47 protein-coding genes and 2 pseudogenes (1 of these 49 running past the window's edge) are annotated in these 57,671 nt (G+C 61.5%); 23 read left to right on the top strand and 26 right to left on the bottom strand.

The genetic code is table 11. The features are described 5' to 3' along the window. The 3 genes from ENE74_RS15940 to ENE74_RS15930 form a co-directional block, all read right to left on the bottom strand. A protein-coding gene (locus ENE74_RS15940; protein ID WP_127691902.1) for a strawberry notch-like NTP hydrolase domain-containing protein crosses the window boundary here: on the bottom strand, positions 1 to 2,011 show its beginning. The gene continues 2,207 nt to the left of window position 1, outside the view; 2,011 of the gene's 4,218 nt are visible here — the first part of the coding sequence; it begins with the start codon at positions 2,009 to 2,011; its stop codon lies beyond the left edge, outside the window. 69 nt (positions 2,012 to 2,080) lie between these two features. Continuing rightward, positions 2,081 to 2,980, bottom strand: a complete 900-nt coding sequence (locus ENE74_RS15935) for a DUF7146 domain-containing protein (RefSeq protein ID WP_127691901.1) — start codon at positions 2,978 to 2,980, stop codon at positions 2,081 to 2,083. 82 nt (positions 2,981 to 3,062) lie between these two features. Next, positions 3,063 to 3,383, bottom strand: a complete 321-nt coding sequence (locus tag ENE74_RS15930) for a single-stranded DNA-binding protein (protein ID WP_127691900.1) — start codon at positions 3,381 to 3,383, stop codon at positions 3,063 to 3,065. A gap of 752 nt (positions 3,384 to 4,135) precedes the next feature. Here ENE74_RS15930 and ENE74_RS15925 point away from each other — a divergent pair. The 3 genes from ENE74_RS15925 to ENE74_RS15915 all read left to right on the top strand — a co-directional run bounded on the left by ENE74_RS15925 (position 4,136) and on the right by ENE74_RS15915 (position 7,686). Beyond that, positions 4,136 to 5,230: a replication initiation protein gene (locus tag ENE74_RS15925; protein ID WP_127691911.1), complete on the top strand. Its 1,095-nt coding sequence runs from the start codon at positions 4,136 to 4,138 to the stop codon at positions 5,228 to 5,230. Positions 5,231 to 5,420: 190 nt separating this feature from the next. Beyond that, positions 5,421 to 6,623, top strand: coding sequence for an AAA family ATPase (locus ENE74_RS15920; RefSeq protein WP_127691899.1), 1,203 nt, complete (start codon positions 5,421 to 5,423; stop codon positions 6,621 to 6,623). A 46-nt stretch (positions 6,624 to 6,669) separates the two neighbouring features. Next, positions 6,670 to 7,686, top strand: coding sequence for a ParB/RepB/Spo0J family partition protein (locus ENE74_RS15915; RefSeq protein ID WP_088185005.1), 1,017 nt, complete (start codon positions 6,670 to 6,672; stop codon positions 7,684 to 7,686). Positions 7,687 to 7,747: 61 nt separating this feature from the next. On the opposite strand, the gene ENE74_RS15910 is transcribed toward ENE74_RS15915, so the two are convergent. Then, complete coding sequence (locus ENE74_RS15910; protein WP_241242054.1) at positions 7,748 to 8,767, bottom strand: hypothetical protein; 1,020 nt, start codon at positions 8,765 to 8,767, stop codon at positions 7,748 to 7,750. A 393-nt stretch (positions 8,768 to 9,160) separates the two neighbouring features. Here ENE74_RS15910 and ENE74_RS15905 point away from each other — a divergent pair, with 393 nt between their 5' ends. Further along, on the top strand, positions 9,161 to 10,045 hold the full coding sequence (locus tag ENE74_RS15905; RefSeq protein WP_127691898.1) for a recombinase family protein: 885 nt from the start codon (positions 9,161 to 9,163) through the stop codon (positions 10,043 to 10,045). Between the two features lie 74 nt (positions 10,046 to 10,119). Here the strand turns inward: ENE74_RS15905 and ENE74_RS15900 are convergent, their stop codons facing one another. After that, the gene (locus ENE74_RS15900) at positions 10,120 to 11,493 is read right to left on the bottom strand and encodes an alginate export family protein (RefSeq protein WP_127691897.1); all 1,374 of its coding nucleotides are present in this window, start codon (positions 11,491 to 11,493) and stop codon (positions 10,120 to 10,122) included. A 29-nt stretch (positions 11,494 to 11,522) separates the two neighbouring features. On the opposite strand from ENE74_RS15900, the gene ENE74_RS15895 reads away from it, so the two are divergent. From ENE74_RS15895 to ENE74_RS15865, 7 genes are all read left to right on the top strand, one after another. Continuing rightward, positions 11,523 to 12,482 carry a chromate resistance protein ChrB domain-containing protein gene (locus ENE74_RS15895; RefSeq protein WP_127691896.1) on the top strand — a complete coding sequence of 320 codons (960 nt, stop codon included), beginning with the start codon at positions 11,523 to 11,525 and terminating at the stop codon, positions 12,480 to 12,482. Further along, positions 12,479 to 13,879 carry a chromate efflux transporter gene (chrA, locus tag ENE74_RS15890; RefSeq protein ID WP_127691895.1) on the top strand — a complete coding sequence of 467 codons (1,401 nt, stop codon included), beginning with the start codon at positions 12,479 to 12,481 and terminating at the stop codon, positions 13,877 to 13,879. The genes ENE74_RS15895 and chrA overlap by 4 nt, the downstream gene beginning before the upstream one ends. Positions 13,880 to 13,949: 70 nt before the next feature. Next, positions 13,950 to 14,618: a superoxide dismutase gene (locus ENE74_RS15885; protein WP_171010601.1), complete on the top strand. Its 669-nt coding sequence runs from the start codon at positions 13,950 to 13,952 to the stop codon at positions 14,616 to 14,618. A 153-nt stretch (positions 14,619 to 14,771) separates the two neighbouring features. Next, positions 14,772 to 15,098 (top strand): hypothetical protein, encoded by a 327-nt coding sequence (locus ENE74_RS15880; protein ID WP_127691894.1) that lies wholly within the window; start codon positions 14,772 to 14,774, stop codon positions 15,096 to 15,098. Between the two features lie 167 nt (positions 15,099 to 15,265). Continuing rightward, a complete protein-coding gene (locus ENE74_RS15875) occupies positions 15,266 to 15,928 on the top strand; it encodes a HupE/UreJ family protein (protein ID WP_127691909.1) in 663 nt (220 codons plus the stop codon). Then, complete coding sequence (locus ENE74_RS15870; protein WP_127691893.1) at positions 15,925 to 16,515, top strand: hypothetical protein; 591 nt, start codon at positions 15,925 to 15,927, stop codon at positions 16,513 to 16,515. The genes ENE74_RS15875 and ENE74_RS15870 overlap by 4 nt, the downstream gene beginning before the upstream one ends. Before the next feature lie 30 nt (positions 16,516 to 16,545). After that, complete coding sequence (locus ENE74_RS15865) at positions 16,546 to 16,875, top strand: DUF6488 family protein (RefSeq protein WP_127691892.1); 330 nt, start codon at positions 16,546 to 16,548, stop codon at positions 16,873 to 16,875. Between the two features lie 41 nt (positions 16,876 to 16,916). Here the strand turns inward: ENE74_RS15865 and ENE74_RS15860 are convergent, their stop codons facing one another. The 8 genes from ENE74_RS15860 to ENE74_RS15825 all read right to left on the bottom strand — a co-directional run bounded on the left by ENE74_RS15860 (position 16,917) and on the right by ENE74_RS15825 (position 28,327). After that, complete coding sequence (locus ENE74_RS15860) at positions 16,917 to 18,248, bottom strand: MFS transporter (RefSeq protein ID WP_127691891.1); 1,332 nt, start codon at positions 18,246 to 18,248, stop codon at positions 16,917 to 16,919. Positions 18,249 to 18,308: 60 nt separating this feature from the next. After that, positions 18,309 to 21,515 carry an efflux RND transporter permease subunit gene (locus ENE74_RS15855; RefSeq protein WP_127691890.1) on the bottom strand — a complete coding sequence of 1,069 codons (3,207 nt, stop codon included), beginning with the start codon at positions 21,513 to 21,515 and terminating at the stop codon, positions 18,309 to 18,311. Then, positions 21,505 to 22,755, bottom strand: a complete 1,251-nt coding sequence (locus ENE74_RS15850; protein WP_127691889.1) for an efflux RND transporter periplasmic adaptor subunit — start codon at positions 22,753 to 22,755, stop codon at positions 21,505 to 21,507. The genes ENE74_RS15855 and ENE74_RS15850 overlap by 11 nt, the downstream gene beginning before the upstream one ends. Further along, on the bottom strand, positions 22,755 to 24,035 hold the full coding sequence (locus ENE74_RS15845) for a TolC family protein (protein ID WP_127691888.1): 1,281 nt from the start codon (positions 24,033 to 24,035) through the stop codon (positions 22,755 to 22,757). Before ENE74_RS15845 ends, ENE74_RS15850 begins: the two co-directional genes overlap by 1 nt. A gap of 59 nt (positions 24,036 to 24,094) precedes the next feature. Then, complete coding sequence (locus ENE74_RS15840) at positions 24,095 to 24,508, bottom strand: hypothetical protein (protein WP_127691887.1); 414 nt, start codon at positions 24,506 to 24,508, stop codon at positions 24,095 to 24,097. A 63-nt stretch (positions 24,509 to 24,571) separates the two neighbouring features. Further along, positions 24,572 to 25,831, bottom strand: a complete 1,260-nt coding sequence (locus tag ENE74_RS15835; protein ID WP_241242057.1) for a TniQ family protein — start codon at positions 25,829 to 25,831, stop codon at positions 24,572 to 24,574. Continuing rightward, a complete protein-coding gene (locus ENE74_RS15830; protein ID WP_127691885.1) occupies positions 25,752 to 26,675 on the bottom strand; it encodes a TniB family NTP-binding protein in 924 nt (307 codons plus the stop codon). The genes ENE74_RS15835 and ENE74_RS15830 overlap by 80 nt, the downstream gene beginning before the upstream one ends. Then, positions 26,672 to 28,327 carry a Mu transposase C-terminal domain-containing protein gene (locus ENE74_RS15825; protein ID WP_164847519.1) on the bottom strand — a complete coding sequence of 552 codons (1,656 nt, stop codon included), beginning with the start codon at positions 28,325 to 28,327 and terminating at the stop codon, positions 26,672 to 26,674. Before ENE74_RS15825 ends, ENE74_RS15830 begins: the two co-directional genes overlap by 4 nt. A 181-nt stretch (positions 28,328 to 28,508) precedes the next feature. Between ENE74_RS15825 and ENE74_RS15820 the strand changes: the two genes are divergently transcribed. Then, positions 28,509 to 29,747, top strand: coding sequence for a site-specific integrase (locus ENE74_RS15820; RefSeq protein ID WP_127691884.1), 1,239 nt, complete (start codon positions 28,509 to 28,511; stop codon positions 29,745 to 29,747). A 29-nt stretch (positions 29,748 to 29,776) separates the two neighbouring features. On the opposite strand, the gene ENE74_RS15815 is transcribed toward ENE74_RS15820, so the two are convergent. Continuing rightward, positions 29,777 to 30,103: a winged helix-turn-helix transcriptional regulator gene (locus tag ENE74_RS15815; protein WP_127691883.1), complete on the bottom strand. Its 327-nt coding sequence runs from the start codon at positions 30,101 to 30,103 to the stop codon at positions 29,777 to 29,779. Between the two features lie 166 nt (positions 30,104 to 30,269). On the opposite strand from ENE74_RS15815, the gene ENE74_RS15810 reads away from it, so the two are divergent. Together ENE74_RS15810 and ENE74_RS15805 are read left to right on the top strand one after the other, a co-directional pair. After that, positions 30,270 to 30,683, top strand: coding sequence for a DoxX family protein (locus ENE74_RS15810; protein WP_127691882.1), 414 nt, complete (start codon positions 30,270 to 30,272; stop codon positions 30,681 to 30,683). Between the two features lie 2 nt (positions 30,684 to 30,685). Then, the gene (locus ENE74_RS15805) at positions 30,686 to 31,426 is read left to right on the top strand and encodes an SDR family NAD(P)-dependent oxidoreductase (protein WP_127691881.1); all 741 of its coding nucleotides are present in this window, start codon (positions 30,686 to 30,688) and stop codon (positions 31,424 to 31,426) included. A gap of 51 nt (positions 31,427 to 31,477) precedes the next feature. Here the strand turns inward: ENE74_RS15805 and ENE74_RS15800 are convergent, their stop codons facing one another. Further along, positions 31,478 to 32,224, bottom strand: coding sequence for a glucose 1-dehydrogenase (locus ENE74_RS15800; protein WP_127691880.1), 747 nt, complete (start codon positions 32,222 to 32,224; stop codon positions 31,478 to 31,480). Positions 32,225 to 32,397: 173 nt separating this feature from the next. Between ENE74_RS15800 and ENE74_RS15795 the strand changes: the two genes are divergently transcribed. Continuing rightward, complete coding sequence (locus ENE74_RS15795) at positions 32,398 to 32,688, top strand: ArsR/SmtB family transcription factor (protein ID WP_241242053.1); 291 nt, start codon at positions 32,398 to 32,400, stop codon at positions 32,686 to 32,688. An 87-nt stretch (positions 32,689 to 32,775) separates the two neighbouring features. On the opposite strand, the gene ENE74_RS15790 is transcribed toward ENE74_RS15795, so the two are convergent. The 9 genes from ENE74_RS15790 to ENE74_RS15750 all read right to left on the bottom strand — a co-directional run bounded on the left by ENE74_RS15790 (position 32,776) and on the right by ENE74_RS15750 (position 45,521). Next, entirely contained in the window at positions 32,776 to 33,411 is a 636-nt protein-coding gene (locus ENE74_RS15790; RefSeq protein ID WP_127691878.1) for a CoA transferase subunit B, read from the bottom strand. 2 nt (positions 33,412 to 33,413) lie between these two features. After that, positions 33,414 to 34,124, bottom strand: a complete 711-nt coding sequence (locus ENE74_RS15785; protein ID WP_127691877.1) for a CoA transferase subunit A — start codon at positions 34,122 to 34,124, stop codon at positions 33,414 to 33,416. Positions 34,125 to 34,225: 101 nt separating this feature from the next. Next, positions 34,226 to 35,365: an epoxide hydrolase family protein gene (locus ENE74_RS15780; RefSeq protein WP_127691876.1), complete on the bottom strand. Its 1,140-nt coding sequence runs from the start codon at positions 35,363 to 35,365 to the stop codon at positions 34,226 to 34,228. An 82-nt stretch (positions 35,366 to 35,447) separates the two neighbouring features. Further along, positions 35,448 to 37,709 (bottom strand): TonB-dependent receptor, encoded by a 2,262-nt coding sequence (locus ENE74_RS15775; protein WP_127691875.1) that lies wholly within the window; start codon positions 37,707 to 37,709, stop codon positions 35,448 to 35,450. A gap of 158 nt (positions 37,710 to 37,867) precedes the next feature. Next, complete coding sequence (locus tag ENE74_RS15770; protein ID WP_241242052.1) at positions 37,868 to 39,229, bottom strand: spinster family MFS transporter; 1,362 nt, start codon at positions 39,227 to 39,229, stop codon at positions 37,868 to 37,870. A 408-nt stretch (positions 39,230 to 39,637) separates the two neighbouring features. Then, on the bottom strand, positions 39,638 to 41,569 hold the full coding sequence (acs, locus tag ENE74_RS15765) for an acetate--CoA ligase (protein ID WP_241242051.1): 1,932 nt from the start codon (positions 41,567 to 41,569) through the stop codon (positions 39,638 to 39,640). 83 nt (positions 41,570 to 41,652) lie between these two features. Then, the gene (locus ENE74_RS15760) at positions 41,653 to 42,564 is read right to left on the bottom strand and encodes an acetyl-CoA hydrolase/transferase family protein (protein ID WP_164847518.1); all 912 of its coding nucleotides are present in this window, start codon (positions 42,562 to 42,564) and stop codon (positions 41,653 to 41,655) included. 343 nt (positions 42,565 to 42,907) lie between these two features. Continuing rightward, positions 42,908 to 43,873 carry an alpha/beta hydrolase gene (locus ENE74_RS15755; RefSeq protein ID WP_164847517.1) on the bottom strand — a complete coding sequence of 322 codons (966 nt, stop codon included), beginning with the start codon at positions 43,871 to 43,873 and terminating at the stop codon, positions 42,908 to 42,910. After that, entirely contained in the window at positions 43,866 to 45,521 is a 1,656-nt protein-coding gene (locus tag ENE74_RS15750) for a flavin-containing monooxygenase (protein ID WP_241242050.1), read from the bottom strand. The genes ENE74_RS15755 and ENE74_RS15750 overlap by 8 nt, the downstream gene beginning before the upstream one ends. Before the next feature lie 427 nt (positions 45,522 to 45,948). Between ENE74_RS15750 and ENE74_RS15745 the strand changes: the two genes are divergently transcribed. From ENE74_RS15745 to ENE74_RS15710, 8 genes are all read left to right on the top strand, one after another. After that, a complete protein-coding gene (locus tag ENE74_RS15745) occupies positions 45,949 to 47,055 on the top strand; it encodes an alkene reductase (protein ID WP_127691871.1) in 1,107 nt (368 codons plus the stop codon). Between the two features lie 251 nt (positions 47,056 to 47,306). Further along, positions 47,307 to 48,530, top strand: a complete 1,224-nt coding sequence (locus ENE74_RS15740) for an NADH:flavin oxidoreductase/NADH oxidase family protein (protein WP_277601382.1) — start codon at positions 47,307 to 47,309, stop codon at positions 48,528 to 48,530. A 45-nt stretch (positions 48,531 to 48,575) separates the two neighbouring features. Beyond that, the gene (locus ENE74_RS15735; protein WP_206517745.1) at positions 48,576 to 50,204 is read left to right on the top strand and encodes a flavin-containing monooxygenase; all 1,629 of its coding nucleotides are present in this window, start codon (positions 48,576 to 48,578) and stop codon (positions 50,202 to 50,204) included. Positions 50,205 to 50,223: 19 nt separating this feature from the next. Continuing rightward, positions 50,224 to 51,108 (top strand): alpha/beta hydrolase, encoded by an 885-nt coding sequence (locus ENE74_RS15730; protein ID WP_127691869.1) that lies wholly within the window; start codon positions 50,224 to 50,226, stop codon positions 51,106 to 51,108. Positions 51,109 to 51,153: 45 nt separating this feature from the next. Further along, positions 51,154 to 51,912 carry an SDR family NAD(P)-dependent oxidoreductase gene (locus ENE74_RS15725; protein WP_127691868.1) on the top strand — a complete coding sequence of 253 codons (759 nt, stop codon included), beginning with the start codon at positions 51,154 to 51,156 and terminating at the stop codon, positions 51,910 to 51,912. A gap of 84 nt (positions 51,913 to 51,996) precedes the next feature. Continuing rightward, a complete protein-coding gene (locus tag ENE74_RS15720) occupies positions 51,997 to 52,737 on the top strand; it encodes an SDR family NAD(P)-dependent oxidoreductase (protein ID WP_127691867.1) in 741 nt (246 codons plus the stop codon). 260 nt (positions 52,738 to 52,997) lie between these two features. Continuing rightward, the gene (locus tag ENE74_RS15715; RefSeq protein ID WP_127691866.1) at positions 52,998 to 54,572 is read left to right on the top strand and encodes a Re/Si-specific NAD(P)(+) transhydrogenase subunit alpha; all 1,575 of its coding nucleotides are present in this window, start codon (positions 52,998 to 53,000) and stop codon (positions 54,570 to 54,572) included. 13 nt (positions 54,573 to 54,585) lie between these two features. Continuing rightward, positions 54,586 to 56,037, top strand: a complete 1,452-nt coding sequence (locus ENE74_RS15710) for an NAD(P)(+) transhydrogenase (Re/Si-specific) subunit beta (protein ID WP_127691865.1) — start codon at positions 54,586 to 54,588, stop codon at positions 56,035 to 56,037. A 51-nt stretch (positions 56,038 to 56,088) separates the two neighbouring features. Here the strand turns inward: ENE74_RS15710 and tnpC are convergent. Then, a pseudogene (gene tnpC / locus ENE74_RS15705) lies at positions 56,089 to 56,943 on the bottom strand (IS66 family transposase); the annotation flags it as partial. 59 nt (positions 56,944 to 57,002) lie between these two features. Further along, positions 57,003 to 57,545, bottom strand: a pseudogene (locus ENE74_RS15700) (ATP-binding protein); the annotation flags it as partial. Positions 57,546 to 57,671: the final 126 nt, after the last annotated feature.

Raw genomic sequence — 57,671 nt, 5'->3', positions numbered from 1 at the left:
TCAATTCCATCGCCGCGATTCCGCCACGCCGCAAACTGTCGACGAAGGCGCGGCGATCGGCGAAGGCGGTGGTCGGACCCCACAGGCCAAGCCGGGTAGCATAAGCGAGATTATTGACGTCCGACGCGCCGGTTGCGGACACGTAGAGGACGCGGGCGCGGGGCAGCAGGTTTTGCAGACGCACGCCTGCGATGCCTTGATCGGAGCCGTCCTTGGTGCCGAACCGGCCTTCGCCGCCGGCGACACCCGCCATTTCGTGCGCCTCGTCGAACACCATCATACCGTCGAAATCATCACCGACCCAGTCGAGGATCTGCTGAAGGCGAGTACCCTTGTCCCCCCGGTTGGAGCGGAGCGTCGCATAAGTGAGGAAGAGCACGCCCTCGGAGGCGCCGATCGGGGTGCCCAGCTTCCACTGGTTGAGATGCTGGATGTCGAGCGCGAGACCGCCGACCGCTGTCCAGTCGCGACGTGCATCTTCCAGCAGCGTCTCGGTCTTGGAAATCCATATGTGCCTGCGGCGCCCGCGTAGCCACTGGTCGAGAATGATGGCGGCAACCTGACGACCCTTGCCGGCACCGGTGCCGTCGCCAAGGAAGAATCCGGTCCGGTAAGGGCGACCGTCCTGGTCCGGCGCGAGCGACAACCCTTCCTCGGCCGCCTTGAACAGACCGGAGATGTCGCGCTCGAAAGCGTCCCCTGCGTAGATCAGCGTTTCGAGCTGGGCGTCAGACAGCACCCGGTCGTCGACTACACTTGCCGGCAGCTTCGGAACGTAAGACGGCCGCGGTGCCGTAATCGAGCCCATAGCGATCGATTCCACTAGAGCGGTCGGATGCGGGGATGCACAGGGAATGGCGATGCGGCTCGGCCTGTATGGCAAGTAAACACCGACCGCCTCGCCAGTCGGTACGGGTTCGGCAAAGACGTCGTAACCGATATCAATCGCGCTGAGAGACTGGGCGGCCTTGCTGATCGGGGCCGAAAGCCGGGGTCTGCTCGAGAGACCGCCGAGCAGGGATGCGCGCGCACGGGTTGGTGCGAGGCACACTGGGGAGAGTCGCGGGGTTTCCATAACGCTGGCGGGGGAAGCCAAGATCGTCGCGAGCGCTTCGGCGAGTGAGCTGCACCGAACGATGGCGACGTCATCCTGGAAGCATTTTTCCAGAACGATGAGCTTCACGATCTGGCTGGTGCCGTGTTTGGCATAGGCATTGGCGGGCAGTTCGACGTGGAGCGTGATTGCACAGCCGTCGGTCGCTTTCGCCCAGGCACGGCTCGAAGTATCCACGCGATCGGGAAGGATGGCTGCGCAGCGCCCCTCGGCACCAAGTCGTTTCAGGGCGGAGCGCAAATGGCGGAACGCGGCAAGCGGGTCGGCATGTCGACCGATGCTGCGGGAAAAGGGCGGGTTGATGAGCACGGCGGTCGGGCGGATCGACAGCGGCAGCAGATCGTTGATGAGTTCGCCATCGTGGCGACTGACCGGTGCGGTGGGGAATGCTGCCTGGAGCATGTCAGCGCGCGCGGGATCGATCTCGTTGAGGACAAGTTTGGCGCCAGCGCGCGCGGCGAAAACGGCCAGAAGCCCGGTGCCGGCGGAGGGCTCCAGGACGGTATCGGCAGCGGTGATGCGAGCGGCGAGCGCGGCAAGATAGCCAATCGCGGCCGGTGTCGAAAATTGCTGGAGCGCGATCTGTCCGTCGCTGCGCACAGTATGCGTCGGCAGGGATGCGGTGAGCGCGGTAAGGACCGCAAGGCAATCAGCCGGCTCTTGCGGCAGGTGGAGCGTGGCGAGGTGCAGGACCTGGGCCAGCTCCAGCACATCATAAGCATCGCGGAGTGACCAATGCCCATCGGCTGCGGTTGATCCATAGGCGGTTTCCATCGCCCGGAGCAGGCCAGGCCGGTCCACGCCGTCGCCTTTGCGCAGCATAGCATGGACGGCGTTCGCGGCGGTAATGGATGGTTCGGTGAAATCGAGTTCGAGAGCAGTGGCTGAGGTGCGCATTGTAGGCCTCCATCGTATCGTCCGGTGCCCATCACCGGATCAACAAGCCGGAGGCCTCCTCTCCTCTCTTCAGTGGGCGTGTGTCTGGATCATGGTGCGAGGAACGGCGTTGCGGGCAAGCCGATTGCGCAGAGCATCATTCCAGTCGTCATGCTCGGATGGGAGCCACTCCTCGACGCTTCGCCCGTTGGCGCTGAGATGCTCCCCTGCCCTCTTCAGGCAGATCTTGGCCGCCTCGTTGCGCTGACCGAAAACTATGACGCGCTTCACATGGGACGGTATGCCGACATGGGCGTAGCGCTCGGCACCAAGCACGGCCCAAACCGGCAATTGAAACCAGTCGATGGCCGACAGGGCATCTTCGATCCCTTCGGCGATGCCCAGAACGTCATCCGGCTCACCAAAGCGCACGCTGCCCGAACCGAGCAGGCCCAGCGCCAGCTTGGGCTTGCGGAAGGGGCGCCGCAAAATGTCGGTGGGATCAAGAAAAGTCCGGTGGACCGCGACAAGGCCCAGCTCATTTCTCACCGCCGCGATCATTGCGGGAAGGCTTCGTCGATCCTTCCCCTTCCCTATGATGGTCTGTGGGTTGAAGCGAAGGTGGGAGGTCGGCGCGTAAAGGCCCCGGGCATGAAGATAGGCTTCAGCCGGTGTGTCGGCGATGGGGACACTGTGCTGCCACAATGACCTGGCCAAGCCGCTCAGATCGCGCGCCGGCGCGCGTGGTTCGACGTGAACCGGCACCCGATCGTGCAAACCCTGACGATCCAGGGCCTTGAGGATATCGGTCGATGTGCATCCCGCAAAGCATTTGAACAGGATCGCCTTGATGCCCAGGCGGACCGAAAGACTGGGGGAATGATCGTCATGGGCGGGGCAGCGGCACTCGCCGCGTGATCCAGACCAGCGTCCGCCCAGGCTTTCGACGATCTGCTTGGCGCGAACCGCTGCGTCGATGGTGGCTGACATAAGCGAAACTCCTATCGAAGATTTAGGTTCGCTCCGCGCATGCCCCCTCCCCTCTTGCCCGATCGGCGCGATGTTCTACGATCTATGCGACCTTTGCCGCGAGCACGCCGAACTCTTCGACGATCCGGTCGGTCGTGTAGTGGGTGGTGCCATCGCGCTCGTAGGAGGTGTCACGGAGCCGTCCGGCAATCCGCACGAGATCGCCAACCTGGGCCTTCTCATCGATATATTTGCGCTGGCCGTCACTGAAAATGACGACGCGGTTCCAATAGCTATCCTCGATCCACTGGTCGCCTTCTGCGCGGCGGCGATAGTTCGCGCATACCGAGATGTTCGTGACCTTCGGCTTGGCGTCGATCTCACCGATCCGTCCGATAATTTCGAATTTGGCAAAATTGATCATACGACCTCCTCACTGCGTCAGCCCAGCGGCGATGAGCGGTGGTTCAGCTGCTATCGGGTCGCCGAGGATCTCGTCGCTGGGCATATCTGCCAAGCATCGAGACCCGGATGCTATCGTGGAACACCGGTCTGGCGGTATCCCCCTAGCTAGGGGGAAGTCGGTTCTGCTGTCTGAGCTAAAGGCTCAGCGAATCGCGTGCTTGGTCTTTTAGAATCATTCTAAAACAACGCCGCTGCTCGCAGCGGAAGGATTCATGATTCTAAGTGATTCAGATTCAGTGCTGAAAAGGTCTGCAATTTCAATGATCTGTCGCGTTTATCCTGACCGCATGGGGGACTTTGCCTGACCCGGCGGGGGCGTCAACCTGACCGGTCGGGGGCAGATAGCTGACCTATTGGGGCTATCCTGACCGATTGGGGGCGATGGCCTTTGGCGCGCCAGCGCTCTGGAATGGTGTCATTCTGCCCCGTTTATCGAGCGTGAGCGAGCCGAAAACGGGAAGAACGTGAATCGGATAGCGACTCGGCAGAATCTAAGGGCTTTTGCGGGAATGCCACACAGTTCTATCCTGACCGGATGGGGGCTACAGAAAGTGTTTTAGCCTGCCCTGACTTGACGAGCGAGGACAGGTCAGGCAGCAATCGGACGAATCTGCTAAATATGCGTTCGGCCTATATGACATGGAACATGCGGAAAATCTAAGCGCCGATGCAGCGCAAGAGGCGCAAGCCGAGTCGGCGCCTGGCCGCGCTATGCGTGTCGCAGCGGCTTTGCAGGCGAAGGGTGGCGAAGAATTCGCCAAACCCGGCAGCATCGTCGAGATCAAATTCGTGAAAGGCCAATCGCTCAGCCTGACGGCGTCCCGATTGCTCGCGCTGATGATCCTGACCGCAGGCGGCGATGCTTGGCAAGATCGGCCGCATCGGATGCGCAAGGCCGATATTCGCCGCGGCCATAAGGGTAATGAACGTATCTCCGAAATGTTGGAGGAACTGCACCGGACCTTGTTTGCGATCGACGATCGGTCCTGGCGCGGCAAGAAAGCGACGCTGCGCTTTTCCCTGATCTCGTCGTCTCGCGAAGAGGCGGAAGATATAGACGGCGCGGATGCGGGTTGGATCGAATGGGAGTTTACGCCTGATGCGCGCAAGCTCATCCAGGAATCCGAGAGCTATGCTGTCCTGAATAGGCAGGCGGTGCTGGGCTTCCGATCGAGCTATGCGCTCAAGCTCTATGAGATTGGATCGCTGCGGCTCCATCGTCGCCAATCGACCTGGAAGGGCGATATGGCGGCGCTGCGCGCAGCGCTGGGCATATCGCCGGACGTGTATAAGGATTTCGCGCAACTGCGGCGCAAGGTGCTTGAAAAAGCGAAGGCCGAAATTGATCAGCTGGCTCACTTCCGCGTTGAGTGGAAGGAGATACGGCAGGGCCGAACGGTGACCGAGATCGAGTTCCGCTTCGAGCCAAAGGATGCGCCCGCGCAGATCGCAACCGTCGATGAGATTGAGAGGCATGCGACTGGACGGAAGGCGCGGCGCGAGGGTTCAGTGGAGTCGGTCGCCGAGATGGTTGACGTCGGATCAGTCGTGAAAGCGGCGATCAGCGGGCTGACCGCAGCAGAGAAGAGCTCTGAGATCGTCTTCCCCCAGGGAACGATCCGGTTCAATACCGAGACCCTGGCTGCGGTTGCCCGATCACATGGCGGCGGTTGGGATATCGATCTCATAGCTGACGCCTATCGTCAGCAGATGGGCGACCGTCTGGCAAAGCTCAAGGGTGCCAAATTGCTCAGCTCGTGGACCGGATTTTGCGAGAGTTTCGTGGCTCGAAGGGGTCGTCCATAGAGGGAATTGCACCGGTGCAATTTTCACACGCCCCCAACGAGTCAGGATGGGTCGCTTTTTTGAGGCCACTGATCGCCCCAACGTCCCTATTCGCCTTTGCAGCGAGGCATCACTTTCGAAATAACGCTTATGTTTGACGAAAAAGCGCAACTAGGGCTACTATACCCCTAGTTTCAAAAAGGGGCGCCCTGTGGCAGCATCACTAGACATCGACGACACCCATGATCTTCTTTCGGTGGCGACGCTTGCCCAGCGAACCTCATCGGTACTGGAGCGCCTTCGCGATTCTGCGCGCAGCGCCCGAGCGGATGATCGTCGGGAGCCGACCTTTCCGATTGGCAAGGCTGCGGATTTGGTCGGGCGAACGCCAGCTGCAATCCGCGACGCAGAAAAAGATGGCCGTCTTCCGCCGCCCCCGCGAACCGAGAATAATCGTAGAGTGGGTTATACGCTCGCGCAGCTCAATGATATGCGGGGCCTGTTCGGCACGAGACCTTGGCGGGCAGCAGACGACCCGTGCTGTGTCGTTGCTGTCCAGAACTTCAAGGGAGGTGTCGGCAAATCAACCCTGTCGGTGCATCTTGCTCAGTATCTCGCCATCCAGGGCTATCGGGTCGCGTTGATCGACTGCGATAGCCAGGCTTCCGCGACGACGCTGTTCGGCTATGTGCCGGATCTCGACCTGACCGAGGACGACACGCTTTATCCATTTCTTCGCCAAGAGGAGATGACGTCACTGGACTATGCGTTGCGCAAGACGCACTTTGATGGTCTCGAACTCATTCCTGCCAATTTGCGGTTGTTCCAGTCGGAATATGAGATCGCCGCCCGAATGGCACGAGGGCAGGGGGGGCTTATCGATCGTCTTTCCCAGGGCATCGCCAGCATCGCCGACCGGTTCGATGTCATCGTCCTCGATCCACCGCCAGCCCTTGGTGCCATATCTTTATCGGTTTTGCGCGCGGCGAATGCTCTCGTCGTGCCAGTGCCTCCCACCGTCATGGACTTTTCTTCGACTGCGGCGTTTCTGGCGATGCTTGATGAGACGATCGAGACGCTGGCCGAACGCGGCTTTGCCCCGACTCTAAAATTCCTGCGCTTTGTTGCCTCCAAGGTCGACGAGAACAAGTCGATGCAGAAGGAGCTGCTCACCTTGATGCGGACGCTCTTTGGCCACGCGATGGTGCGCACGCCGCTCAAGGATTCTGCTGAGATCGACAATGCGACGGCTCGTCTTATGACGGTTTATGAACTCGACGGCCCGGTGACAAGCAGTGCGGTGCGCAACCGCTGCCTCACCTATCTCGACGGTGTGAATGCCGAACTCGAGCTGGATATTCGAGCGATGTGGCCCAGCCATTTGAGCCGTTTGCGCAAGGAAGGTTTGGCGTGAATTGGGAAAATTGCACCGGTGCAATTCCGGGTAAAGGAACGGCTTCATGAGCAGGAAAAACGCGAGTTTCGCAGCAGAGCTGGCAGCGGGCATCAATCCGCCCGAAGACGGCGCTCCCGCGCCGCGTCGGCCTGGGCTGGGCGCCAATGTCCTCACCGGTAGGGAAAATCGATTGGCCGAACTGGCGGCAGGGACAGTCGTCAGCCGCACCCATGAACTGGTGGATCCCGCGCGTTGCCGGATGTGGGCGGGGCATAACCGGGAATATGCCTTGCTCAACGAAGAGCGGTGCGCCGATCTTATCGAGAGCATAAAGGCACAAGGGCGCCAGGAGATGCCCGCGATCGTCCGTCGTGTGCGCGGCGAACCCGATTATGATTTTGAGGTAATCTGCGGCGCGCGCCGTCATTGGTCGATCAGCTGGTTGCGCGGCCACAATTACCCTGACTTCCGCTTCCTGATCGACATTCGCGAATTGTCGGACGAGGAAGCGTTTCGCGTAGCGGACATTGAGAACAGGGCGCGCGAAGACCTCAGCGACCTGGAGCGGGCACGCGACTATCTCCGTGCGCTTGATGCCTATTATGAGGGCCGCCAGAAGGTCATGGCCGAGCGGATAAACGTCACAGAAAGCTGGTTGAGCCGTTATCTCGATCTCGCACGCCTACCAGCGGAATTAATGGTCGCCTTTCCCAATCCGCAGGATTTGCGGATCAAACATGTCACGGCGATCAAGCCTCTTCTGAAGCCCGATGATCGTCGCCAACGCGTATTTGCCGAAGCGGCCGCGCTCAGTGCTCGATCGGGAGGGGAGGGCGCTCCCATGGCTGTGCCGGAGATCGTCCGTGCATTGGCGCTGGCGGCCGATCCCCCCAAAAGGTCAGGATCCCCCAAGAAGTCAGGAATGGCGCAAATTGTTTCGAGCGAGACCGGGAAAGCTGTGCTCCGCATCGAGGGCAATGATCGCAAGGGAATTCGCCTGACACTTCTCAATAAGGGTGGGGCGTCTCGGGAGGATGCCGAGAAGGCCATTCGCGAGGTCCTTGACGCGCACTGGGCCTGAAGTGGGCCGACGCAAGAACGGGAGGCGTGACATCGAGCGGTCACGCCCCGCTACAACTCAATCAGTGGTGGTGAGCCGAGACATCGATACCGAGGCCAGCTAGCATCGAATCGAGTTCGGCCATTTCACGATCAAACTCTGCGAGCGCGGGTACAAAATCTGGGAGCGCCTGGGGCGGGGCAGGGGGACGCCCTACCGGACGGACAACAAACCCGAAGGCGATAGCCAGATCGCGCGTCATATAGGTCCGCCAAGCCTGACGACCGCTCACCTCCACTAGAAGGTCCAGTTCTGCCGCGCGAGAAAGCAGTTTGCCGGCACCAGAGATCGTCACGTCTAATCGTCGGGCGAGCATCCGAGGACTGACGACGGGGACAAACTGGACAAGGCTGAGCAACTCCACGAGCTTGCCAGGACGGTGCGCGCCATGGAGGGCTGCGGCGGCGCGTAAGCGGTCTTCCTCGATCGCCTGGAGCCTCACCAGCCCCTCTTCCGCCCGATCGGTGAGCGACAGGAGGTTACGCAGAACGATGGCCTGCGTGTCGCGCGGCGAGAGGCGAAGCGCCTTGTCGCCAATGGTCAGGCACGGCAGCACGGCCTGGGTGATCTTCATCGATCGCAGGAGCCCAGGGACGGCAAGCCACGGCGTGATCGTGTTGTCTGCGCGGGAGCGCCGGGCCGTAATCTCAAGCGCGCGGAGGAGGGCTGGCCGCTTGCTCCAATCTTCTGGGACGTCCGTTGAGATCGCGAGTTCGTCTCGCCAATAACGGGATTCGCGCTGGGCCAATTGCCGCTGCCAAATTGGAAGCGCATCACGATCGTCCAGATTGGTCGGCATCGGCCGGCGACCGGGCAGATTGACGGCGCATTCCCGTCCGAAAATATCAATTTCGTCAATCTCGGCGCCCTGCACCCGCAGCGCCGTGGTATAGCCGGTCCAGGTGGCGCGTCGCTGCCACGGTGCGGCGGCAGGACTGGCAGAAACACGGGCATCGAGGCGGCCTATCGCCGCTGCCGCCCGTTCCAGACGGGCGACTAGCCTGGAGGTCCAGATTGGCTCTGAGAGGTCTGGGATGGCCATGGGCATGGCATAAGAATATCCTCAAAATAGCTATAGCGTCTACCATGCTGTTGCTCTTTAATAATGGACATATGATAATTGCACTTATCACATAAGCAGATTTGACCGTTCTTTATAAGGTGGGCTACTGTCGGTTTCCCTATACGACCGGACTCCAGCCTATCCCGTGGCGTAGCGAGTCAGGATGATCCCAAACCGCCGGACTCCGGATATCAAACCACTGGACTGGGTTGCCGCCACAGACGCAAATCCCGCATAATTGCGTGCTTCTCGCACTTGCTGCGCCAAACATGCCGGGCCGATCTGCACCATTCAACGCTGGCCAGGACCGCGAGGAATTTATATCATACGCGGGCAACCGGTCGTTTGACCCCGTTATATGGAATGTGACAAATGGCCCTGATCGGCTACGCGCGCGTCTCGACCGACGAACAGGACACCGCCGCGCAGCTCAGTGCCTTGCGCGCCGAGGGTTGCACGGTGATCCTCGAGGACAAGGCGAGCGGTGGCAGCCGCGATCGGCCGAACCTTGCACGAGCGCTCGAGCGCGTGCGGCACGGCGACACGCTGCTGGTGGTGCGGATCGACCGCTTGGCCCGGTCGCTCTCGCATCTGCTCGAGATCGTCGAGACCTTGCGGGGGAAGGGGGCCTATTTCCGCTCGATCCACGATCCCATCGACACGTCGAGCGCGCAAGGCATGCTGATGACCCAGATGCTGGGCGCTTTCGCTGAGTTTGAGCGGGCGCTGATCCGCGAACGGACCAGGGCAGGCCTCAAGGCAGCTGTCGCGCGCGGCGCGCGGCCCGGAAACCCGAAGATGCGTTCTCGCGATCCGGCGGCGATCGCCGACATCCGGTACAGCCTCAAGGAGCGCTATCTCAATGAACTGCTCAACGATCGGCACCGGTGGTTGCCCACGGTAGCACGCCTGCGGCCGCACTTGCCCTGGGCGCTGGTCTTGCGGCAAATCCGCGCCATTACGCCGGCGGTGCGTTCGTTTAGCGAGCGGACGCTCGTGAAAGCTTGCCGAACGCTGGTCAAGGCCGGCTACGCCGACGCAGCGATCCTCGAGCCGGCACCAAGGCTGCCGCCTGACACGCGCGTCGCGCGCCTCGTCGCTGATCGGCTGAAGACGCATCCGAATTCGTCGCTGCGGGATATCGCATCCTGGCTGACCCGCGATCTGCGAGAGCCAACGCCGCGCCGTGGACTGGCGTGGTCGCCTGAAGGTGTCCGCCGGGTGATTGGCCAAGCCGAGAAGCTGTCGTTGATCTAGATTGCAGCGAGAATGTGGTCTGTCCAGGCAGGCGCTATGGAGATGAATCGCCGACAGAATCGGCAACTGAATGATCAGAAGCTCGCGGTGAGATTGAACGAGCCATAGCGCGTCCATCGTCTCGGCGGCGCATTGGGCGCGTCTCGCAAGAAGCGTCCTTTAGCAAGCAGCAGGCCGTCGAACTCGAACCTGAGCCGCGCGGGCACGATCCAGTAGCGGACGCGCGCCTCGATCTGGTGGCCGGCAAAATCGCCCGATCTGCTCGAGGCGTCGCGCACGCCGGTTGTGGAGAAGCTGTCTTCGTTGGCGGCAAGCCATATCGCGCGATAGACCGCGAACCAGTCAAGCCGTTTGCTGGGCGTTGCTTCAAGCCGGATGCCCGGCGTCACGATGTTGGCGCGACCGACCGCGTTGTAGAGACCGGCCGGCGCAAGCTCGGCACGTCGCATTCCGAACAACGTGTCGAACCGGCCGAAGCGTCCGCCAGGCTTGTCTCCACTGGCGCGATCGAACTCGACCGAGAGGCGCGGCCTCCAGCGTCCAGCGAAGCTGTAGCCGACATCGGCATGGATGAAGCTCGCGCTGACCGACTGCCGGGCCGCCGTCGGCGCCAGCGACGCGCTGATATGGCCGGTCTGATAGAGTGCCTCGATCTCGTAGTCGAACGCACCGCTTCGCGGCTCGGCGATGACTCTCCCGCCGAAGGTGTCAAGCGCGCGGTCTCGAGTCGGGCGACCCGGCGCGTCGCGCTCGCCGAGATGGAAATAGGTCAGTTCCCCCATTGTCGGTCCGATCACTCTGGCCTTGCTGACTTGACCACCCCAGAGCACGAGGTTGAAGCTCTCCCGATCAAGCCGCACTCTGGCGTCGCGGATGCCCTCATTGTCGTCAGGCAGACGGATCGGCGGCAGCGTGTAGATGAGCGTCGCCTTCCACCCCTGCGGTGCAGCGATGTCGGCGCGAAGCCCGGTATAGCCATTGGTGGTGTTGCGATAATCGTCCGCGGCCACGAGCCGCCGCGAGCCCAGATTGAGCATCATGCGACCGGCGGTGAGCGTAAGCTTCGTGCCCCGGCCGAAGGCTCCGTCGAAGTTGGCCGCGACATAAGCCTGGACCGGCTCCAGCACGTTCACTTCGTTTGTCGTCACCGGCGTTCCCGCATCGTCGCCCCAGACGCGGCTGTCGAACAGCTCGACCCCGACGCGGACAACGCCTTTGCGGTATTCGGCGAGAATATTGGTGCGAAGGTTTACCAGTTCGTCGCTGGTGTTGAACCCGGCCCGGGCCTGGCCGTCGATCGCCTCGTAGCGCAAGCGGATCGAACCCGAGAACGCGAGGCCATCGTCGGGCGGGGGCGCCTCGGCACGCGCTGGCGGCTGCTGCGCCCAAGCGGGTTGCGCGACGGCTGCAATCAGCGCGGTTGCGGATATGGGATATAGATGTTTCATAGAATCACTTACGATGATACATATGCACTATGAACGACACAACCGGCTCCGACATCTGGCTCGCGCTGCTGCATCAGCTTCCGGCGAAACCGCCCTATCTGCGCGTGAAGATATGGCGCCGCTTGCAGGCGGTGGGCGCCGTGCCGCTCAAGAACGCGGTCCATGTGCTGCCGCGCCGCGAGGAGACGGAAACCGCCTTCCGCGACCTGCTCGCCGAGATCACGTCGAGCGGCGGCGAGGCCGTGCTGATCGACGCGCGGCTGATCGAGGGCCAGAGCGATGCCGAGCTGCGCGCGCTGTTCGATGCCGCGCGCGACGCCGACTATGACGAGCTGGCGCAGGCCGCGCGCAATCTGCTCGATACGGGACCGGCCTCCGGCGCGGACATCGCCAAGCTCCAGCGGCGGCTTGCCGAGATCGTCCGGCTCGACTTCTTCGACGCGCATGGGCGGCAGGGCGCCGAAGCGGCGCTGCGCGAGCTGGACGAGCAGCGCTATGCCCATCCCGATGTGAGCCGAACGGACGCACCGCCCGAGCTGGCGCCCTCCGACCTTGCGAACCGCGTCTGGGTCACGCGGCGCGGCGTCCATGTGGACCGTATCGCCTGCGCCTGGCTCATTCGGCGCTTCATCGACCCGAAGGCCAGCTTCAAGTTCATCGACGGCAAGAGCTATACGCCCGAGGCTGGCGAACTGCGCTTCGACATGGTTGATGCCGAATTCACCCATGAGGGCGGTCGGTGCAGCTTCGAGACGCTGGTGCAGCGCGCCGCGCTCGACGGCGATGCGGCGCTGGTGGCGATTTCGGAGATCATCCACGAGTTGGACATCGGCGACGGCAAGTTCGACCGGCCCGAGGCGGCCGGGCTGGGCGCCATGCTATCGGGCGTCTGCGCGTCCACCGACGACGATCTGGAGCGGATCGCGCGCGGCGGCGACGCGCTCGGCCAGTTCCATGCCTATTTCAGCAGCCGGAAGGCCGAGCGGTGAGCGTCGCCGTCACCGATCCGCTGGAGCGGTCAGAGACAGCCCACGATCACGGCATCCCCTTTGGTGAAGCCGTCAAGGTGTGGGCGCGGATCGCATCGCTGAGCTTCGGCGGTCCGGCGGGACAGATCGCGGTGATGCACCGCATCCTGGTCGATGAGAAACGCTGGATCGGCGAGGAGCGGTTCCTGCACGCGCTCAACTATTGCATGTTGCTTCCCGGCCCCGAGGCGCAGCAGCTCGCCGCCTATATCGGTTGGCTGCTCCACAAGACGAAGGGCGGGCTGGTCGCGGGCGCGCTGTTCGTGCTGCCCGGCTTCCTCGCCATCCTGGCGTTGAGCTTCCTCTATGTGCTGCTTGGCGCTTCGCCGCTGGTCGAGGGGCTGTTCTTCGGCCTCAAGGCCGCGGTGCTGGCGGTGGTGATCCAGGCGGTGGTCCGGGTCGGCTCGCGCGCGCTCAGAAACAACGTCATGCGCGGCGTTGCGGCGGCCGCCTTCGTCGCCATCTTTTTCCTCGACGCACCCTTTCCGCTGATCGTGCTGGCGGCCGCGCTTGGCGGTTATGTCGGCGGACGCCTCGGCTTGTCGGCGTTCAAGGGCGGCGGCGGGCACGGCGCGGCGGGCGGCAATGTGGTCCATGACCGCGACACCGCGCTCGGCGAGGGGCTGCCCGACCATGCCCGCCCCAACCTCGCCTGGTCGCTCAAGATCACGGCGGCGCTGCTTGTCCTCTGGCTTGCGCCGGTCGCGGCGATGCTCGCGCTGCTCGGTCCCGATGACGTGTTCTCGCGCATCGCGACCTTCTTCAGCCAGATGGCGGTCGTGACCTTCGGCGGCGCCTATGCGGTGCTGGCCTATGTCGCGCAGGAAGCGGTCGATACCTATGGCTGGCTCAAGCCCGGCGAAATGCTCGACGGGCTGGGCCTGGCCGAGTCCACGCCGGGTCCGCTCATCATGGTGACGCAGTTCGTCGGCTTCCTTGCGGCGTTCCGCGAATCCGGCTCCTTGCACCCGCTCGTCGCCGCGACCTTGGGGGCGATCCTCACGACCTGGGTGACGTTCGTGCCTTGCTTCCTGTGGATTTTCGCGGGTGCCCCCTTCGTCGAGACGCTGCGCGGCAACAGGGCGCTCTCCGGCGCGCTCGGTGCGATCACGGCCGCCGTGGTCGGCGTGATCCTCAACCTCGCGCTCTGGTTCGCCATCCACACGCTGTTTGGCGAGGTGCGCGAGGTCGGGATCGCGGGCGCGCGCTTCGACGTGCCGGTCCTGGCTTCGCTCAACATCCCGGCGCTGCTGCTGGCGGCGGGCGCCGCGATCGCCGTGTTCCGGTTCAAGGCCGGGATGATCCCGGTGCTGTTCGCCTGCGCCGGCCTCGGCGCGGCCTATGTCCTCCTCAGATGAACGGAGAAACCCGGTGACGGATATTTCGCGCAGATCGGCGGTGAAAGCCCTTGGAATAGGAGCAGTGGCAATGGCAGCGATGGACAGCGTCGAAGCGCAGGAAACCAGAGCAGCGCCGCCCCCGGCGTTTGCCGGCCAGCATCAGCCCAAGCCGCTCAAATTCGATCCCGCTAGGCTCGACGGGCTCTCGGAACGGCTCGTCAAATCGCATTGGGAGAACAACTATATCGGCTCGGTGCGAACGCTGAACATGATCGAGACCCGGCTGGCGGCCGCGCTCGCCGATCCCGACCTGCCGCCGGTCGTCTATGGCGGCCTCAAGCGCGAGGAACTGCACCGCACCGGCTCGGTCGTGCTGCACGAGGTCTATTTCGACGGGCTGGGCGGCAACGGCCAGGCCGGCGGCGCGGTGCGCGACGCGATTACCGCCGCGTTCGGGTCGTTCGCTACATGGGAAGCCGAGTTCCGCCGCACCGGCATGAGCCTTGCGGGCGGATCGGGCTGGACGATCCTTGCCTACAACCTCCACACCCGCTCGCTCCACACCCATTGGGCCTGGGATCATATGCACGGCGCGGCGGCGGGTGTCCCGCTGCTGGCGCTCGATATGTATGAGCACAGCTTCCACATGGACTATGGCACACAAGCCGCACGCTATATCGACGCCTGGTTCAAGAACCTCGATTGGGAAGCCGTCGATCGCCGCTATGAGCAAGCGGCAGCAGTCGCGCGGAGCTGACGTTGCGCGTAACGGTGGATGGCCCGCATCGGGCGCGTGAGCTTGCGCTTTCCTTTTGCGAATAATTCGCAGATAAAGGCCGAAGCCTCGGCGGGATCACAGGATTCGTGCCGACCCGTCTCGCCGGAAAGAAAGGCCGCATCCGACCCTGCCATGCTGATCGTCCGGCTGCTTTCCTTGCTGTTCGTTCTGACGCTGGCCTTCTCCCACGGCGGTCCGGTGGCGTCGATCAGCCACGATCATGTCGTCGCGGCCGACCATCATCATGCGGAGCATGGCCATAGCCACAGCGATGCGCCCGATGCCGATCATGAATCGGACGGAACCAGCGCCCATGTTCATCTGCTCGTCGACCGGCTCGCTTATGCGGCGCCGGTCCCGGCGACGAGGCTCGGCCGCGCGCCCCGGCACTGGCCGCACAACCAACCGCAAATGCCTTCGGCCGTTCTCGCGCCGCTGCTCGAACCGCCCGCCGCCTGAGCCTGGTGCGGCAACCGCCGCATGAACGCGGTGCGGGCCTGTCCCGCGCCGTTTCCCCAGGCATGTGCCGGCGGGCTGCTTGCCCGTCCGGCGCCCAGGAAAGTCATATCATGTATCCATTCCGGGCCAGACCCTCGGCGCTTGGCCGCACGGTCCTCCTTGCCCTGATGGCCTTCTCCTTCGCCGGCGCGGCTTTCGCGCATGGCGTCGCCGAGGGCGACCAGGGCTATATCGAGCAGACGAGCGGGCCGCAGATCGGCGCGTTCCTCTATCTCGGCGCCAAGCATATGGTGACGGGCTACGATCACCTGCTGTTCCTGTTCGGCGTCATCTTCTTCCTCTACCGGATGAAGGATGTCGCCGCCTATGTGACGCTGTTCGCCATCGGCCACTCGACCACGCTGATCGCGGGCGTCCTCATGGGCACCCATGTCAGCGCCTATCTGGTCGACGCGATCATCGGCCTGTCGGTCGTTTACAAGGCGCTCGACAATCTCGGCGCGTTCCAGCGATGGTTCGGCGTCCAGCCCAACACCAAGGCGGCGGTGCTGATCTTCGGCCTGTTCCACGGCTTCGGCCTGGCGACCAAGCTGCAAGACTTCTCGCTCTCCTCGGACGGCCTGATCGTCAATCTCCTCTCGTTCAATGTCGGCGTCGAGATCGGCCAGATCCTCGCGCTCGCCGCCATCCTTATCGTCATGGGCTATTGGCGGCGCACGCGCAGCTTCTCGGCCCATGCCTTCACCGCCAACGTCCTGCTGATGACCGCCGGCTTCGTGCTCACCGGCTATCAGCTCGCGGGCTATGCTCTGGAAGGAGCCGCATCATGACCCAAGTTCCGCAACCCGGCATCGGCGAGTTGCCGAGCCTGCGCCAGCTCAACCGCGCGACCCTGATCGCGTTCGGCGCCGCCGTCATCCTCGTGACGACCGTGCTTCCGGCCGAATATGGCGTCGATCCCACCGGCGTCGGCCGCTTGCTCGGGCTGACCGAGATGGGCGAGACCAAGCAGGCCGACGCCGCAAGCCATGCCGCCCCGGCGCCGCCCGCGGTCGCGGCGCCCGCCGCCTCGCCGACGCCCGCCCTGAAGGCCGGGGAACCCGTCGAGGTGACGCTGACCCTCGCCCCCAATGAGGGCCGCGAGGTCAAGGCGACCATGAAGGCGGGCGGCGAGTTCGACTATCGCTGGGCAACCGACGGGCCGGAGGTACGGTTCGAGCTGCACGGCGAGCAGACCGGCGCCGCCGAGGGCGATTATACCAGCTATGAGAAAGGCAGCTCGGCGGGCGCATCGGGCAAGTTCCGCGCCCCCTTCGACGGCACGCATGGCTGGTATTGGCGCAACCGCACCGACCGGCCCGTCACCATCACCGTCACCGCTACCGGCGACTTCGAGAAATTCGCCGCGCTTCCCTGACATCTCACTTCATTCTGAAAGGACATCACCATGCGTATTGCTCTTATTGCTCTTGCCGCCTTCGCGCTCCATGCCGGCCCGGCGCTCGCCCATCCCGACCATGACGACGAGGAGCATGAGGCGCGCACGCCCCAGCAGACCGCCCGCGACAATGTGATCCGGCTCGTCAGCCAGGCGAAACTGCCGGCGAGCTGGTCGCGGGCAACCGTGGCCGGCACGCGCGAGCGGACCAGCCGGGGCCAGCGCCAGACGATCGTGACCTTCCGCAACGACGCGGAATCCGACCCGGCGCGCAAGCTGTTCCATGTCGTGCTGACGACGGACGGCCAGTTCGTCTCGGGCGACTTCCGCCAGCCCTGATTTCCGAGGGACGCCGGGGCTATCCCCCGGCGTCCCCAATCCTAGCGGATCGGCCAGTGCGGATGCAGCTCGTCGATCATGAACGCATGGGCGGTGCGGCCCTCCGGGTGGCCTTCGACCAGATGGGGATGGTCGGGCGGCAGGCCGTCATGGTCATGCGCCACCACTTCGGGGTCGTCCCTCGGCCAGATCAGGAACGCGGTAATGGTGCCAAGCAGCCCCAATATGGCGGCGGCCGCGAACGCGAGGCCCATGCCGCCCAGCGCGCCGGTCTGGCCGGCGAGCGGATAGGCGACGAGCCAGCACACATGGCTGAGCGCAAACTGCGCGGCGAACAGCGCGGGGCGATCTTCGGCGCCCGATGAGCGGCGCAGCAGGCGGCCGCCCGGCGTGATGCTCGCCGAATAGGCGATGCCGAGCACCAGCCAGCCCGCAAGGATCACCCCCCAATAGCTGGGTGACGCATGGCCGCCCCAGGAGACAGCCAGGGCGGCGAGCGCCAGCGTCATTGCGGTTGCCGCCGACAGCATCACCGTGCGGTCAGGGAGCTTTTCGAGCAGGCGCGGCAGCAGCAGCGCCGCCAGCATCGAGCCGCCGCCGAACGCGGCGAGCGTGACCGCCACCGCGCTTTGCCCGCGCCCCAGCGCCGCCTGCACCAGCACCGGCGTATTGACGATCACCATCGCGCTCGCGGCGGCGGCGGCAAGCGTTACCGCCAGCAGCCCACGCAGACGGGGCGTCTTGAGATAGAGCCGGGCGCCCCGCGTCGTGTTGTCGTAAATTCCGCCCTTCGGTTTGGCGGCGGAGCGCGGCAGCACGGTGGTCAGCACCAGCAGCGCCGAGCAGGCAAACCCGATCGCGGTGCCCGAGAACAGCCAGTGGAAATTCATCACCGTCAGCAGCGCGGCGGCGAGCATCGGGCTGGTCAGGCTCTCCATGTCGTAGGCGAGCCGCGAGAGCGACAGCGCGTTGGTATAATCCTTCTCATCCGGCAGCACGTCGGGGATGGTGGCCTGGAAGGTCGGCGTGAACCCGGCCGAGGCCGATTGCAGCACGAAGATCAGCATATAGACTTGCCAGACCTCGCTGACGAACGGCAGCGCGAGCGCCACCAGCCCGCGGATCACGTCCATCGCCACTAGGAAGCTGCGGCGCGGCAGGCGGCTCGCATAGGCGCCAACGATGGGAGCGACGCCGATATAGGCGACCATCTTGATCGCCATCGCGGTGCCGAGCACCGCGCCCGCATCGGCCCCGGCGATGTCGTAGGCAAGGAGGCCGAGCGCGACCGTGGCGAGGCCGGTGCCGACCAGCGCGATGATCTGCGCCAGGAACAGATGGCGATAGGTCCGATTGGCGAGAACCGAAAGCATGGCGGGTATCCTTGGTGGGTCCGCTCCCATGCGCGGTCGGCGCATGGGAGCGGCATGGGGTCAGCTTGCGGCGGGCGCCGTGTCCGCCGGCATCTGCGCTTCCGGCTCGGCCCTGCGACCATGCACGAGGCGGTAGAGCGCCGGCAGCACCAGCAGCGTCAGCACCGTCGAGGAGATGATGCCGCCGATCACCACGGTCGCGAGCGGCCGTTGCACCTCGGCGCCAGCGCCGACATTGAATGCCATCGGCACGAAGCCGAGGCTCGCCACCAAGGCGGTCATCAGCACCGGACGGAGCCTTGTCAGCGCGCCTTCGCGGATCGCGTCCTCAAGGCCGCCGCCGGACTCGCGGAGCTGGCGGATGAAGCTCAGCATCACCACGCCGTTCAGCACCGCCACGCCCGAGAGCGCGATGAACCCGACCCCCGCCGAGATCGAGAGCGGCATCCCCCGGATCAGCAGCGCCGCCACGCCGCCCGTGAGCGCCAGCGGCACCCCGGAGAACACGATGGCGGCATCCTTGCCCGACCGGAACAGCCAGTAGAGCAGCCCGAAGATCAGCAGCAGCGCGGCGGGCACGACCAGGCGCAGCCGCTCGGCCGCCGAGATAAGCTGTTCGAACGTGCCGCCATAGCTCACCCAATAGCCGGGCGGGACTTCGACCTCGGCGCCCACCTTCTCGCGCAACTCCTCGATGAACGAGCCGAGATCGCGGCCGCGCACATTGGCGGTCACGACCACGCGCCGCTTGCCGTCCTCGCGGCTGATCTGGTTGGGGCCGATGACGACCTCGACCTTGGCCACATCGGCGAGCGGCACGAACCCGCGCGGGTCGGCGCCATTGCCGGCCAGCGGTATCCGCAAGCGCCCGATTTCGTCGGCCTTGCTGCGAATGTCCTCCGGCAACCGCACGATCACCGGAAAGCGGCGGTCGCCCTCGAACATCTGGCCAGCTTCCCGGCCGCCGATCGAGACGGCCACCACATCCTGCACGTCGCCGATGTTGAGGCCGAGCCGGGCCAGCGCCGCCCGGTCGGGCGTGATCTGGAGCACGGGCAGACCCGTCACCTGCTCGACGCTGACATCCTGCGCGCCCTCGATGCCGCTCACCACGCCTTCGATCGACTGGCCGATCTCATGGAGCCGGTCGAGATCGTCACCGAACACCTTGATCGCGACATCCGCTCGCACACCCGACAGCAGTTCGTTGAACCGCATCTGGATCGGCTGGGTAAACTCATAATTGTTGCCGGGGATGGTTTCTGCGGCCGCCTGCATCTCGCGGACGAGCTGCGCGCGCGGCTTGCTCGGATCGGGCCATTCGCTGCGATCCTTCAGCATGATGAAGGTATCGGCGACCGAGGGCGGCATCGGGTCGGTCGCCACCTCGGCGGTGCCGATCTTGGCAACGATCCGCTCGACCTCGGGGAACTGCTTGAGCCGGGCTTCGAGCGCGGTCTGCATCCCGATGGCTTGCGTGAGGCTGGTGCCGGGGATGCGCAGCGCATGAAGCGCGATGTCGCCCTCGTCGAGATTGGGAACGAACTCCGATCCCATCCGCGTCGCGGCGAAGCCGGAGATCGCCACAAGGGCGATGGCTCCTGCGACGAACGCAACCCGCAGCCGCAAGGCGGCATCGAGCGCGGGCGCATAGAGCTTGCGCGCCCAGCCCATGAGGCGGCTTTCCTTCTCCTCGACCTTGCCGGTGACGAACAACGCGACCGCTGCCGGCACGAAGGAGAGCGACAGAATGAGCGCGAAGGTCAGCGCCATGACCACCGTGATCGCCATCGGGTGGAACATCTTCCCCTCGACGCCGGTGAGCGCGAAGATCGGCACATAGACGAGCGCGATGATGAGCACGCCGAACAGCGACGGGCGGATCACCTCGGAGGTGGCCGACGCCGCCAGCGAGAATCGCTCCTCGCGATCGAGCAGACGCCCCAGGCGGTGCTGCGCCTCGCCGAACCGGCGCAGGCAGTTCTCGACGATGATGACCGCGCCATCGACGATCAGCCCGAAATCGAGCGCGCCGAGACTCATCAGATTGCCCGACACGCCCGCGCGAAGCATCCCGGTGATCGTCATCAACATGGTGATCGGGATGACCGCCGCCGTGATGAGCGCCGCGCGGATATTGCCCAGCAGCAGAAACAGCACGACGATGACGAGCAGCGCGCCTTCGAGCAGGTTCTTCTCGACAGTCCAGACCGCCCGTTCGACAAGATCGATGCGGTCATAGATCGCCACGGCCTTCACGCCCGCCGGGAGTGCCTTGGCCGCTTCTTCAAGCCGCGCGGCTGCCGCGCGCGCGACGATCCGGCTATTCTCGCCGGCCAGCATGAACACGGTGCCCAGCACCACTTCCTGCCCGTTTTCAGTCGCGGCCCCGGTCCGCAACTCCTCTCCCATCCCCACATCGGCCACATCGGCGACGCGAATCGGCACGCCGCCGCGATTGGTGACAATGATCGACTTGAGATCGTCGATGCCCGAAGCCTGACCTGGCACGCGGACCAGATATTGCTCGCCATAGCGTTCGACATAGCCGGCACCGACATTGGCGTTGTTGCGGCCGAGCGCCTCGACCACATCATTGAGCGTCAAGCCATAGGCCGAGAGCCGGTCGGGCAGCGGCGTCACATGATATTGCCGCTCATAGCCGCCGATACTGTTGACCTCGGTGACGCCTGGCGTGTTGCGGAGTTGCGGCCGGATCACCCAATCCTGAAGCGTGCGCAAATCCTCTGGCGTGTAACGGCTGCCATCGGACTTGCGGGCGTTTGGCTCCGCTTCCAGCGTATACATGAAGATTTCGCCCAGCCCGGTCGCGATCGGTCCCATTTCGGGGATGACGCCTTCGGGAAGCTGGTCGCGCGCGGTCTGGAGCCGCTCGTTGATGAGCTGGCGCGCGAAATAGATATTGGTGCCATCCTCGAACACCGCCGTCACCTGGGAGAGACCGTAGCGTGACACCGAGCGCGTATATTGGAGGCCAGGCAGGCCGGCGATCGCTGTCTCGACCGGAAAGGTCACACGCTGCTCTGCTTCGAGCGGCGAGAAGCCGGTCGCTTCGCTGTTGATCTGAACCTGGACGTTGGTGATGTCGGGTGTGGCGTCGATCGGCAGGCGCTGGAAAGCCCAGACGCCGATACCGCACAGCAGCACGACGACGGCGAGAACCGCCCAGCGGAAGCGGATCGCGGCCGAGACGATATGTTCGAGAAAGCCCGAGCTTGCGGGCGCGGGGATGGTCTCAATGGTCATGGCTGGCCCCCGACTTGTCGATGTCGGCCCGGATCAGGAACGCGCCATCGGTCACATATTCGGTGCCGGGTTCGAGGCCGCCGAGCACTTCGGTCCATTCGGGCGTGCGGCGCCCGATCTCCAGCATCCGCACCTCATAGGTGTTGCCGACCTTGGCATAGACCACCTCGAAATCGCGGAACCGCTGGATCGCCTTGGTCCTGACCGCGAGCGGCACTTGCGCCTCGGCGACGGCGAACGATCCCTCAATCCCCATACCGGGGCGGAAAGTCTGCGAGGCGGATGCCGGCAGATGGACATGCGCCATCATCGTCTGGCTGGCGACGTCCGCGGTCGGCAGCACGGCCTCCACGGGCGCGTCGAGCTTCGCTTCGCCCGACAGGCTCCGCACGCTGACCCGCTGGCCTACGCGCACGCGCTCGGCGTCGCGGGGATAGACGAAGAACTCGGCATGGAGCTTCGTGGGATCGGCAATCACGAACAGCGCCCGGTCGCCGGTGGTGTCGCCGACATTGGCGTTCTTTTCGATGATGGTGCCGCTGATCGGTGCGGGCACCGCATAGGTCTGGAGCGAATGGCTGGACTCGACGCGCAGCAGGGTCTGCCCCCGGCTGACCCGATCGCCGAGCTTGCCGCTCATCCAGACGATCTGGCCCGGAAGCCGGGCGCGGACATCGGCCTTGCCTTCGGGCGTGATCTCGATGCGCCCGCCCATGTCGATCAGCTCGGCGACGGTCGCGGAACCCGCGCGCTCGGTCTTGACGCCTCCGGCCCGCGCCGCCTCGGCCGAAATCCTCGTGCGGCCCTCATAGGAGGCGTAGGTCCAGTTGTGCGTGCGGCCGCCCTCGACGGCGCGCACCTTCACGTGGAACGAATGCGGCTCGATCACCACACCGCCGCCGCGCAGATAGTCCTCCTGCGGGGTGAAGGCGAAGCGGTCGACCTTGCCGCCGAGGCGCGACAGCTCGATGGCAAGCTGCACGTCGCGCGGCGGCACGGGTTTGTCGCCACGATAGGGATAGACGTGGAACTCGGGATCGACGCCGTCCTCGAAGATCGTGATCTCGACCGCGAAATCGCCGTCGCGCAGCATCCGGCCGCGATGGGGGCCGCGTTCATACTCGCTGGCGGCAGCGTCGGCCTTGGGTTCGGCGGTTTCGGTCGTCGTCGGGGACTCGCCGCAACCGGCGAGCAGGACAAAAGCGAGCAGTGTGCCCGTGATAGGAATGGATCGTGTCATCAGCGGTTCTCCGCGCTGGCAAGAAGGGGAGCATGGCGGCCGGTCAGCCGGTCGAGACGGACGCCTGCGAGGTGGAAGCGGCGCAGCAGCTCGACCCGGCGCGAGCGCGCGTCGGTCAGGGCTTGGCTCGCCTGGTTGATTTCGAGGAAGGTGAAAGCCGTGCCGCCACGCGCGAAGCCATCGCGCACCAGCATCACGGCGCGTTCAGCACTGGGCAGCACCTCCCGGTCGATCCGGGCGATCTCGGTGGCAAGCGCCGCGCGCTCGGCCACAAGCCGGTCGACGTCGCGGCGGATTTGCGCTCGCACCACCGCGATCTCGGCCTCGGCCGCCTGGGCTTCGGCATTGGCGCGCGCGACATTGCCGCGATTTGCTGACCGGCTGCCCAGCGGGATCGACCCGCCGATCATGATGGCGACGTCATTGCCTTGACCGAAATGGCGCAGGCCCACGCGCGCGGTCGGGTCGGAGACATTGCCGGTCTCGGCGAGCCGGACCCGCGCGCCTGCCGCATCACGCTCGGCGGCGAGCAGCGCGATGTCAGGGCTGTCATCGTCCGGCGCCATAGCCGCGTCCACGCTGGCGAAAGGCGCCGTGTCGAGGCTGTAGTCGGCGCCGCCGCCCCACCAGGAAGCGAGCGTGGCGCGCGCGATGCGGGCGTTCTCTCGTGCCTGGTCGAGCGCGATCCGCGCTTGCGCCACGGCGGTTTTGGCCCGTTCGCCGGCGAACAGCGGATCGAGCGCGCGGTCCACGCGCCGGGCAGTCTCCGCTTCGACGCGCTGGGCAGCGGCAAGCCGTTGCTGCGCGATCGGGATCGCCGCTTCGGCCGCCAGCGCCTCGACCCATGCGGCTTGGACCTGCGCCATGAGATCGAGCATCCGAAGGCGATTGCGTGTCGAGGTCGCGTCGAGATCGGAACGGGCGGCGCCGATGCGGGCCTCGCGTTTGCCGCCGCGTTCCCAGGTGCGTTCATACCATGCGGTTGTCTGGGAGCGATCGACTGGAGAATAGGGGCCGGTGCCCATGAAATCCTCGACATCGACGCCGACGACATCACGCGGCCGCACATCGGCCTGGGTGATGGCGGCATCAGCCGCCTGGAGCCGCGCGGCATTGGCCGCAACGGAAGGATCGCCGGACGCGACGCGCGACAACGCATCGGACAGGCTGAGGGTCTGCGCCGCGCCGATCGAAGGCGCGGACAATGTGGCCAGCGCTGCGCTTATCGCAAGCGTGCGCCGCAGACGCGCCGATGGGCGCGCAACAAGAAGGGAAAACATGACAGAGACGGTCTCACGAGCAGGCGTGGCAGATGCCGCGCCTCATGTGACGCGGCGGCTCAGCTTGGGATCGCGAGGCTCTTGGGAGGTCGTTCGGGGCCGGAAATGCGCAAGCTTGGTGTCTGGTTATCCGGCGCAAACCCATGCAGCGCGCCGGACAAGACGAGTTGAGCAGCCTCCGCTGCAGCCGTCACCGGTACAGCCGATCCGCCATCGCCATGATGGTGATGGCTGCCGGGCAGATGGTCGGCCGGATCTTTGTCGCCGGGTTGGGGCGCGTGATGATCGTCGGCATGGTCTTGTATGATGGAAGTTTCGCTGAACAAGGAATGGTCGTGTTCGAACGAAACACCCGGCGCATGCTGGATCTTGTCGATAGACGTGGAGAGCGAGGTGCCGGCGAAGACGACGGCCAAGGCGATACAAAGCATCGCCCAAAACCGGTTCGCGAGGAAGAGCCTCGAAATGCGCATGGATGGGGTTCTAGCCGGTGAAGGGCGGTGGCTCAATCAGGAACTACTTCCCACGACATGGAATCAGATTTGGCCGGTGGAACGGTTAAATTTGGTTTGTTCGTTGGACGATGAATGCGCGAATGCGTTGCGTATCGCTCGATGCGCCGCTTCCAGCTTTGAGATCATGAACCGGCGAGCCATTCGCTCTCGTGCGGCTTTGATCTGAAGGATAAAGGCGGAAGACCAGTGGCCGTCTGCCATCAGCAAGCGATCGAGCCCGCCGCGATCTGTCCTGGCTATGAACCTTTCGATCGCTGGCGGTGCTTCAGGACCAAAAAGCGCGGCACCTACATCGGGATTGGTTTCGATGATGCCGCAAGCGGCGGCAAGCAGGCACCGGCGCAGGAGCGGCGATGCGGTGGCCAGCGGGTTGCGAGTGTCGCTCGAATAGAATTGGAGACCGATGTAACCGGGCGTCATCGCATCGCACGCGAAATCGTTCAGCGCGATATTCCGTGTCCTGCACCACCAATATTCGTCGTTTGGCGGCTTCTTGGTCAGGAGGCTGCAAACGTCTCGAACCTCGTTGAGGAGTTGGCCGGCCGACGTGAAGTTGAAGCGGAACTGGTCAGGGGTCCTACCCCTAATCGCGCCCATGCATTGCTGCTCGAACGCAATGATATGATCCCAGCGAACCCGGGTATCCTTCCCGGCATAAAGGGCCGGCGCCGAGGTTCTTTCCATCGGTTGCCAGCAGGCTTCGCAAATCATCCGCAGCGGACCGCGCGCGGGCATCGCAAATCGCCATGTCCGCGACCCGCAACCATTGCAACGATCCTCCAGCGGCCAGCGGTGCCGATGGCAAAAGCCCACGGCGGCCAGCACCCACTGACGCCGGACGTGTGCTGGCCGGTCGGATGCGAAATCTTCCGCGAGACACCGGCTGCACCAACTGACGTGCAACCGTGGTATCGGGATCAGCCCGGTAGAACTGGCTGACCCTGGGAGGTGTTCCCAGGCCAGAAAATCGGGCGGCAAAGCGGGATAATGTTTCGCGAGACTATGTTCGACCAAGCGCGCTGCCGACACGTTGAGGTCGTCGGCAGTCGCATTGATCCAGGCCATTGTCGGGCGAATATCCGGGTGGCGCCAGTCGCCCATGCGATCTCGGACAGCCTTTGGCGCCGGTAGCCCTCGCCCTCGGCGGGAATGGCGCTGACGCGCGTGCCAGGACGTCAGCAGTTCGTCAGCGAAAGGATATTCATGCCGCACGGCGCCGCAACGCCCGCTTGGTACTGGCGATGACTTGCATCGAGACGAGCGGGAGCAATAGTTGCTCATCATCGAAGCTGTCGGCGTCGATCATCTCGCGGCCGCTTCGGATCGCCGCGATTGCGACAGCCTCCATCAATCGGAATATTCGGCCTGTCACGCCCTCGCTCAATGCGATGACGCGCTGGCGGACATCAGGTTCATCGAGCAGGGAAGGGCGGCGCAAGGGCAGCAGACCGGCGAAGCTCGCCATGAGCTGGCGCAGGGCGTGATCGTTGCGCCATGGAGACAGCTCGAAGGCGGCGAAGCGGTCGGCGAGATTAGGATCGGTGAGTATCGCGATACGTGCATCTTCGGTGCCCGCGCACACGATCGGGATTCTGAGGTCGTTGGTCAGAAAGCGAATGGTGTTGAGAAAAATCCGCTGTTGGCGCGGCGAGCCTGCCAGCATCTTGTCGATTTCGTCGAGGACCAGCACCTTCGTCCCGAATTCCCCAAGGGTGCGACGAGCCAGAGAGCGCAGTGATCGCAGGGAGATATGGTCGAACTCGGAGTAGTTCATCGCCAGCATAAGCTCGGTGTAGAACTCGTCCTCGGTAGGCTGTGGCGGCATCTGCACCTTGACGACAGGCATGATCCTAAGGCCGGCGCCTTTATCATACCGGGTTGCGTGCAGCTCTGCGAAGCGATTGAGGATCTCGCTTTTGCCCATACCAGTGGAACCGAAAAGCAGGAGGCAGGGCATGCGGCCGCGCGGGGGATAGGTCAGCAGATCTTCTAGCCTGCCGAGCGCGGCTTCGGATTGTGGCAGCGATAGCCATCGATCGCGTCTCAGCCAGTCGATGCGTTCGTCGTCGGATAGCCCTGCCTGCTCGCGATATGCCGGAAACAGGTGATCGTAAAGGTCGGTCATAGTCGCTCCTCGATCTGGAATGGAACGATAGGCGCGCTATCCTCCGGCTCGGACGATACCGGCAAAGCCATTGAAGGGGCTGCGGTGGCAGGAGGAAGGCCAGCCTCCAGAGCATAGGCGATGCGCTGGGCGGATTTTCGCGCTGTCTTGGTCTTGTGGGCCGCTTCGAGGACGATGCGCCGCTGCTCGTTCACCATGTCAAACAGCGATTGCTCGTCGACGGCCTGGCGCCCGCGCTCGCGCAGTGCTCGCACTGCAAGGTCGTGCTCGAACTTCGTGATGGCAGGCCGTCGCCGATCACGAAGCGGAACCGTCAAATGCTCGGTATCGGACAACTCGACGTAAACAGCCGAGAGGTTGAGCGGATTATATTTGATCGGGAGCTTGTGGTCGCAGTTCGCGATGAGGCCGGCCAGACTGCCATGCCAGTAGAACGCATGGAACAGCTCGATCCCCTCGCGCCTGACCTTCCGCATCTCGAACGGGAGAAAGTTGAAAAGGAAGCGAGCGGGATCGGCGGGGAGCCGGAGCGGATCAGCGCGGTTGCCCAGCCCGTCGGCCCAGGCCGTGAGCGGCGGGACGCCAAGCTCGCTGTGAATCGAGCCATGATAGACGCCGACTTCGAGCGCGAACCACTGCTCGAACTCGCGCAGCGTCATACAGGCCCGGCCTTCGGCGTCATAGTCGCCTTTGGCCTTTATGTTTGCAAAGGTCGTACCGGGCAGGAGATGCACGGCGCCGACCGCGGTTCCGATCAAGCGTTCGATGTGGCCACCGTAGTGCGGCGTGCGCCGGGGGCGGTGCTTGAGGTCGATGCCATGCTGCTCGCAGCCGCGCTCGAGTGCCCGGGACCGAAACTCTGCGGCATTGTCGAGATGCAGAGTTTCGGGGATGCCGAAAACGGGATAGTCGAGGTTGATCTCCCGCTCCTGAAGCCAGGTTGCCTTCGGCAGGACTGCATGGCGGATCGCCATGCCTACAGACGTGGCTGAGGGTCTCTCAAGCGAGATGTAGAAGCCCGGAATGACCCGCGTCGCTACGTCGATCTGAAGGGTCAGCGTTGGTCGACCAAGCGGTTTGCGGAAATGCTCGTCGACGATGATGATATCGGCAGGTGTGTGGTCTATTTGTACGATCTGCAGCGGGTAGTCGGCAGTGTAAGATCGCGTCACGGGTCGATATCGATCAGATGCAGCCTTCGCACCGTCGCGCGCCCTGGTGAGGCGTTCTCGGTCAATCGCGGCAACGCGCGCGGCGATGGTCTTGCGTGTCGGGGCGCGAAGGCCGCGTTCATAACAGGCATGCCGAATCTCGCGTAGCAATCGCGCGAGGGTCGGCTTGGGGCGCGTCAAGTAGAACCGCTCGATTTCGGAGGCGACTACCTGGTCGATCTCCGGCGCCAATCGGCGACGCCCTTTGGGAAAACCTTCGGGCCGATCGACCAGGGAGCTGGTAACGGGCTCTGCGCGATAGCGGGCGACAAGCTCAAAAACGCGCGACCTGCTCAGGCCCAGCTCCGCGCTCGCATTCAACATCGCGGCGCGGGTAATCTTGGGCAGGCTGGCAAGCGAACGAATAGCCGGCTCGCGATTGCAAGCAATGCTCCAGGCTGTAGAATCCGCTCTCGTAAGAGCTGTGCCCGTTTCGGCCATGACCTATCCCCGATCTTGCCAGGGACTCGTGTTGCCGGGTCCACCGGTATTGTATCAGAAACGGGATGGACGGGCGAGAGTCCGGAGGTATTTGGGATAGATGAAGATTGAAAAACCTAGCAATTTCGGTCTGTCGGTTTGGTCAAGCTGACACAAGTTCGCCAGAGGAGCGAGGCGAGTCATGGCTGCCGAAACTGTCCAGGAGGGGCCTAAAACCGCGGTAGCGGCGTCTGAGGCCCACTTGCCGGCAGTTAGGGCGCTGGACGACCTTGCATGGATGGTTGTGCAGATGCGCGCGGGCGAGCGCATCGCCGTCAACGAGGCGCTGATCGCCGCCTATCAGGGCGCCTCGTCGGCTCACAGCATCCGCGCGCTCAAATCCGACCTCGAAGCATTCGACCTGTGGTGCAGACGGACGAACCGCATCGCGTTGCCGGCAACACCCGAGACTGTGGTCGCCTATCTGGATGACCGGGCAGGGAAGGGGGCCAAGCCGGCTTCGCTCGGCCGCTACAGAGCATCGATTGCCAAGATCCACCACCTGCTCGACCTCAAGGATCCCACGCAGGCGGAGCTGGTCAAGCTGCGGCTGCGGGCGATCCGGCGCGAAAACGGCGTAGCGCAGGCCCAGGCGCGGCCGCTGCGGTTCAAAGGGCCGGTCAGGGATGTGGAGCGCGACCAACCCCGCGGCCTCAACGTAAGGGCGCTGTTGGAGGCCTGTGGTGACGATCTGACGGGATTACGCGACCGGGCGCTGCTCTCCACTGCCTACGACACCGGTCTGCGCGCGTCCGAACTGGTAGCCGTGTGTGTGGAACATATTGTGGAAGCGCTCGATCCCGAAGCGCGGCTGCTGGAAATTCCCCGCAGCAAGGCGGACCAGGAAGGGGAGGGGGCGACCGCCTTTCTGTCCCCGCGTTCGGTACGCGCAATCGCAGCCTGGCGCGCGGCGTCGGGGATTGCGAAAGGGCCGCTGTTCCGGCGGGTCCAGGTACGACGCTACAAGGCGCGCAAAGCGATGCCGGGACGGAAGATCGAGAGCATTTCGTCGCGCGAAAGATGGGATCTGCGCAAGACGCTGCCCAGGGGCGCGATGGCCGCGCGAGTGGAATATGATGTGGGTGAGGGCGCTCTCCATCCCGGCTCGATCGGGCCGATCTGGCACGCCATGATCCGCAAGGCTTTTGAGCGCGGCGCGCTGATGGATTTGACGATCGACGATATAGTACGCCTCCTCAAGGGGATCAGCGCCCATTCGACGCGGGTGGGCCTCACTCAGGATATGTTCGTCAGTGGCGAGGATCTCGCCGGCATTATGGACGCAGGCCGCTGGAAGAGTCCCAGAATGCCGCTGAGTTACAATCGTAACCTTGCGGCAGAGCAGGGCGCCGCTGGCCGGCTGATGCGTAAACTCAGCTAAGCCCGCACTTAGTTTCCCGAAAAACTTACCTACGACCCCGGCGATCCATGCTCCGCCCACCAGGTGGCGAGCGCGTCCATGGTGGGGCGCAGCGCATAGGCTTTCGCGGTCATCGCATAGTCGACGCGAGGCGGCACTTCAGCGAATACGGTGCGTGTGACCAGCCCATCGGCTTCCAGCTCCCGCAGCTGCGCCGTAAGCATATGCTGCGTGATACCTGGGATGGCCTTGCGCAACTCGCCGAAGCGATGGACGCGCTGATGCAGCAGCCACATGATCTCCAGCTTCCACTTGCCCGACAGCATCGCAAAGGCACGCCGCATCTCATTCTGCATGGTGAAGTCGTTTGCGATCATTAGTATGTCATTTCATACTTAGGTACTAAAATCCATCCTACTTGCACAAATTCATTGAGCACCACAATTTATACCAAGGCTGCTGATCGGGGGAATGAAATCCCCTGACGGCCTGTTGCAAACTCGAATGTGGTCAGTCGGACCAATGCTGTCACCAGGAACGAACATGGCCCAAACCTATGCCTATTGGATCAGCACCGCGATGCTTTCGGTGCTGTATCTGTCATCCGCCGGGCTCTATCTCGCCAGGCGCGATTATGTGCGGGATGTGCTTCGGGGGCTTGGCTACCACGCCGCCTATCTCGTCCCGGTCATGGCGGCGATCAAGATTCTTGCGGTGCTCACCATCCTTTCGCGCTTCGGCGTCGCGTTGAGCGATCTGGCCTATGCCGGCATCCTCTTTCACCTGCTGTTATCGGGCATTGCACATCTCGGCGTGCGCAAGCCGGGTGGTGCGATACCCGCGGTCGTGGGCCTCATTCTGCTCACCGCGTCGTTCGCCACCCAAAACACAGCGCGCGAAATGCCGTCGCCCTACGCTCCTGCTGCCACCTCCCTCACCATCATGACAAGGAACTGAACATGGGTCGTCTCGAAGGAAAAGTTGCTATCATTACAGGCGCGAGCCGCGGCATCGGTCGCGCCACCGCCAAACTTTTCGCGGCGGAAGGCGCGAAAGTCGCTGTCCTGTCTCGCACGGCGGAGGGGAACGATGCGGTCGTCGCCGCGATCGAGGGTGCGGGCGGCATTGCGCTTGGCATACCCTGCGATGTGGCCGATGCCGGCCAGATTACTGATGCGGTCGCCGCCGTCGTCGAAGCGTTCGGCGGGGTGGACATCCTCGTCAACAATGCGTTCGATCCTGCGGCTGTGATGTCTTCGGTGGCCGAGCTTACAGTCGAGCAGTTGCAGCGCAATTTCGACACCGGCCCGATCGCCAGCCTTCGGACGATGCAGGCCTGCTATCCGTATTTGAAGGCGAGTGCCGCAGGCCGCGTGATCAACTTCGGCTCGCCCGCAGCGTTGACAGGCATGGCACCCTACGCGCCCTATAACATGGCCAAGGAAGCGACGAGGGCGCTGACCCGTACCGCAGCGCGCGAATGGGGCGCGGACGGTATCACCGTCAACAATGTCCAGCCCGTGGCGGAGACATGGGGCGATGTCGATGTGCCCTCGCCCACCAACGCGCTTGGTCGTTATGGATCACCTGAAGCGGATATTGCCCCGGTCGTCCTGTTCCTTGCCAGTGAGGATGCGCGATACCTCACCGGCTATACGCTCACACCCGACGGCGGCATGGTCATCGACGGCGCACGCTGAGAAAGCGGTGCGGGCGCGGGAGAGTTTTGACCCCGCGCCCGGACATCGGCGTCAGCGCAGGCCGCCGCTTGCAAAGAGTTCCTCTCCCGTCACGAAGCGCGCATCGTCAGACGCAAGGAACGCGACCACGCGGCCGATGTCATCGGGCGTGCCAGCGCGGCCCAGCGGCGTTTGCGACACAATGCCCGCCTCCATCTCGGAGCCCGCGATTCCGGCAGCTTTCGTTCCCTCGGTTACGACAAAGCCCGGACCGACGACGTTGACGCGAATGCCGCGCGGTGCGAGTTCCTTCATCAACACGCCTGATATGGCGTTCACCGCAGCCTTGGTGGCGGTGTAGAGCGCGGTGCCCGGCGTCCGCAATGTCGTGATCGAAGACGAGATGTTGACGATGCTGCCGCCATCCTGAAGATGCTTGATCGCCGCCTGCGTCGTCAGCAAAGTGCCGAGCACGTTGACGTCGAACAGCCGCCGATATTGTGCCTCGGTAAACAACTCGACCGGCGCGACATCCCAGACGCCCGAATTGTTGACCAGAATGTCGAGCCGCCCGAAATCGGCTACGGCTGCTTCTATCAAGCTCTGCGCCTCGGCGGCGATCGAGACGTCGCCCTGAATTGCGATGGCTCTTCCACCCGCCGCGACAATCGCTGCAACGACCGTATCCGCGCCTTCTTTGCTCGACGCATAGTTGACGACGACAGAGGCGCCGTCCGCCGCCAGCGCCTTGGCGATCCCGGCACCTATGCCTTTGGATGCGCCGGTTACGATGGCCACTTTACCTGCTAATTTCGTCATTTCTGCTGTCCTTGTGTCTAAGCGAGGATGGCCACGGCTCGGTAGTCGCAGTTCCATGGTTCCGAATATAGGAACTATGGAACTGCGCGTCAATGTCTGCTAGCGGAGAGAGGATGAGACCATTTTTCCACCCCGCGATCGAAGACGTAGAACCCCAGGCGATCCTGCACGCCTTGTCGGACCCCAACCGTGCCGCCATCCTTGCGAAGATTCTGACGACTGGCGTCGTTGAAGCCTGTTCGAATGTTGCGGCACTAGGCGATCGAGTTATTCCGAAGTCGTCGTTATCCAACCATTTCAAAGTGCTGCGGGAGGCCGGACTGATTCGTAGCGAGCGCCATGGTATCGAGATGCGCAATCACGCGCGCTTTGCCGAGGTGAATGAACGATTCCCCGGTCTGATCGGCGCGATCATCAACGCCTATGCAGGCGTCGATTCCGAAAGGGCGGTATCGACCGAATAGCTTTCGATGGCGCAACGGACTGTTCACGAGCAAGACCGCAGCGGTCATCGAAAGCCACAGGGTGCAGTTCCCATACTGCTGCCAGCCTCAATGAATGAAACTGGCAGTCGTTTTCGCCGCCACCTCGTCGGCGGTGATCCCCGGCGCCAGTTCGATCAGCTTGAACGGGCTGTCATGATCGGGCCGCTGGAATACGGCTAGGTCAGTGATGATCATATCGACGACATTCTTGCCGGTCAGCGGCAGAGTGCAGGCCGGAATGAACTTCGGGTCGCCATTCTTGGAGGTGTGCTCCATCACGACAATGATCTTCTTGACGCCCGCGACCAGGTCCATCGCGCCGCCCATGCCCTTGATCATCTTGCCGGGGATCATCCAGTTGGCGATGTCGCCATTTTCCGCGACTTCCATCGCGCCCAGCACGGTCAGGTCGATATGCCCGCCTCGGATCATCGCGAAGCTGTCGGCGGACGAGAAATAGGCTGTCTGCGGTACTTCACTGATGGTCTGCTTGCCCGCGTTGATCAGGTCGGCATCTTCCTCGCCCTCATAGGGGAAAGGGCCGATGCCCAGCATGCCGTTTTCGGACTGCAGCGTCACTTCCACACCGACCGGGATGTGGTTCGCCACAAGCGTCGGGATGCCGATGCCGAGGTTGACGTAGAAACCGTCCTTCAGTTCCTTGGCCGCGCGGGCAGCCATCTCATCGCGGGTCCATGGCATGATTAAGCGGCCTCCCTCTGGCGAACGGTGCGGAATTCGATTTTCTTGTCATAGGGCGCTCCAACAATCATGCGCTTGACGTAAATGCCGGGCAGGTGGATCGCGTCCGGGTCCAGGCTGCCGGTGGGAACGATCTCCTCAACTTCGGCGACGCAGATCTTGGCCGCCGTCGCCATCGGCTGGTTGAAATTGCGCGCTGTCTTGCGGAAGATCAGGTTGCCGCTCTCGTCGGCCTTCCAGCCCTTGATGATGGCCAGGTCGGCAAAGATACCTCGCTCCAGAATATAATCCTGTCCGTCGAAATTCTTGACTTCCTTTCCTTCGGCCACTGCCGTTCCGACGCCGGTCCTGGTGTAGAAGCCGGGAATGCCTGCCCCGCCAGCGCGGCAGCGTTCGGCCAGCGTGCCCTGGGGGCAGAATTCCACCTCTAACTCGCCAGCCAGATATTGCCGCTCGAACTCCTTGTTTTCGCCGACATAGGAGGAGATCATCTTCTTTACCTGCTTCGTGCGCAGCAGCTTGCCAAGCCCCTCGCCGTCGATACCGGCATTGTTCGAGGCGATGGTCAAATCCTTCACGCCGTTTTCGCGGATCGCGTCGATCAATCGTTCGGGAATACCGCAAAGGCCGAAGCCGCCTGCGCAAATATGCATCCCCTCGAACAAAATCCCGTCGAGCGCCATTCGTGCATCAGGGTATAGCTTCTTTGGCACATGTCACTCCTTCAACTGGGGTGTAAGCGTTGATGTCGAGAAAATTGGGAGAGCGGATCAGCCGAAAATCGCGACGGGGCAATTCTCGGGCTGGTGCCCTGCTAACGTATTGCTCGGAAGCATGTGCGCACCTCGTCCACAAAGAGGCCAGGCTGTTCGAGCGCCGCGAAGTGGCCCCCTTTATCTAGTTCGTTCCAATGGATGATGTTATGGATGCAGCGGTCGGCCCAACTTCTAGGTGCCCGATAGATTTCCTTTGGGAAAATGCTGCAGCCAGTGGGAATGTGCAGTTCTGTCGCGCCAAATCCCCCGACATAGCTCTCCCAATAGAGACGAGCCGACGACGTGGCGCTGCCGGTGAGCCAATAAAGCATTATGCCATCGAGAATCTCGTCACGAGTCAGAATGTTGAAAAGATTGCCATCACAATCCGACCAGGCCTGAAATTTCTCAAAAATCCATGCGGCCTGTCCAACCGGTGAGTCTGCTAGGCCATAACCCAGCGTCTGAGGCCGGCTGGCCTGCAATATGGAATAGCCGGCCTCCCAACGCTGGTAATGTTTCATAGCGCTCAGCATCTCTGCCTCGTCATGGCTGAGTTCATCGAACGCATCCTTGGGCAGCACCATCGGCAGGTTTACATGGATGGCGGTCAGGCCCGCGGGCCGATGCGCACCTAGCGCTGTGGTGACGGCGGCTCCCCAGTCTCCGCCTTGCGCCACATAGCGGTCATAGCCCAGGCGGATCATGAGTTTGTGCCATGCCGACGCGATCCGACCCACTGTCCAGCCAGCCTTTTTAGGTTTTCCCGAGAAGCCAAACCCGGGCAATGCCGGTATGATGAGATGGAAAGCGTCGCGTATATCCCCGCCATATGCTTGCGGATCATGCAATGGACCGAGTACTTTGGTGAATTCAAGAACCGAGCCGGGCCAGCCATGTGACATAATCATCGGCAGCGCGTCGGGATTAGGAGAACGGATATGTAGGAAGTAAATTTCGACGCCGTCGATCTCTGTCGTAAACTGCGGGAAACTGTTAAGCAGTGTCTCGCAACGCCGCCAATCGTAGCTGGTGCGCCAATAGTCGGCCAGCTCCCGCATCTGTGTAAGCGGCACGCCCTGCGACCAGTCACCCACAAGCTCGGAATCAGGCCAACGCGTCGCATCTAGACGCCGAGCCAGATCGTCGAGCTGATCTTGGGGGATCGCAACCCTGAATGGCTGGATGTCCCCGTTCACGGCTGCAGCTCCATAAATGTCGCGATCTGAGCACAATCCAGATGACCGCGCACGATGGACCAAGCATTGGTATTCCTGTGCATCACAGGCTAAATCCGAGCGTCAGTCCGTAAGTCGCCGGCTCACCGCCAAACTGTTCCGGAACGATTACCGTATTGATCAGGTCCTTTGCCTGAACACCGGTCACATTGCGGCCAAAGGCAGTAAGTGAGATATTTCCACGAGTTGCAGTTAGGCTAAGGTCCAATGTGCCATAGGACTTTTGCAGGGCCGCTGGGCTGTTGAGCACGTCCACATAAAAATGGCTGCGCCATGAATAGGCGATTCTGGCTGTCATGTCGGTCTCGGCATCTACTTCGGCTGTATAGGCAGCCGAGCCGTATGCCGTGAATTCCGGTGCCTTGAGCAGTTCTTTTTTCAACGACTGCTCAATGGTGAGGTTGGCCGCGAACGGACCCGATAGCCTGTCATATTTTGAACTGGTCCAACCGAAACTGCCATTCAGTTCAAGCGGCTTGACTGGCTTGAGAGTTAATTCCGCTTCAATCCCGCCAAAGGTCGCCGCACCTGCATTCTGCAGGATCTGAGTTGCGCCATCGAGAATTGTAAGCTGAAGGTCGTCATATTTGGTGTAGAAAGCGCTGATATTGAAGCGCGCCTTGCGATCCCAGAACGTCGATTTGAGGCCGATCTCGAAGGATGACGCTTCTTCGGGATCGACTGGCCCAAGTTGCGCAACCGAGGCGGCACGACCGTTGAACTGCCCGCTGCGGAAACCCTTGGTCCAGGAGGCATAGCCCATCACGCCGGGCGAGAAGACATATTCGGCTCCGAGCTTCGGAGAAAAATTGCCCCAACTCTTCTCATAGTCCGAATATACGCTTGGACAGCCGGTAAAGCCGGGTCCGGAACACTGGCCCAGCGGCGCAATGTGGAGTTCTTTCTTTTCCCAGCTATATCGTCCGCCTGCGCTCAGCGTCAGGGCTTCCGTCGCGTGCACATTAACATTGGCAAAGCCGGCATAAGCTTGCGCCTTCTGAACATATTTTCCTTCGCGGTTAGTCACGAAGTAGGTGGCGGCATTCGGATTGCCGAGCACGTTCGACTGTAGCCGCCGCTCCTGCACCTGGAGCCGGTGCTTGTCGAAATAGAAACCGGCTACGAAGTCGACAACGTCTGAAAAAGTCGATGCAAATCGGAGTTCTTCGCTGATCTGGCGGCTGCGAATGATATTGCCGCGCGGGAACTCTAGGATTTGAAACGGAAGGCCGTCTTCAAACGCAAACTGATAGTTCACGTGGCGAAAGCCAGTGACCGATGTCAGCTTTCCGATACCTACGTCCCAATTTGCTTCAGTCACGATCCTCTGGGTCTTGATCGAGGTGAAACCAACGGAATTCTGATTGGTTTCCCATTTTCCAGAGGGGGGCGTGTATCCGAACCGCGACTGGATCAAGCCCTCATAGCCTCTGACTACGCGCGCGCCATTGCCCGTGCCGCCCATATCGACGATCTCGCCGAAAAACGAAAAATCGAGCGCGTCCGTCGGCGTGATCACCACAGTCGGTCTGATCACCCAATTGTTGATGGATCCGAGGCGCCCCTGCTCCGTTGCTGGCTGGATACCGGTGGGGTTGAGCGGCGCTGGTACGAACGTGCCGCCATTGTTATCCTTGTAATAGCCGTCCCGCTCTCGGTGTAAAACCGTCAATCTTGCGAGAACTTTGTCGGACACCAAAGGTCCCTCGATCGAGAGCGCGCCATCATAGCGATTGTAGTTGCCGATAGTGAACTCGCCTTCGATCCCGAACTGATCAGAGGGTCGACGGCTACGCAAAGAAACAGCGCCACCGGTGGTATTGCGCCCGAAAAGGATCCCTTGGGGGCCGCGAAGGATTTCGACGCCTTCCAGGTCAAAGGCATCCTGAATTGTCCCCCCTTGGAAATCATACACCATGCCGTCGACCACCACATTGACAGCTGGATCGATTGAACTGGTACTGCCAGACACGCCGATTCCGCGGATCGAATAGTTGGAAAACCCGGGGAGCGTAGCAGCGGACGTGAAGTTGGCGTTAGGAGCCATATGGCTTATGTCGATGATGCTAACGGCCTGGGATGCCTTGATCAACTCCGCGGAAACAGCCGTGATCGCTACCGGAACACGTTGCGCACTCTGGCCGCTGGCACCCTTTTGCGCGGTGACTATTATGTCGCCGATGGTACCCTCTGGCGCATTCTCCTGCGGCAACGCCGTGCCTGTATCTACGACCTGCGCGATGGCAGGCGCGTTCAATGCGGTAGCCCCTAAAAGCGCGAGCCATTTGCTGTTGAGATAGCGCATAAATCTTCCTCCCCCTTATGTTCGCCGCCCTTCTGAGCATCAACTGGTGCAAAGCGGGTCGGCTTTTGTCATTCATTGCGAATTTGCTAGGTTTGAGCGGCTCAGGGCTGCTTCCAGGTCGTTCGCTTCCTTTTGAAGTCGAACGGTTTGCGCCGCGGCTATGTCGTGGGTTCCCAGTCTCGGGCCAGAGATCGCCCGGCGAAGAGAAAGAGAATGGCGGTCAGTGGATAGAGAATGAGGCCGCAGATGATGATCGAGTAGCGCAGGGCATCATCGCCAAACTGTCCGTGCAATGTATCGGAAAGATAGCCAAAGCTCACCGTACCAATGCCAAGGCCGATGAAATTGCATATGAGCAGAAAGATCGCCGAAGCAGTCGTGCGCATTTGAGCCGGTGCCAGTTGCTGGATGGCTGCAATGCTAGGCCCTGTCCACACCAGTCCCATGGCCTGAGGAACCACCAGTAGTGCGAGTAGAAACACCACGTCCTTCGCCAGCACCGCTGCCAGCAGAAAGGGCAAGCCGATCAGGAAGGCAATGCCCGGCACCCAGCCATAGGCCGATTTACGCCTTTCGCCGAGCTTGTCGCTCAGCCACCCACCGAGCAGCGTTCCTGCTACACCGCCCACGATGGTCACCAGCGCCAGAGCGCGCGAGGTGTCCGACAATGAGAGGTCCTGGCTGCGATGCACAAAGGAAGGGAGCCAGAATCCCAAGCCATAGCTCAACATTGAGGCTGTCGCGGCTCCGAGCGAAAACAACCAGAAGCTCGGCTTGCGGCCGACGTGACGCAAGACATCAGCAAAAGTAGGCGTTGCATTTTCTGTAGCCAAGGGCTGCACCGCACGCATGGGAACTGGATCAAGGCGACCGCGGCGCGGCTCCTTGATGGTTAGCAACGCGACGGGTACGATCATCAATCCGCCGAAGCCCAGAACGAAAAAGGCGGTGCGCCAGCCATAATTTGCGGCGATTACGCCCCCTACCAGCAGCCCAAGCGCTGAGCCGACTGGTAGTCCAAGCGTCAACACGGCCATCGCCCGCGCGCGTTCCTTTGGCGGGAAATAGTCGGATACAATCGAATAGGTCGGCGCTACGCCTCCGGCCTCTCCGACCCCGACGCAAAGGCGCGCAAGGAACAACTGCGTGAAACTCCCGGCCAATCCGCAGACGGCAGTAAATATGCTCCATAAGCTGACCGCGAACGAAATCACCCATACGCGATTTACCCGGTCGGCGATGCGGGCAATGGGCACTCCAAGCACTGAATAGAATATTGCAAATGCTAAGCCTCCCATAAGGCCAAGCTGGGTATCCGTCAGATTGAGCTCTTCCTTAATCGGAAGCGAAAGAATACCAAGGATTTGACGATCCATGTAATTTAGGCAGTATATTGCTGCTAAGATCAACAATACGTAATAGCGATAATAACTACCGCTGCCGACATGATCGAGAGGAAAATCTTGGTCGGTCTCTCGGATATCTTCCTGGAGAATTTCAAATGGGCCGGTTGCCGCCAACGAATCCACCCCCGCATTTATTGTTGGCTCCTGGCATCGCGGGAGTGGCGCAGAATTGCCAATATCGACTTTGTCTGCGGGCCATATGCCTAGCGTATGACGTTAGCCTGGCGATTGCCGAGCGGCTCTCGTGTTTACGTCGGGCAATAAAAATAAATATGATTTACAGATATTTATGTCTTAATCCTTGCGCCCAAGGGGCGCTTCCAGCCGAGGCTGCAATGGCATCGAGCGACCCCCGATCGCCTGATCGACAATTCAGGACAACTCAAGCGCGGAACCGCAAGCGAGGTTGTTAACTTGCGACGCGCCAGTTGGCACGGCCACGCTGCCGCCGAGTGCGGCTGGCCTAAGCAACTTTAACAGGTCAGTGCAGTCACCCGCTAGGATGCAAATGCGCAATGCCCATCAATCACCTTTCGTTGCGATGAGCCCATCCACCACTAAGGGATCGGCCAGAGTTGAGATATCGCCGAGGTTCGAGGTATCGCCCTCGGCGATTTTGCGCAGGATGCGACGCATGATCTTGCCCGATCTGGTCTTGGGCAGTGCCGGGGCGAAATGGATCACATCGGGCGTAGCGATCGGGCCGATCTCGTGGCGGACCCAATGGACAAGTTCTTGGCGGACCTTATCGCTAGCGGCTTCGCCAGCATTAAGAGTTACATAGGCGTAGATGCCTTGCCCTTTTATCTCGTGCGGCATACCGACGACCGCTGCCTCGGCCACCTTGGCGTGGGCAACAAGCGCGCTTTCAACCTCTGCGGTACCCATGCGGTGGCCCGAGACGTTGATCACATCATCGACCCGACCGGTGATCCAGTAATAGCCGTCCTCGTCTCGCCGGCAGCCGTCGCCAGTGAAATATTTGCCCGGATAGGTGGTGAAGTAGGTCTGGAAGAAGCGCTTGTGATCGCCCCAGACCGTGCGCATCTGACCAGGCCAACTCTGCGTGATGCAGAGATTGCCCTCGGCTGTATCATCCAACACCTTTCCATCGCCGTCAACCAGCTGCGGAACGACGCCGAACATCGGCAGGGATGCAGAACCCGGTTTCATCGCAACAGCGCCGGGCATGCCGGTAATCATTGCTGCGCCGGTCTCGGTCTGCCACCAGGTGTCAACGATCGGGCAGCGTTCTTCGCCCACTACGCGCCAGTACCATTCCCAGGCTTCCGGATTGATCGGCTCACCGACCGAACCAAGCAAGCGAAGCGACGAGCGCGAGGTCTTCTGCACCCACTCGTCACCCTCACGCATCAACGCGCGCAACGCCGTGGGTGCACCGTAGAAGATGTTGACCTGATGGCGATCGACAATCTGCCAGAAGCGGCTGTGATCGGGGTAACTGGGCACGCCCTCGAACATTACCTGTGTCGCGCCGTTGGCAAGCGGGCCGTAGACGACGTAGGAGTGGCCAGTAATCCAACCGATGTCGGCTGCGCACCAATAGACTTCGCCGGGCCGGTAATCAAACACGTAGTGGTGCGTCATCGCCGCCCAGACGAGGTAACCGCCGGTGGTGTGCAGCACGCCCTTGGGTTTGCCGGTCGAACCCGAGGTGTAGAGGATAAATAGTGGATCCTCAGCCGCCATCTCTTCAGGTGTGCACTCTGGCAATGCGCGCTCGCGCAAGTTGTGCCACCAATGGTCGCGGCCCTCGGCCATAGGTAAGTCGATGCCGACGTGGCGTACCGTCAGCACAGCGGCGACCGAAGGACAGTGCTTCAACGCTTGATCGACATTGGCTTTCAGCGGAACCTGCTTGCCGCCACGCATGCCGGCATCGGCAGTTACTACGAGTTTGCTGTCGCAGTCCTGGATGCGGCCGGCCAGCGCTTCAGGAGAGAATCCACCGAAGACGACCGAATGGATCGCGCCGATCCTTGAGCAGGCGAGCATGGCTACTGCTGCCTCGGGGATCATTGGCATATAGATAGTCACGCGGTCGCCCTTTGTCGTGCCCAACATCTTCAGGGCATTGGCAAAGCGGCAGACCTCCTGATGGAGGTCGCGGTAGGTGAGCGTGCGCTGCTGAGACGGATCGTCGCCTTCCCAAATAATCGCGATTGTGTCGCCGCGCTCGGTTAGGTGCCGGTCGAGGCAATTAGCCGATACGTTGAGAGTACCATCAGCGAACCATTGGATGCCGAAGTCCGTTTCTTCGAAACTGCTGTCCGACAACTTTGTCCACGGCTTGATCCAGTCTACGCATGCGCTCTCCTCACGCCAAAAAGCCTCGGGCTCGGCAACCGACCGGCGATACTTCTCGGCATGGCCCGCAGCGTCGACATAAGCGCGGCTAGCCCATTCTGATGGAACCGAACGGAGGTTTGACACATATGCTCCCATGTACAATCATTTGTATCGTATCGCAGCCCGAACTGGCTACTCTGCCCTGGCTTCGGCAATGACCCTCACGCTCAGAGGCGACGTTCCAAGTCAGCCCAGCTTCGTTCCAGAGCTTCGCGATGATTGGGGTGCGCGACGGTTAGCAAGGCGCGCGCGCGCCCGGCATAATCAAGATCCCGAAGGTCAGCTGCCCCAAACTCGGTTGCGATGACGTCGATATCTGCACGACCCAGTGATACCGGGCCAGCGCCGGCGCAGGCTGGAACGATGCGACTGATGGACCCGGCGCCTGCGGTGGACGGGAGAGCAACGATGCGAAGCCCGTTCGCGGCGCGAACGCCCTGAGCAAAATCGACCGCTCCGCCTGGGCCGGACATCAAGCCCTTCGGGGTTAGTTCGGCATAGGCCTGCCCGAACAGATCGACCTCGATCGCGGAATTGATCGCTACCGGATCATGGGTCGCGGCGATCGACGGCAAAGCGTGCGTGAAGGAAACGGGATGAAAGGCGAATGCCGGGCGATCGACTGCGTCATAGAGCCGCTGGCTACCGATTGCGACGCCTGCGATGATCGGCGCATGATCGGCTAGCGCGCCAGCCTCCAGAAGATCAAGCACAGCATCGCCGATCAAGCCGGAATGGATCCTCAAATTGCGGTGGGACGACAGGCTGCGCAATACGGCACCGGGAATCTTCCCGAGACCAGTTTGCAGGGTGGCGCCGTCACGGACGAATGGCGTGATGTGGTTCGCAATTGACGTCGCAACGGAGTCGGGCGCACCTTCCTCTTGCGTGAGGAGCGGCTGGGCGCGCGAATGCCACGCAGTCAGTTCCGAAAACGGAATGCCGGTATCGCCCGCGGTCGAGGGCATCAGCGGATTGATGTGCGCGATCCTGATCGGAACCGATCGCCACAGGTCAGCGATGAAATCTACCGTCGTACCGAAACTGCATAATCCATCGGCATTTGGCGGCGAAACCATGCACATAAGGGCTTGAGGCCGCGATCGACGCAAAAGCGACAGGATATCGGCATAGCGCAACGGCCGGAAATCCAGCCGATTCGGGGCGAGAGCACGAAATTCTGGCGTCATGAAAAAGGTAAGTGCTTGGCTGTGGGGATTTGCCAGCCAGTCGCAACGATTATAGCCAGGCACGAATATGCCAGAAAATTGCGTGTGAGCGACAGCGGTATGAGCTGCGACGATCACCTCGTCGAGCACTTGCGAATCTGCCGAACAAGCCGACAATAATGTGAGGCCTTCCGAAGCGGGGAGAAAGCCGGCGAGCCCGGCGCTGTCGCTGCATTGCACGGGTTTCACGATATTATTCCTGCGACGAGGGAGAGGGCGCTGCCTGACCAAACGCGCGGACGATGGCAGCCATGCAATCGCGGGCGAAAGCTTCGGATATCGGGGCATCCGGGACCAGGTTGAAGCCATGATAGCCACCGCGATACACATGCATTTCCAAACCGACCTGTGATCGGGCGAGGCGGGAGGCGAAACTCAAATTCTCATCCAGGAAAAGATCGATGTCGCCGACAGCCAGGAAGGTCGGCGGGAAGCCGGTCAAATCTTCCGCAAGGGCAGGGGACGCTTCCGGTGACGGCGCATGTTCGAGGTTGCTGCCTAGATATGATTGCCACCCAAATTGGTTGGCACGCCGCGTCCAGACATGCTGTCCCATGCGATCCGGCGGCGATGCACGATGGTCAAGCATGGGATAGATGAGCATGAGCAGGCATGGCGAAACATCGAGGGTAGGCAGGCAGCGCAACATCAACCCGGCTGCAAGGCCACCGCCTGCGCTAACCCCACGGATCGCGATCCGATTGCGGTCGATGCGCAGCTTGTCTGCCTCGTCAATCAGCCAGTGAAGGGCAGCGGTACAATCGTCCAGAGCGCCTGGGAACGGCGTATCGGGTGCCAGACGATAATCAACCGACAATATGGCGCAACCCGTCGCAGTTGCCAGCGCGCTCATCGCCGGTGCCTCGCGCGCGGCATCGCCTACGACATAGCCGCCGCCATGAATGTTGAGGATGACCGGGGCGCTGGCGGTGACAGCACGTGGGCGGTGCAGGATGCAGGGTACGCGGTGCCCGTCCCGACCCAGTGCGACCGTCAGCTCAACGGAAACATCTTTGTCGCCGTTCAAATCGACTGGTCCGCCTCTCAAGGCAGCCCGGAAGCTGCCAAGCGTCGTCGCATCCAGAGCGTCGAAGTCCGGAATTGCGCTCAGTGCTGCATGCAGCCCCGGCGCAATCTCGTCGTCTGTGGTTTCAGGCAACGCGGCCCCCGTCGATGATAAAGCCAGGGTATCCGTTGCGCGCGACTTCAGCGCACTTTGCTTGGTAGACGTCGACGCCGCCCAGATACGGCATGAACACGCGCGGCTTGCCCGGCACGTTGGCACCCAGATACCAACTATTGCCCTTGTAATAGAGGGTCGCTTCCGCCAACTCGCGGACATGGTCCATCCAGGCCTGCTGCGATGCCTCGGTCGCTTCGATACGGGTCGCGCCGATCTGGCGCAGATGATTGAGCGTGTCGCCAATCCAATTTGCGTCATGCTCGATCGACACGACCATATTGCTCAGAACCGAAGGGCTGCCAGGTCCGGTGACAATGAACATATTGGGGAAGTTTGCTGTCATCAGGCCGAGATTCGTATAGGGGCCAGCCGACCAGGCTTCTTTTAGGCTGCGCCCATCTGATCCACGGATATCGATCCGGGTCAGTGATCCGGTCAAAGCGTCATAGCCGGTTGCGAAGATAAGGACGTCAACGTCATATTGGCGATCGCTCGTCTTGATGCCGGTCTCGTTTATGCGTTCGATCGGGGTTTCCAGGACACTGACGAGCGTCACATTGGGACGGTTGAAAGTCGCGTAGAAATCCGTATCGACACATATCCGTTTTGCGCCGATTGGATAGCCGATGGGTGTCAGCCGGTCGGCGGTCACGGGATCCTTAACGATTTCGCGGATTTTTTGGCGAACAAAGTCTGCGGCGGTGGAATTGGCATCTTCGTCACGCAGGATGTCGTTATAGGCGTAAAGAAAGTTTGTGCCGCCCTTTGCCCAGCGCTCTTCATATTCCCGCTGTCGCTCATCGTCCGAGACGGACAGCGCAGAGGTCTGGCCATAGTCGTAAAGTACGCCCGATCGCGTCGAAAGAATTTCGGTTCGCAGTGCCTGCCTGTCGCGGTCCCACTGCTCCCGCCATTCCTGCGGGATTGGGCCATTTTGGGCGGGCACCGAAAAATGTGGTGTGCGCTGAAACACGAGCAGTTTAGCTGCCTGCTTGGCAATCTCGGGGATTGCCTGAATGCCTGACGACCCTGTTCCGATCACCGCAACGGTCTTTCCCGCCAGATCGACGCCTTCCCTGGGCCAATGCCCGGTATGGAATGTGGTCCCGGCAAAATCATCCTTGCCATCGATTTCGGGCATCTTCGAAGACGACAGTGCACCGGTTGCCATGACAACCCAGCGTGCGGTGACCGATTGTGAATCATCAGACTGGTCATTGCCGGTCTGAAGAGTCCAGAGGTTTTGCGCGGAATCGAACGCGGCGCTCTCGACCCTTGTGTTGAACAGAATGTCCCGCTTGAGATCAAATCGTTCAGCGACGAACTCGATGTAGGACTGTATTTCAGGTTGAGTGGCGTAGCGTTCGGACCATTGCCATTCCCGATCGATATTTTCATCGAACGAATAGGAATATTGAAGACTTTCGACGTCGCACCGAGCACCAGGATAGGTATTCCAGTACCAGACGCCGCCGACGTTGCTGCCCGCCTCGATAACGCGAACGCGATATCCATCGGTACGAAGCCGGTGAAGAAGATAAACACCCGCAAAGCCTGCCCCGATGACGATGACGTCAAAATCAGGTGCTCGCCCTTGCGACAGCATAGCGGTGTCTGCCGGCATCAGAAATCTCTCCACAACGTTAGCATTGTCGTTCCCGACGGATGCGAGATTGTTCGCGACCAATGTTTATCGATCCGCGATTACCTGCGCTGTTTCGCATTGCGCAGGACACGCACAAACTAGGAATTCCGACTGCCAGTCATAGCCTCGCCATATGGTAAGCCTGCCGACGCTGATATCGGTCTGAAGAATTGGGAGCATCGCCGCTTTGCTATGGCTGTCATAATGAGAAGTTGGACCAATTTATCGGCGCGATGTGCCACATGACTATCCGAAGTCTGAAGGCTGATACGACCTTTGAGTCACGTAGTAGCGTTGCTTCCGAAATGCGGCGCTTTGACACCAAGCTGCCGTGACTGCGGTTGCGAGGCATGACCTACGTGCTGGTAGTCACATCAGCAGAGAACGTCCTGATGAGGAGAGTTGCATGTCCCGATCCAGCCTGTTTACGCCGGTCGAGCTTGGTGCATTAAGATTGTCTAACCGGATCGTGATGGCACCGCTGACGCGCGCGCGCGCTGACGTCAACCATGTACCTACTGCAATGATGGCTGAGTACTATGCTCAGCGAGCCGACTGCGGGCTGATCATATCCGAGGCGACTGCCGTCGATCCTCAGGGGATGGGATGGTATCGTGCACCGGGGATATGGAACGAGGACATGGTGACGGGGTGGCGGGTGGTCACTGACGCGGTCCATCAGTCGGGCGGCCAGATTTTGGCGCAACTCTGGCATATGGGGCGGTTGGTTCTTCCCGACTATCTTGATGGACGCCTCCCAATGGGTCCATCGCCCATCGCTGGGGAGGGCGAGACATTTGCGCCGCGCCCAGCCGGCGATGACAGTCTGTTTCTGCCAATGAAACCCTATGTCGTGCCCCGCGAGATGACGCAGGATGATATCGACAAGGTTGTTAGCGCTTACGGCCGGGCGGCAGCGAACGCATTGAGCGCTGGCTTTGATGGCGTGGAGATACATGGGGCCAACGGCTACATCATCGACCAATTTCTCCAGTCGAAAACGAATCATCGCACTGACAATTACGGCGGACCGCTGGGAAACAGGCTGAGATTGCTCTCGGAAATCGTTGCGGCGGTGACTGAAGTGATCGAACCAGGGCGGGTTGGACTTCGGATCAGCCCGACAAGCGAGCGTAAGGGCATGGGCGATGAAGACCCGGGCACTCTTGCGCAGGCGATCGGCGAACTATGCTCGACGTTTGGGCTTGCCTATGTCCATCTGATCGAACCGATCGCCTCTGGCTTTATGGAGAAGCCGGCAAACCCCGTGATGGAGCGGTTGCGTGCAAGCTATGACGGCGCCGTCATTCAGAACGGGAGCTTCGATGGAGATACCGCCGCCGCTTTCATCGATGGAAAGCAGGCGGACGCCATCTCTTTTGGTCGTCCGTACATAGCAAATCCCGATCTGGTTCGGCGATTTGCGGATGAACTCCCGCTGGCAACGCCGAACTTCGACTATGCCTATGTCGGTGATGAAACTGGCTACACCGATTATCCGACGTGGCGGTAAGACGGTCACCTCAACTAGAGGGTCATAGCCTGCCCATATGGCAGTCAGTCCGTTTTACTAGTTCTTCCCAACCTTCAAGGATGCAATCTTAGGCTTCGATAGGGCAGCGGCGCGAAGCGTTTAGGACCAAAATATAAAGAGAGGAGAAGCACATGAAGGCTGTTCAGGAGAGCGCAAGCGCCCCTACGGCACGGAGTCCCATCCTGACCACTAGCCTCAAGTTGCCTTGCGGTGCCGTTTTGCTAAATCGCTTGGTGAAGGCTGCCATGACCGAAGGACTGGCAGACGCCCGGAACAACGTAACTAACGAGTTGCTTACGCTCTACCGGTTGTGGGCCTCAAATGGTCTCGGACTAATGCTGACCGGCAATGTCCAGATCGACCGAGCCCATCTGGAGCGCCCCGGCAACATAGTGGTTGATGATCAGACCGATATGGAGGCCTTGAAAAGGCTGGCGGTTGTTGGCACGGAGCATGGCAACCAATTTTGGGCCCAGCTCAATCACACCGGTCGCCAGACACCCGCTTCTGTCAATCCTCGCCCTTATGCGCCCTCCGGTATTTCTCTTCCGGTTGCAGAGGCTGTGTGCGGCGAAGCGCGCGAGATGCCTGAAAGCGAGATCAAACGGGTTATCTCCCTTTTCGCCTCGTCGGCTCGGCTGTGCCAAGCCGCTGGCTTCACCGGCGTGCAGATCCATGGCGCGCACGGCTATTTGATTTCCCAGTTTCTAAGTCCTCTCGCGAACAAGCGCGAAGATCAATGGGGAGGATCGCTGGAAAATCGCGCGCGGCTCCTGATTGAGACCGTGAGGGCCGTTCGCGCCGCCGTTGGCGCCGATTTCCCTGTGTCGGTAAAGCTCAACTCTGCTGACTTTCAGCGCGGAGGTTTCGACGAAGGTGAATCCGCTCGGGTCGTAGGTTGGCTGAATGATGAAGCCGTTGACCTGCTGGAAATCTCCGGCGGAAATTACGAGCAGATGGAGATGGTGGGGATCGGCAGTGACGGCCCACGCGCCGCAGCGGCAAGTACCGTTGCGCGCGAAGCTTATTTTCTCGATTACGCCCGTCATATCAGGCCCTTATTCAGCAATCCTCTCATGATCACGGGCGGAATGCGGAGCGCTGCTGCAATCAACGCGGCATTGGCCGCTAAGGAGTGCGATCTGATCGGAATAGGGCGTCCCCTTTGCATCGATCCGCAGAGTGCTGGTCAACTGATTCAGGGCGAGATCGATCGAATGCCCGCGCTCGATACCAAGCTGGCGATGCGGTCCGACGCGCTTGGCCCTGACGTAGAACCAGCGACATTCAAGCGAATTGAGTCCTTCGCCTTGCTCGGCTGGTACTGCGTCCAGTTGCTTCGCGTGGGTCGCGGGCAAGGCGCTGACGTGGGCATGGACGTCTTTGACGCACTCCTTGCTTATAAAGCCAATGAGGAGCGCGCAGCGGCCGAATGGAGCGGTGCCTCCCGATAGTTGCCATGATCAATGGCGACGATAGCAGTAGTGCATGGAGTTGATATGAATATGGATGAACAAGGGCCGACCCTCGACGCGGTTATCATCGGCGCCGGCTTTGGCGGTTTGCGCATGTTGCATCAACTGCTTCAAGCCGGCAAGACAGTGCAGGTTCTGGAAGCGGGCACCGATGTCGGGGGCACCTGGTATTGGAACCGCTATCCCGGCGCCCGCACCGACAGTGAATCGTGGGGCTATTGCTACGAGTTTTCGGACGAACTGGTCGATGACTGGACCTGGAGCGAACGTCTGCCTGGTCAGGACGAAGTTTTACGTTATCTGCAGCATGTGGCCGACCGTTTCGACCTTAAACGCCATATTCGCTTTTCGAACAGGGTGGCGTCAGCGATCTTCGAGGAAAAGAGTAGCGTCTGGGTCGTCACGACAGAAGCGGGCGATCACTTTCGCTGCCGATATCTGGTCAGCGCAACCGGCGTTTTGAGCGTTCCGAAAAAACCCGATTTTCCTGGTCTGGAATCATTCAAAGGCGAACATTATTTCGCTCCTCAATGGCCAAAGGAGGATGTCAGCTTCGAAGGTAAGCGCGTTGCCATTATCGGCAGTGCCGCCACGGCAATTCAGATTCTGCCTATCGTGGCCCACGCCGCCGAGCATGTCTATTATTTCCAGCGCACGCCCAATTATGTGCTCCCTGGCCGCAACTTCAATATACATGCTGCACAGGGACGTCACTTCAAAAATAACCGCGCGGAAGTCTTCGATACGCGTCGTCGTCACCCATTCGGACTCCCGATGAAGATGTCCGGTCGAACCTATGATTCAGTAAACGATGAAGAGCGCAACCGCATCTTCGAGGCAGGTTGGGAAGAGGGCGGGTTCCATTATTGCTTCGATACGTTTGACGATATCATGACTGACAAGCGGTCGAACGACGCCGCCGCCGAGTTCGTCCGTCGCAAGATCCGCTCGATCGTGAAAGACCCCGAAACCGCCGCCAAACTGACCCCGAATTACACGTTCTTCGCAAAACGGCCGCCTTCGGGGCATTTTTACTACGAGACGTTCAATCGCTCGAACGTAACCCTCGTCGATGTGGCTGCGAATCCCATTACCAGCGTCACGGAAACGGGCGTCAGAACCGACCTTGCCGAGTATGATGTTGATATGATCATCTTTGCGATCGGTTTCGATGCTGGGACAGGGCCATTGATGGCGATTGATGTACGCGGGCGGGACGGGGCATCAATCCAAGAAAAATGGAAGGATGGCCCTGCAACCTACATGGGTTTGATGATGGAGAAGTTCCCCAACTTGTTCATGATCATGGGTCCGCAATCGCCATTTGGTAACATCCCTACGATCATCGAGAGTGAAGTAGACTGGATCAGCAAGGTAATGGCAAATAACGACATCATCGGTGGAGCCGTCGAACCGACGATTGAGGCAGAGGAAGACTGGAACCGGAAGCTGGAGATGATCTACAATGCGACTCTGCTTCCTGCCGGTGTCGCGCTGAAAACATGGTTCCTGGGAGCCAATGTCGCTGGAAAGCCGGCTTCCGTACTGTTCTTTTTTGGAGGCGTAAATGCTTTCATTGAAGCCATTCATGAAGTTGCAGACAATGGAATGCCGGGACTGCAGTTTCATGAACCCGTTTCTGAAACGGCCTGAAGAATAGGAAGGGTATAACATGTCGGATCAGGAACGCCTGGCGATCGAAGACAAGGTACGCAACGCGGGCCTTGATTCAGAGGATGTCGCGGTAACGCGGGCAAATTATGAACGCCTCGGGACAACGACGCCTTTGGTCGAGGGTGTGATTGCCGAGCCGGGCACTATCGCCGGTCTGCCGGTTGAATATCTTCGTCCCGTGCAGGATTTGGGCGGGATTATCCTGTTCTTCCACGGCGGCGGCTATATGATTGGATCGCTTAATACTCACCGGGGATTGGCTTCGCACCTAGCGTTTGCTGCGGGCGCGACCGTTATCGCGGTCGATTATCGGCTCGCCCCCGAGCATGTCTTTCCAGCAGCCAGCGACGATTGTCTGGCGGTCTATAAGGCGCTTCTGGCAGAGGGCCATGGGGCAAAGACGATCACGCTCGCTGGGGATTCGGCTGGGGGGGCGCTCGTCGTCGCTACTCTTATGAGCGCACGAGACGCCGGCTTGTCGCTTCCAGCAGCCGCCTATCTGATGTCGCCGTTCGTCGATCTCACCGGCTCGGGAGAAAGCCGACTTCCGAAGATGAATGTCGATGTGGTCGTGCGGCCAGGAATGATCGAGGGCATGGGAGGGGCGTACCTGAATGGAGTTGCCACAGACAACCCCACCGCGTCCCCTCTATTTGGCGAGTACGCTGGGTTACCGCCGTTGCTTGTGCATGTCGGAAGTTACGAGACAATCCTGGACGATAGCATGCGGCTTGCGCGCAAGGCAGCGATGGCTGACATTTCGGTCGAATTAAAGGTCTGGCCCAAAATGCCGCATGTATTCCAGTTGTTTGCTGGCGAGTTGGAGGAGGGGCGCCAATCCCTTCATGAAGCTGGCGAATTCCTGCGAACACATCTCGGCTAACAGCTGCCACGGTACGGAATTCACGCATAATAATAGGAGAGCCATGTGATCGATCTGACAGGTAAATCGCTGATAATAACCGGCGCAGCGAGCGGTATGGGCCGGGCTACTGCACTGTTGGCGGCCGAGCTGGGTGCCAGTCTCACTTTGGGCGATCGAACGGAAGAGGCAGGCGCTCAAGTTGTGGAGGAAATCCGGGCGAGTGGCGGCGATGCGCAATTTGTACGCTGCGACGTAACCGACGAAGGAGATGTCGAGGCTTTGGTCGCTGCTGCCGTTGGCCGCTTTGGCAAACTGGATGGCGCATTTAACAATGCCGGTCGGCCCAATATCGGCAAGGTCTTGCACGAACTGACTTGGGCGGACATGGAGCAAGTCTATGCCGTTAACGTCAAGGGCGTGTTTCTCTGCCTTAAATATGAGATTCCTGAATTGCTGAAGGCCGGTGGCGGATCGATCGTAAACACCGCATCGGCTAGCAGCGTTATCGCTTTTCCTGACGCCGCAGATTATGTCAGCAGCAAGCATGCCGTTCTAGGACTGACGCGCGCTGCGGCACTAGATTACGCGCAGCGAAACATTCGCGTGAATTGCATCATGCCCGGAACGGTTATGACGCCAATGCTTGAAGGCTTGTTTGAGAGCGCGCCAGACACGAAAACCTTCCTCGAGTCCCGGATTCCTATGGGTCGGTTGGCGCGCCCGGAGGAAATGGCAGATAGCGTCGTATGGATGTTGTCAGGTCGCGCTTCTTACCTGACCGGTGCAGCGATTTCAGTTGATGGCGGCTATACTACTACTTGATAGCGACACAGTGCGCCGCTGCAGGCTCGAAGCGGTGTTCATGAGACGCCGATAAATCGATGAAAGTTTGAGGGAGCGGATGAGATGCATCGGTTGAACGGGCGGACCGCCATCGTTACAGGAGCAGCGTCGGGCATCGGCCGTGCAACCGTAGAGCGACTGCTGGCCGAAGGTGCCAACGTCATTGCGACGGATCTTTCGGAAGGTGCCGCGCTTGATACTGAGCAATGCCGCAGCATCGTTCATGATGTCCGCGATGAAGCGGGATGGGAGCAGGTCATTTCGCTGGCCGAAGCCGTCTTTGGCGGAGTCGATATACTCGTCAATAATGCAGGGATAACCGCAGCCAAACTTCTTCCGATCGCAGAGCTTTCACTCGCTGACTGGCAGCGGGTGCTTTCCGTCAATCTGGACGGCGTCTTCCTAGGCACGCGCGCCGGTATGAAGGCAATGGAGGAACGAGGAGGCGTCATCGTCAACATTGCCTCAGTTCATAGTTTCATTGCCGCGGCAGGGACTGTTGCTTACTCGACGTCGAAGGGCGGTGTCGTCATGCTCACAAAAGTAGCGGCTGTGGAAGGTGCACGTCTCAAATGCCCCGTTCGCGTCAACTCCGTTCATCCCGGCTATATTGAGACGCCTCTTGTTTCCGCCCGCTTCGAACAAGTTCCTGCCTTGAAAGCCGAAATTGAAAGCCGCACCCCGCTCAATCGCCTTGGCCGGGTCGATGAGGTCGCAGCGGCAGTAGCTTATTTATGTGGTGACGATGCTGGCTTCATTACTGGAACTAGTCTCACGCTCGACGGCGGGCTGACCGCTATCTGACCAGACGGAGCAACATCCGGCCAGCCTCCGCCTGTCGATGCAGAGTAGATGACAGCTTTAATCGCCAACGCGCTCGCTTTCTGCTCGCCCCGATAAGCGTTTGGCTTAAAGAGGTCGACGGCCTCTTGGTCAGTACCCGCCTCACTCTTGCGGATGGGCCGCGCGCTGAGTGTGACTATACATTCGTAACACACGCAAGAGCGCTCTCATCCAGATGGGAACGTTCGCCAACAGCATAAAATATTACGCAGGAGCCCAAAATGAAGATCGGTGCACCCAGAGAAGTGGCACAGGGGGAAGCGCGCGTTGCGCTGACGCCCGACAGCGCGCTGCAATTGCAGAAGCTGGGCCATGAATGTGTTGTCGAAAGCGGCGCGGGCAAAGCGGCCGGCTTCGACGATGACAGCTATCGCGCTGCCGACGTAAGGGTGGTTGCGACCGCTAGCGAATTGTGGGCCGCTGCGGATGTCATCGTAAAGGTGCGCCCGCCCGAAGCGGACGAGGCTGCCCAACTCACGACAGGCAAGACGCTAATTTCCTTCTTCTATCCAGGCCAGCGCAGCGAAGAATTGGCTGCGATAAGCGCGACCGGCGCCAATGTGCTGGCGATGGACATGGTGCCGCGCATCTCGCGCGCGCAGAAAATGGACGCGCTGTCTTCGATGGCGAACATCGCGGGCTATCGCGCTGTGATCGAGGCTGGCGCCAATTTCGGGCGCTTCTTTACGGGGCAGGTGACCGCGGCGGGCAAGGTGCCGCCGGCCCGTGTGCTGGTGATCGGTGCTGGCGTCGCCGGCCTGGCCGCGATCGGCGCGGCGACATCGCTTGGCGCGATCACGCTCGCCTTCGACGTCCGGCCCGAAGTCGCCGAACAGATCGAATCGATGGGCGCGCAATTCGTCTATCTCGACTTTTCCGAAGAGCAGCAGGATGGCGCGGCGACCGGTGGCTATGCCGCCCCGTCCAGCCCCGAATTTCGCGAAGCCCAGCTCAAGAAGTTTCGCGAGCTGGCGCCGTCCGTCGATATCGTCATTTCCACCGCGCTCATCCCTGGCCGCGACGCCCCCGTCCTCTGGACGCAGGACATGGTCGAGGCGATGCGCCCCGGATCGGTCATCGTCGATCTGGCGGCCGAACGCGGCGGCAATTGCGAGCTGACGGTCGCCGACCAGAAGATCGTGTCGCCCAACGGTGTCACCATCATCGGCTATACCGATTTCCCCAGCCGGATGGCGGCGCAGTCCAGTTCGCTTTATGCCAGCAATATCCGCCACATGCTGTTCGACCTGACGCCGGGCAAGGATGGCGTGATCGTCCATAATATGGAGGATGACGTGATCCGGGGCGCGACTATCGCCTTTGAGGGCGCGGTCAGCTTCCCCCCGCCCCCGCCCAAGATCAAGGCGATCGCGGCGCAAAAGCCCAAGCCCAAGGCGGAGGAATTGACGCCCGACCAGAAGCGGGCAAAGGACGTCACCGCCTTCAAGGCGCAAACCCGCTCGCAGGTCACGACTTTGATCGTCGCCGCGATCCTGCTGATCGCTGTCGGCGCGGTGGCGCCCGCCAGCTTCATGGGCCATTTCACCGTCTTCGTCCTCGCCTGCTTCGTCGGTTTCCAGGTGATCTGGAATGTCAGCCATTCGCTGCATACGCCGCTGATGGCGGTGACGAACGCTATTTCGGGCATCGTCGTGGTGGGCGCCATGCTCCAGGTCGGGTCGTCCAGCACCATCGTGATGGTGCTGGCGACGATCTCCATCCTGATCGCTTCGATCAACATCGTTGGTGGTTTCCTGGTCACGCGCCGGATGCTGGCCATGTTCCAGCGGTCCTAAGGGGGTAGATTTCATGTTCGATACCGGTGTGGTGTCCGCAGCCTATCTCTCGGCTGCGGTCCTTTTCATTCTGTCGCTGGGCGGCCTTTCCAATCAGGAAAGCGCCAAGCGCGCCGTATGGTACGGCATTGCCGGCATGGCCCTGGCGGTGCTGGCGACCCTCTTTGGCCCTGGCGCGGCCAATCTGCCGATCGTGGCCGGCACGTTCGCCGTGGCCGCCGTCATCGGCTGGATCGTCGCGATGCGGGTCCAGATGACTGAAATGCCCCAGCTTGTCGCCGCGCTGCACAGCTTCGTGGGGCTTGCCGCCGTGTTCATCGGCTTCAACGCGCATTTCGAACTGGAAACGGTGAACGCGCTCGATCCCGCCGCGCGCGAAGCGCTGACCGGCTTTGCCGACCTGCTCGCGCACAAGACGCCGGTGGAAATCAACATCCTGAAGGTCGAGGAATTTCTGGGCATCTTCATCGGTGCGGTTACCTTCACCGGATCGATCGTCGCCTTCGGCAAGCTCGCGGGCAAGCTGGACGGCAAGGCGAAGAAACTGCCCGGCGGCCATATCCTCAACGCTTCGGCGCTGCTGGCGTCGCTGGTCCTGCTGGTGATGTATGTCGGCAATATCGGTTTGGAAGGTCGCGAACTGACCGTCCTGCTCGCCATGGCGGCGCTCGCGCTATTCATCGGCTTCCACCTCGTCCTGGGTATCGGCGGCGCGGACATGCCGGTCGTCGTCTCGATGCTCAACAGCTATTCCGGCTGGGCGGCCGCCGCGATCGGCTTTACCTTGGGTAACGACCTGCTCATCGTCACTGGCGCTCTGGTCGGCTCGTCCGGCGCGATCCTGAGCTATATCATGTGCAAGGCGATGAACCGGTCTTTCGTATCGGTGATCCTGGGCGGCTTTGGCGGCACGACCGGTCCGGCTGCGGAGATCGAGGGCGAGCAGATCGCGATCGACGCTGACGGCGTAGCCTCCGCGCTCAACGACGCGGACAGCATCATCATCGTGCCGGGCTATGGCATGGCGGTGGCGCAGGCGCAGCAGACGGTGAGCGAACTCACCCGCAAGCTGCGCGCGGCCGGCAAGAAGGTCCGTTTTGCGATCCATCCGGTCGCAGGCCGACTGCCGGGGCACATGAACGTGCTGCTGGCCGAAGCCAAGGTGCCCTATGACATCGTGCTGGAAATGGACGAGATAAACGACGACTTCCCCTCGACCGACGTCGTGATCGTCATCGGATCGAACGACATCGTCAATCCCGCGGCGCAGGATGACCCCAACTCGCCGATCGCCGGCATGCCGGTGCTGGAAGTATGGAAGGCCAAACAGATTTTCGTGTCGAAACGCGGGCAGGGCACGGGCTATTCCGGCATCGAAAACCCGCTCTTCTACAAGGACAATGCCCGCATGTTCTATGGCGACGCCAAGGTCGCGGTCAACAGCCTGCTCACTAGAATCGGGTAAGTTTGATGCAGTCGACTATCTCTCGCCAAGCAAGCTGGGTAAGCGCTGTTCTCAGCCCACGTAGATCCAGGGCATGAGTTCATGAACGCGATTGGCCCGGTAGCCGTTGGCGAGCGCGGTCAGCGTCTGGTTCAGCCAGTCATGCGGATTGATGCCGCCCAGCTTGCAGTTTTCGATGAGCGTGGCGATGACCGCCCAGTTATCGCCGCCCTCGTCGGAACCGGCGAAGAGGGCATTCTTTCGATTCAAAGCCAAGGGGCGGATTGATCGCTCGACGGTGTTGGTGTCGAGTTCGATCCGACCATCGTCGATGAAGCGAACGAGTCCGTCCCAGCGCGTTGTCGCATAGCGGATGGCTTCGGCCAGCTTGCTCTTGGCGCTGATCTGGCGGAGCCGGGCATCCAGATAGAGCCTGAGATCCGCGACGATGATGCGGCTGCATTCGACGCGCTGGATGCGGCGCTGTTCAGCAGAGTAGCCGCGCACCTCATCCTCGATGGCATAGAGCATGGCGATCCGACGCAGGATCTCGGTCGCGACCGGGGAACTGGCGGCAAGATCATAGAATTTGCGCCGGACATGTGACCAACAGAAGGCGAGGCTGAGTTGCTGTCCGCGGCGTTTGGCAAGCGCTGTGTATCCGCCATAGCCGTCGACTTGCAGGATGCCTGCAAAATCTCCGAGATGGGTGTCGGGCCGTTCGGCTTTCCGGTCTGCCGCATAGACATAGGCGACCATCGGCGGACCTACGCCACCCCATGGCCGATCATCGCGGGCATAGGCCCATAGCTGGCCAGTCTTCGTCCTTCCGCGCCCCGGGTCAAGCACCGGCGCAGTGGTCTCGTCGGCGAACAGCCGCTCTGATCGGCGCAACTCCTCAAGGGTACGTGTCAACGGGCACCGAAGATTCCGCAAAAGTGGGCATCTAAAATTCCCTAGTTTGGCGGGAGGGTTTGTGTCGGTGATCAGCCGTGATGGAGATCGGGCTTTTCCTTTGCTGGCGGGCGGCCGCGCCGTTTCGGCAAGGGCGGTGGGTTGATGGACGGTGCCATGCGCGCATGCTCGGGCAGCAGGTCGGCGTGCTGTCGCATGCGATAGCTGGAGCCCTCGATCTGGACGACCACAGCGTGGTGAAGAAGGCGGTCGAGCAGCGCGGTGGCCACCACCGGATCGCCAAAGACATCACCCCATTCGGCGAAGCCGCGGTTGGATGTCAGGATCATGGCACCCTTTTCGTATCGGGCGTTGACGAGCTGGAAGAAGAGATTGCCGCCGCCGGGCGTGACGGGAAGATACCCGATCTCGTCGACGACGAGCAGGGAGGATCGGCATAGGAAGCGGATCTTCTCGCGCAACGTGCCCTCGCGTTCAGCCTTGGTCAGTGAAGCGATCAGATCGGCGAGCGGGATGAAGTAGACGCTCTTGCCCGCCTTCACGGCCTCGACGGCAAGGGCCGTGGCGATATGGCTTTTCCCGGTACCGGGCGGGCCCAGCAGATGCACCACCTGGGGTGACTACACGAAAGTGACGTATCTGCACGCTAAGGGCGAACAAATCCGGTACGATGCCAGCAGATGCTATTCGCAGGCTTTCCTGCCCCTTTTATGTGGTGCCGCCCTACGGGCGCCGATATG

Origin of the sequence: Sphingobium algorifonticola (genome assembly GCF_004005485.1) — a bacterium.
GTDB classification, from domain to species: domain Bacteria; phylum Pseudomonadota; class Alphaproteobacteria; order Sphingomonadales; family Sphingomonadaceae; genus Sphingobium; species Sphingobium algorifonticola.
The sequence above is the reverse complement of the archived record's forward strand: the minus strand, read 5'-3'. Positions and strand labels throughout refer to the sequence as shown.

Coding starts and splice junctions, on each gene's coding strand:
- ENE74_RS15935 (WP_127691901.1), bottom strand. CDS start 2,980: ATGTCAGCCACCATCGACGCAGCGGTTCGCGCCAAGCAGATCGTCGAA.
- ENE74_RS15930 (WP_127691900.1), bottom strand. CDS start 3,383: ATGATCAATTTTGCCAAATTCGAAATTATCGGACGGATCGGTGAGATC.
- ENE74_RS15925 (WP_127691911.1), top strand. CDS start 4,136: ATGCGTGTCGCAGCGGCTTTGCAGGCGAAGGGTGGCGAAGAATTCGCC.
- ENE74_RS15915 (WP_088185005.1), top strand. CDS start 6,670: ATGAGCAGGAAAAACGCGAGTTTCGCAGCAGAGCTGGCAGCGGGCATC.
- ENE74_RS15910 (WP_241242054.1), bottom strand. CDS start 8,767: ATGGCCATCCCAGACCTCTCAGAGCCAATCTGGACCTCCAGGCTAGTC.
- ENE74_RS15905 (WP_127691898.1), top strand. CDS start 9,161: ATGGCCCTGATCGGCTACGCGCGCGTCTCGACCGACGAACAGGACACC.
- ENE74_RS15900 (WP_127691897.1), bottom strand. CDS start 11,493: ATGAAACATCTATATCCCATATCCGCAACCGCGCTGATTGCAGCCGTC.
- ENE74_RS15895 (WP_127691896.1), top strand. CDS start 11,523: ATGAACGACACAACCGGCTCCGACATCTGGCTCGCGCTGCTGCATCAG.
- ENE74_RS15885 (WP_171010601.1), top strand. CDS start 13,950: ATGGCAGCGATGGACAGCGTCGAAGCGCAGGAAACCAGAGCAGCGCCG.
- ENE74_RS15880 (WP_127691894.1), top strand. CDS start 14,772: ATGCTGATCGTCCGGCTGCTTTCCTTGCTGTTCGTTCTGACGCTGGCC.
- ENE74_RS15875 (WP_127691909.1), top strand. CDS start 15,266: ATGGCCTTCTCCTTCGCCGGCGCGGCTTTCGCGCATGGCGTCGCCGAG.
- ENE74_RS15870 (WP_127691893.1), top strand. CDS start 15,925: ATGACCCAAGTTCCGCAACCCGGCATCGGCGAGTTGCCGAGCCTGCGC.
- ENE74_RS15865 (WP_127691892.1), top strand. CDS start 16,546: ATGCGTATTGCTCTTATTGCTCTTGCCGCCTTCGCGCTCCATGCCGGC.
- ENE74_RS15860 (WP_127691891.1), bottom strand. CDS start 18,248: ATGCTTTCGGTTCTCGCCAATCGGACCTATCGCCATCTGTTCCTGGCG.
- ENE74_RS15855 (WP_127691890.1), bottom strand. CDS start 21,515: ATGACCATTGAGACCATCCCCGCGCCCGCAAGCTCGGGCTTTCTCGAA.
- ENE74_RS15850 (WP_127691889.1), bottom strand. CDS start 22,755: ATGACACGATCCATTCCTATCACGGGCACACTGCTCGCTTTTGTCCTG.
- ENE74_RS15845 (WP_127691888.1), bottom strand. CDS start 24,035: ATGTTTTCCCTTCTTGTTGCGCGCCCATCGGCGCGTCTGCGGCGCACG.
- ENE74_RS15840 (WP_127691887.1), bottom strand. CDS start 24,508: ATGCGCATTTCGAGGCTCTTCCTCGCGAACCGGTTTTGGGCGATGCTT.
- ENE74_RS15835 (WP_241242057.1), bottom strand. CDS start 25,831: ATGAGCAACTATTGCTCCCGCTCGTCTCGATGCAAGTCATCGCCAGTA.
- ENE74_RS15830 (WP_127691885.1), bottom strand. CDS start 26,675: ATGACCGACCTTTACGATCACCTGTTTCCGGCATATCGCGAGCAGGCA.
- ENE74_RS15825 (WP_164847519.1), bottom strand. CDS start 28,327: ATGGCCGAAACGGGCACAGCTCTTACGAGAGCGGATTCTACAGCCTGG.
- ENE74_RS15820 (WP_127691884.1), top strand. CDS start 28,509: ATGGCTGCCGAAACTGTCCAGGAGGGGCCTAAAACCGCGGTAGCGGCG.
- ENE74_RS15815 (WP_127691883.1), bottom strand. CDS start 30,103: ATGATCGCAAACGACTTCACCATGCAGAATGAGATGCGGCGTGCCTTT.
- ENE74_RS15810 (WP_127691882.1), top strand. CDS start 30,270: ATGGCCCAAACCTATGCCTATTGGATCAGCACCGCGATGCTTTCGGTG.
- ENE74_RS15805 (WP_127691881.1), top strand. CDS start 30,686: ATGGGTCGTCTCGAAGGAAAAGTTGCTATCATTACAGGCGCGAGCCGC.
- ENE74_RS15800 (WP_127691880.1), bottom strand. CDS start 32,224: ATGACGAAATTAGCAGGTAAAGTGGCCATCGTAACCGGCGCATCCAAA.
- ENE74_RS15790 (WP_127691878.1), bottom strand. CDS start 33,411: ATGCCATGGACCCGCGATGAGATGGCTGCCCGCGCGGCCAAGGAACTG.
- ENE74_RS15775 (WP_127691875.1), bottom strand. CDS start 37,709: ATGCGCTATCTCAACAGCAAATGGCTCGCGCTTTTAGGGGCTACCGCA.
- ENE74_RS15760 (WP_164847518.1), bottom strand. CDS start 42,564: ATGGTTTCGCCGCCAAATGCCGATGGATTATGCAGTTTCGGTACGACG.
- ENE74_RS15750 (WP_241242050.1), bottom strand. CDS start 45,521: ATGCCGGCAGACACCGCTATGCTGTCGCAAGGGCGAGCACCTGATTTT.
- ENE74_RS15745 (WP_127691871.1), top strand. CDS start 45,949: ATGTCCCGATCCAGCCTGTTTACGCCGGTCGAGCTTGGTGCATTAAGA.
- ENE74_RS15735 (WP_206517745.1), top strand. CDS start 48,576: ATGAATATGGATGAACAAGGGCCGACCCTCGACGCGGTTATCATCGGC.
- ENE74_RS15730 (WP_127691869.1), top strand. CDS start 50,224: ATGTCGGATCAGGAACGCCTGGCGATCGAAGACAAGGTACGCAACGCG.
- ENE74_RS15720 (WP_127691867.1), top strand. CDS start 51,997: ATGCATCGGTTGAACGGGCGGACCGCCATCGTTACAGGAGCAGCGTCG.
- ENE74_RS15715 (WP_127691866.1), top strand. CDS start 52,998: ATGAAGATCGGTGCACCCAGAGAAGTGGCACAGGGGGAAGCGCGCGTT.
- ENE74_RS15710 (WP_127691865.1), top strand. CDS start 54,586: ATGTTCGATACCGGTGTGGTGTCCGCAGCCTATCTCTCGGCTGCGGTC.